Here is a 56,952-nt window from a genome sequence, read left to right as displayed (position 1 = left end):
TAGTTGGTGGAGTCGGCCAGGATGGCAACCTTGGTGAACTTCTGCTTGTCGACCGCTTCGTCAGCGATCATCTTGGCCTGGATCTTGTCAGCGGCCGAGGTGCGGAAGATGTAGTTGTCCTTATCCTTCTCGAACTGCTTGGTAATCACGGTGCCGGTGGCCACGTTGTTGATCACCGGAATCTTGGCTTCCTGGTAGAAGCGCTGCGAGGCCAGGGCCACGCCGGTGTTGATGAAGCCGACGGTGGCGACCACCTTTTCCTTGTTGATCAGTTCCTGTGCGATCTGCACGCCGCGTTCGTTCTTGGCTTCGTCATCGCGCTCGACCAGCTGGATCTGGCGCCCCAGCAGGCCGCCTGCAGCGTTGATCTCGGCCACGGCCAGCTTGACGCCGTCACGCATGGACACGCCCATCGGGGCAGAGCCGCCGGTATAGGGGCCGGAAACGCCGATCTTGATCGGATCGGCCGCCTGCGAAGTCAGGGCCAGGCTCATCAGGGCCGCGGCAACAAAGGTTTGGGTCTTGTAGCTCATGTCATCCTCCAGAATGTAATTGTTGGCTAGCACGCAAGCGAGCGTAGCGCTTTTGAAAATCGCTCCGTGTGAACGAATTCTCCGCTCTCCCTTCGCTCTGCGGCGAATCCTTGCGGGAGTGTCGGGGCCGATTCTGTCCCAGTTTCCTTGCGCCAAACTTACAAGCTTGTCAGGAGCTGTCGCAGCTGGTCAGGCAGTGCAGTGGATTTCTCTTTCTTGAAATCGACCCAGACGATTTTTGCAGCACCGTCAGCATAAATGATCTGCTCATCGGCGGCGTCGCGGATGATATACGTAGTTTCCACACTCGTGCGTCCCAGATGACCTGCGCCCATCTCCACGACGATGCTGGCGGGATACTTCATCTGGCGCCGGAAATTGCAGTGGGCGTTGACGATCACCGGTCCTTGCTCGCCCGCAATGGTGGGCCCGAAGACCTCTTCCAGCCACTCGATGCGACACTGCTCCATGAAGCGGAAATAGAGGGTGTTGTTGACGTGGCCGAAGGCATCCATGTCGCCCCAGCGGATGCGTTGCTGCGAGACATACAAGGGCTTCGTTGCGGCGGCTTCGTGACTGCTCATCGTGGGTCCTTTCCCGGTTTGATTCATCAATGAATGTAATTTTTTTCATGCGCGACATGCCGGAGCTGTCGCATTTACGACGCAGTGGCATCCCTCATCACCGCGCGTTTTCTGCGTCATTACGGAGTCATGCACTCGCTAACGGTCGGGCATTCACCTGATGCAAGCTGGCAATGACGGATCAACTCGATCCAATCAGGCATGAGCCCGGTCGGAAAAATCCCATAAAATACGGCACCTGCGGAAAACCCTCCGGATCGGTCTCTGCTGAAGGCTGCTGCCGAGACGGGACGCCGTTTGCGTGCATTGTTTCAGACATAAACGCCAGAAGCTGAATAAAAATGGCGGCGAAATCGCCATTCCCTCTAGCGTTCCTTCGAAAAATACTTAACAATAGCACGATCGTTCGAAAAACAGGCAGTTCACATAACACGGGACACCCATGACTTCTTCTCAAGACTTGCTCGCACAATACGGCCCTCGCGAATCGATGGAATATGACGTGGTCATCGTCGGCGGCGGCCCTGCTGGCCTGTCGGCGGCGATTCGCCTCAAGCAGCTGGCTGCGCAACAGAACCGGGAAGTGTCGGTCTGCGTGCTGGAAAAAGGCAGCGAAGTCGGCGCCCACATCCTCTCCGGCGCGGTAATGGACCCGCGCGCGCTGACCGAGCTGATTCCGGACTGGAAGGAGCAAGGTGCGCCCCTGAATACGCCGGTCAGCGAGGACCGCTTCCTGTTCCTCTCCGAGACCAAGGCCTACAAGACCCCGAACTGGTTGCTGCCGACCTGTTTCCAGAACCATGGCAACTACGTCATCTCGCTGTCCAATGTCACCCGCTGGCTGGGCCAGCAGGCCGAGGCACTGGGTGTGGAGATCTTCCCCGGCTTCCCGGCCGCCGAGGTGCTGTATCACGAGGATGGTTCGGTCAAGGGCGTGGCCACCGGCAACATGGGCATCAACAAGGAAGGCGAACCGACCGGTGATTTCCAGCTGGGCATGGAACTGCATGCGAAATACACCTTCTTCGCCGAAGGTGCGCGCGGCCACCTGGGCAAGCAGCTCATCGCCAGGTACAAGCTCGATGCCGGCCGTGATCCGCAGACCTATGCCATCGGCATCAAGGAACTGTGGGAGGTGAAGCCCGAAGTGTACCAGCCCGGACTGGTGGTTCACACCGCCGGCTGGCCGCTGGCCAATGACACCTACGGCGGTTCCTTCCTGTATCACCTGGAGAACAACCAGGTCGCCGTCGGTTACGTCGTGGGACTTGCCTACCAGAATCCGTATCTCTCGCCGTTCGAGGAATTTCAGCGCTACAAGACGCATCCGGAGATCCGCAAGTTCTTCGAAGGCGGCAAGCGCATCTCCTATGGCGCGCGTGCCATTACTGCGGGTGGCGTGCAATCGCTGCCCAAGCTGGTCTTCCCTGGCGGTGCCTTGCTGGGTTGCGATGCGGGCTTCCTCAATGCCTCGCGCATCAAGGGCAGCCATGCCGCGATCAAGAGCGGCATGCTGGCCGCAGACGCCGCCTTCACGGCGCTGGGCGAGAATCGCCAGTCCGACGAGCTGGCGGCTTACCCGGCAGCCTTCGAGACTTCCTGGCTGAAGGAAGAACTGCACAAGGCGCGCAACTTCAAGCCCTCGATGAGCAAGGGCCTGATCACCGGCACCCTGCTGGTCGGCATCGACCAGGTGCTCTTCGGTGGCAAGGCGCCATGGACCCTGCGCCATACCCACGCCGACCACGAATGCCTGCGCCCGGCTTCGGACTTCGCACCGATCGCCTATCCGAAGCCGGACGGCAAGCTGACCTTCGACCGCCTGTCTTCAGTCTTCATCTCCAATACCAACCACGGTGAAGACCAGCCCGCGCACCTGACGCTGAAGGACAAGAACGTTCCGGTGCAAGTGAACCTGGCCAAGTACGCGGGCCCGGAATCGCGCTATTGCCCGGCAGGTGTCTATGAATTCGTGAAGAACGAGGACAATTCCGACCGCCTGCAGATCAATGCGCAGAACTGTGTGCACTGCAAGACCTGCGACATCAAGGATCCGACACAGAATATCGTCTGGGTGACGCCGGAAGGCGGCGGCGGGCCGAACTACTCGGGCATGTAAGCGCCCTGCCCGGTCTCACCAAAACAAAAGCCGCCTCCGTCACGGGATGCGGCTTTTTCATTGGACCAGCCCTGCTCTCAGACGCCTGCCGGACGCTCCGGCGGTGTCCAGCTGCCGTTGACGATCTTCTCCAGCCAGAAGACTCCGATCACGGTCTTCACATCGGTAATCTGGCCATTGCGCACCTGTTCCAGCAGCTCGGCCAGCGGCGCCTTGTAGATGTCGAGGAATTCACCCTCGTCCAGTTCACGCTCCCCTTCGCTCAGGCCGCGCGCCAGGTACAGCACCAGATGTTCATCCGAATAGGCGATGGCGTTGTGGATGGTGCAGACATATTGCCATTCGGTCGCGGTATACCCTGTTTCTTCCTTCAGTTCACGCTTGGCGCAGTCCAGAGTATCTTCGCCCGGGTCGATCTTCCCGGCCGGAAATTCGATGAAGACGCGGTCCAGCGGGTAGCGGAACTGCCGTTCCATCAGCACACGACCATCATCGAACAGCGGCAGCACCGTTACTGCACCAGGGTGCTTGATATATTCACGCGTGGATTGCTTGCCATCGGGGAGCACGATGGTGTCCTTCTGGACCTTCAGGAAATGGCCGTCGTAGACCTGGCGAGTGTCTTTCTGCGTCTCTTTGAGATGAGCGTCCATGATGTGAGCGAGGGAGTGGAGTTGAAGAGGAAGAACGACTGGCCGCCGCGAGGGGACAGACACCAGAAAAAAGGCGCCAGTCACTGACCGGCGCCTCTTGCAGAGCGTTTCAGGCGTGCTGCTTGCGCAGATAGCGCATCACGTAGCCGGGATAAGCCAGTACCAGGAACAGACAGCCGGTAACGGCATAGAATTCCCAGCCCTGCGAAAAGACGTTGCCGATGCCGCCTTCGAGCAGATGCGCGACCACGCCGACGACGAAATACAGCACTAGCAGTTCCACCAGGCGCAGCCAGATCGGCTTGACCCAGGCCGCCTCCTTCTTCAAGGGAATCAGGCCAAAGAGTTGCTGGTTGAAGAAAGGCAAATTGGCCGCCAGGGCGGCCAACAGGATCACGATCCAGCTGAACAGGGAAACGTTCATTTCCCTGCCTCCTTACGCCACGACCTTGCTGAGGAAGGTCGCCAGGGTGCTGACGATGGCATTGGTGCAAGCATCCATCAGATGTCCCGGCCACAGGCCGATGGCCAGGGCAGCAATGCCGTTCAGGCTCAACACGACGCGCATTTCCGGCGTGGCGACGATCTTGCTGGTATCGGTGGGCTCATCAAAGTACATCACCTTGACCACGCGGATGTAATAGAAAGCACCGATGAGCGAGAAGATCACGGCCAGCACCGGCAGCCAGATCTGCCCCGTAGCCATGGCGGCCTGCAACACCGAGAGCTTGGCATAGAAGCCCACCAGCGGCGGAATACCGGCCAGCGAGAACATCATGATCATCATCACGGCCGCAAACCAGGGGCTACGCTGGTTCAGACCCTTGAAGTCCTCCAGGGTATCGGCTTCGAAGCCAGAACGCGACAGCAGGATGATGACGCCGAAGGAACCCAGGGTGGTGATCACGTAGGTCACCGCATAGAACAGCGAAGAACTGTAGGCGTTGACGGCCGAGAACAGGTTGCCATCGACCACGCCCGACATCATGCCCAGCAGCATGAAGCCCATGTGCGAGATGGTCGAGTAGGCCAGCATGCGCTTGATGTTGGTCTGTGCGATGGCGGTCACGTTGCCCAGGATGATGGACAGCACGGCCAGCACCATCAGCATCTGCTGCCAGTCCACGGCCAGCGGCAGCATGCCTTCGACCAGCAGACGGAAGGTGATGGCAAAGGTCGCCAGCTTCGGAGCGGCACCCAGCAGCAGGGTCACCGGAGTGGGCGAGCCTTGGTAGACGTCAGGTACCCACATGTGGAAGGGCACGGCACCCAGCTTGAAGGCCAGGCCAGCCACCACGAACACGATGCCGAACACCAGCGGGGTACGGTCCACGGTACCGGAGACGATGGCGCGGAAGACCTCGTTCAATTCCAGCGCACCGCCGGTCGCGCCGTACAGCATGGACATGCCGTAGAGCAGGAAGCCGGAAGCCAGCGCACCCAGGATGAAGTACTTCATGCCGGCTTCGGTGGAAGCGGCGTGATCACGACGCAGCGCCACCAGGGCATACAGCGACAGCGACATCAGTTCCAGACCAAGATAGATCGACAGGAAGCTGTTGCCGGAAATCATGACCATCTGGCCCAGCAGCGCGAACAGCGCCAGGGCATAGTATTCACCGCCCAACATGCCGCCGGTGATGCCGCGCGCGGTGTTGTACTGGCGCGAGTAGATGAGCGTGACGCCCACCCCCAGGTAGGTGAACAGCTTCAACAGGTTCGACAGCGGATCGGACACGAACATGTTGTTGAACGTGTAGACCGTGGCGCCCGTATTGAGGTCTGCAAAGCTCAGTACCGCACATACCACCAGCGCCGCCAGGGACAGCAGATAGGTGATGACGCGCTTGCTTTCCGGCAGGAACATATCGATCAGCAGGATCGCGGATGTCGCGATCAGCAGAAATATTTCCGGATAGACAGGGATCAGATTCATGTTATTCATTTAGTTACTACCGCTTGTGTACGCCCGCTTGTGTCGCGACCTTGATCGCGCCGCCCGACCGGCAATGCCACACCGGCTCGTCTCGTTACTCGTTGTTGCCCAGCTTGGTTATCGGCGGGACGCGAGCGCCCCGCCCTTCACTTCTCTAGACTGCGCAGATCAGTTGATCTTGGAGACCGCCACATGCTTCAGCAGGTCGGTCACCGAGGTCTGGATGCTGTCGGTGATGATGCCGGGATAGATACCCATGACCAGGGTAGCGATCGCCAGCAGGCCCAGGATGAGGAATTCGCGGGAATTCACATCCACCAGCTCGGCCACGTGATGGTTGCTCACGGCACCGAAGATGACGCGCTTGGCCAGCCACAGCGAGTACGCCGCGCCCAGGATCAGAGCGGTAGCGGCCAACAGACCAATCCAGAAATTGAACTTCACCGCACCCAGAATCACCATGAATTCGCCAACGAAACCGGAAGTGGCCGGCAGGCCGCAGTTGGCCAGCGAGAACAGGATGAAGAAGAAGGCAAAGCGCGGCATCTTGTTGACCACACCGCCGTACTGGGAAATCTCGCGGGTGTGCATCTGGTCATACAGCACGCCGATACACATGAACATCGCACCGGACACGAAGCCGTGCGAAATCATCTGCACGATACCGCCCTGCAGGGCCATGTCGTTGAACATGAAGAAGCCCAGGGTCACGAAGCCCATGTGGGCGATCGACGAATAGGCGACCAGTTTCTTCATATCCTGTTGGACCAGGGCCACCAGACCGATGTAGATCACGGCCACCAGTGACAGGAAGATCATGAAGCCCGACAGCGCATGGCTGGCGTCCGGCAGGATCGGCAGCGAGAAGCGCAGGAAACCGTAGGCGCCCAGCTTGAGCATGATCGCCGCCAGCACGATGGAGCCACCGGTGGGCGCCTGCACGTGGGCGTCAGGCAACCAGGTGTGCACCGGCCACATCGGCACCTTCACGGCGAAGGCAGCCAGGAAGGCGAAGAACAGGATCTTCTGTTCCAGCATCGACAACGGCACCTGATGCCAGGTCGGAATCTCGAAGCTGCCGCCCGACACGTAGTACAGGTAGATCAGGGCGATGAGCATCAGCAGCGAACCCAACAGCGTGTACAGGAACAGCTTGAAGGCTGCGTACACGCGGTTGTCGCCACCCCAGACGCCCACGATGATGAACATCGGGATCAGGGTCGCTTCGAAGAAGGCGTAGAACAGCATCGCATCCAGCGAGGAGAACACGCCGATCATGATGCCGGAGAGGATCAGGAAGGCACCCATGTACTGGGCCACGCGCTTCTGGATCACCACCCAGCCGGCCAGCACCACGATGACCGTGATGAAGGCGGTCAGCGGCACGAACCACAGCGAGATGCCGTCCAGGCCCAGGAAGTAGCTGATGCTGAAACGGTCGATCCAGGGCGTCTTTTCGACGAACTGGTAACCGTGCGCCAGCGGATCGAAATGCTGGATCAGCGGGAAAGTAACGACCAGGCCGACCAGCGAACCGAACAACGCCAGCCAGCGGGTCAGGCCCGGATTGCTGTCGCGGCCCAGTGCCAGGACGAGGATGCCGAAGACGATCGGTACCCAGATCGCGAGGCTCAAGATGGGAAATGTTGACTGCATCATGGTTGTTATTTACTCGGACAGCTTATTTGGCGAACGGGAACGGCATGAACCACACCAGGAAACCCAGCACCCCGATGATCATCACGAACGCATAGTGATAGATGTAACCGGACTGCCAGAGACGCGTGAATTTCGAGAACCAGCCGACGACCTTGGCGCTGCCGTTGACGAACAGGCCGTCGATGATGCCACGGTCGCCCACGGTGGACAGTCCGCTGCCCAGCAGGCGGGCACCGCCGGCGAAGACAACTTCGTTGAACTTGTCCATGTAGTACTTGTTGTCCAGGATGGTGTAGATGATGCTGAACTTTTCCTTGAACCAGGCTGGTACACGCGGGTTGATCATGTAGCAGTAGTACGCCACGACCACACCGGAGATGGCCAGCCACAGCGGCGCGCTGGTGAAGGCATGCAGCACCATGGCGACCGGGCCGTGGTATTCGTGCGCCAGCTCTTCCATGACCTTGTGGTTTTCGCCGAAGAAGATCACACCCTTGAAGAAGTCGCCATACAGCATCGGCGAGATCGCGAAGAAACCGACGATGACCGAGGGAATGGCCAGCAGGATCAGCGGCAGTGTCACCACCAGCGGCGACTCGTGCGGCTTCTGACCCGGAGCCAGGCCGTGATGATGGTCGTCGTGACCGTGATCGTCATGGGCATCGTGCGCATGGTCGTCATGTACGCCGTGCGCCGCAGCGGGGGCGTGGTGATCATCATGGCCGTGGGCCTGGCCGAAACGCTCCTTGCCATGGAAGACCATGAAATACATGCGGAAGGAGTAGAAGGCGGTCACGAACACACTGGCCAGCACGGCGAAGTAGGCAAAGCCCGAACCCGGCAGGTGCGACTCGGCCGCGGCTTCGATGATCGAATCCTTGGAATAGAAGCCCGAGAAGAACGGTGTGCCGATCAAGGCCAGCGAACCCAGCAGCGAGGTGATCCAGGTGATGGGCATGTACTTGCGCAGGCCGCCCATGTTGCGCATGTCCTGATCGTGGTGCATGCCGATGATGACCGAGCCGGCACCCAGGAACAGCAGCGCCTTGAAGAAGGCGTGGGTCATCAGGTGGAACACGGCCACCGAGTAGGCCGAGGCACCCAGTGCGACGGTCATGTAACCCAGCTGCGACAGCGTGGAGTATGCGACCACGCGCTTGATGTCGTTCTGCATGGTGCCCAGGAAGCCCATGAACAGCGCCGTGATGGCACCGATCACCAGGATGAAGGACAGCGCGGTGTCGGACAGTTCGAACAGCGGCGACATGCGGGTGACCATGAAGATACCGGCCGTCACCATGGTGGCGGCGTGGATCAGCGCGGAAATCGGGGTCGGGCCTTCCATCGAGTCCGGCAGCCAGACGTGCAGCGGGAACTGCGCAGACTTGCCCATGGCGCCCACGAAGAGGCAGATACACGCCACGGTCAGCAGCATCCAGTCGGTACCCGGCAGGGTCAGCTGGGCCAGCTCGGCGCGCTTGGCGAAGACTTCGGTGTAGTTCATCGAACCGGCGTAAGCCAGCAGCAGGCCAATCCCCAGAATGAAGCCGAAGTCACCGACGCGGTTGACCAGGAAGGCCTTCATGTTGGCCTTGATCGCGGTCGGACGGGTATACCAGAAGCCGATCAGCAGATAGGACACCAGGCCCACCGCTTCCCAGCCGAAGAACAGCTGCAGGAAGTTGTTGCTCATGACCAGCATGAGCATGGAGAAGGTGAACAGCGAGATGTAGGAGAAGAAGCGGTTGTAGCCCTCATCTTCAGCCATGTAGCCGATGGTGTAGATGTGCACCATCAAGGAAACGAAGGTCACCACGCACATCATCATCGCGGTCAGGCTGTCGACCATGAAGCCGATCTCCAGCTTCAGACCTGCCACCGTCATCCAGTTGTACAGCGTACCGTTGTAGGTGGCGCCGTCCAGCACTGCAAGCAGGGTCTGGATGGAGATGATGGCGGCGATCAGCACGCCCAGGATGGTCGCGGTATGCGACACCTTGCGGCCAACCACGTTGCCGAAGAATTTGGTACCCAGCAGACCGGCAATGGCCGAGCCTGCCAGCGGCGCCAGGGGTACAGCAAGAAGAAGATGTGGGTTAAGTTGCCCAGCCATGATGAACCTTATCGCTTATTGGCTGCCCCGCCTGCAGCGCTGCTGCAAGGGGGCCTCCCATCTTTAAATGAAATTCAAACCAGAACGCAAAAACAGGACGCTGCGGATGCCGACTCAGCCCTTGAGGCTGTCGAGGTCTTCCACGTTGATGGTATCCAGGTTACGGAACAGCACCACCAGAATCGCCAGACCGATGGCGGACTCAGCCGCAGCCACGGTCAGGATGAAGAACACGAAGATCTGTCCGCCCGCGTCACCGAGGTAATGCGAGAAAGCAATGAAGTTCATGTTGACCGCAAGCAGCATCAGTTCGATGGCCATCAACAGAACGATGATGTTCTTGCGGTTCAGGAAAATGCCGACGATCGAGATCGCGAACAGGATCGCGCCGATGATCAGGTAGTGGGAGAGCGTGATTGCCATGATTCTTGTGCGCCCTTCTTAAGATTGTTGACCAGCGGCCGGCTTGTCGGCCGCAGCAGCGGCGCCATCGGCGGGCTGCTCGTTGCGGGTGGATTCGGCCTTCATGCTGACCAGGCGCACACGATCCGATGCCTTGACCTTGACGGCCTGGGCCGGGTCGAAGTACTTGCTGTCCTTGCGCTTGCGCAATGTCAGCGCGACCGCAGCGACGATGGCCACCAGCAGGATCACGGCCGCGATTTCGAAACCGTACACGTATTGGGTGAAGATCAGCTTGCCCAGCGGCTTGGTCTGACCCAGCGTGTCGGAGGCGGCAGGAACCTGCGACTCGGCGACCCAGAAGCTGTTGAGCAGCACCGCCGCCATTTCCAGCACGATGACCACGCCGATGGTAGCGGCCAGCGGGAAGTAGCCCCAGAAGCCTTCACGCAGCTTGTCCATGTTGATATCGAGCATCATCACCACGAACAGGAACAGCACCATCACCGCGCCGACGTAGACCAACACCAGCACGATGGCCAGGAACTCGGCCTTGAGCAGCATCCAGAGGCCGGCCGCCGAGAAGAACGACAGCACCAGGAAGAGCGCCGCATGCACCGGGTTGCGGGCCGTGATGACGCGAACGGCGGAGATTACCACCAGCACCGCGAACACGTAGAACAAGACAGTTTTAAATTCCATAATCAACCAGAAGTTGGTTCATTCAATCAGCACGGGCAGCGCAAGCACGCCATCCATCGCAATACATCCAACACATTGCCGCAAGCCCCGCACCACCCTGCCCGGCTGCCCCGCAATACAGGGCCACCCGGCAGCACCGATCAACGGTAGGCGGCGTCGGCTGCGCGCGCAGCGGCGATTTCGTTTTCGTAACGGTCACCCACTGCCAGCAGCATTTCCTTGGTGTAGTACAGGTCGCCCCGCTTTTCACCGTGGTATTCCAGGATGTGCGTTTCAACGATCGAGTCGACCGGGCAGGACTCTTCGCAGAAACCGCAGAAGATGCACTTGGTCAGGTCGATGTCGTAGCGGCTGGTGCGACGGGTACCGTCTTCACGCTGCTCGGATTCGATGGTGATGGCCATCGCCGGGCAGACCGCTTCGCACAGCTTGCAGGCGATGCAGCGTTCTTCACCGTTGGGATAACGGCGCAGCGCGTGCAGGCCGCGGAAACGCGGCGACATCGGCGTCTTTTCCTCGGGGAACTGCACGGTGATCTTGCGCTTGAACAGGTAGCGACCGGTCAGGGCCAGGCCCTTGAACAGTTCGCGGAGCATCAGGCTGCCGAAAAAATCCTTAATAGCTTCCATTTTTAGCCTCAGCCTTCCAACTTATTTCCAGATATTCCAGGGCGACTGGATCCAGATCGCCACGACCACCAGCCACACCAGGGTCAGCGGGATGAACACTTTCCAGCCCAGACGCATGATCTGGTCATAGCGATAGCGCGGGAACGATGCGCGGATCCACACGTACAGCGACAGGAAGAAGAAGGTCTTCAAGCCCAGCCAGATCCAGCCCGGGATGAAGTCCAGCGCTGCCAGCGGTGCCGACCAGCCGCCGAAGAACAGCAGTGCGGTCAGGATCGAAATCAGGATCATCGCGGCGTATTCGGCCAGGAAGAACATGGCGAAGGACATGCCCGAGTATTCGATCATGTGACCGGCCACGATTTCGGATTCGCCTTCCACGACGTCGAACGGGTGACGGTTGGTCTCGGCCACGCCGGAGACGAAGTAGATCACGAAGATCGGCAGCAGCGGCAGCCAGTTCCAGGACAGGAAGTTCAGACCCATGCCGGCGAATTGACCCTTGGTCTGGGCCAGCACGATATCGGTCATGTTCAGACTGCCGGTGACCATCAGTACCACCACCAGGCAGAAGCCCATGGAGATTTCGTAGGACACCATCTGCGCCGAGGCGCGCATGGCACCCAGGAAGGCGTACTTCGAGTTGGAGGCCCAGCCGGCGATGATGATGCCGTAGACTTCCATCGAGGTAATGGCCATCAGGTACAAGAGGCCCGCGTTGACGTTGGCCAGCACGTGTTCCGGCGAGAACGGCACCACCGCCCAGGCGGCCAGCGCCGGCATGATGGTCATCACCGGGGCCAGGTAGAACAGCGCCTTGTTGGCCTTGGACGGGGTCGAAATTTCCTTGAAGATCAGCTTGACGGCGTCAGCGATGGGCTGCAACAGGCCGGCCGGACCCACACGGTTGGGGCCCAGACGCACGTGCATCCAGCCGATCAGCTTGCGCTCCCAGTAGGTCATGTAGGCCACGCACAGCAGCAGCGGCACCATCACCACCAGGATCTTGACCAGAGTCCACACCAGCGTGAACAGGGTCGGACCCAGCAGGGCCGGTCCCACGTTGTTGATTTGGGCGATCAGGTGATCCATTTTTACGCTTTCTCCACGACGATTGCGCCAAACATGCCGCCCAGTGCAGCGGTGGAGGCGTGCGCAGCAGCGACGCGAACCACGTTTTCCGGCAGTTTCTTATCGATGGCGGCGGTCAGCGCAGCGCTGCCCGAGCCTTGCTTGACCTTGACCTGGTCGCCTTCGGCCACGCCCAGCTTGGCGGCCAGCGCAGCCGACAGCCATGCCTTGGGCGCCTGGCCATCGCGGGTTTCCAGCAGCGGCGGCGAACGGCGCACGATGGCGTCGGCGAAGTAGATGGGTACATCGGCCACACGCTCGACGCCACCAGCCGCAGCTTGCACAGCTTGCGCTTGCACGCTGGCGATGTTGTTCAGGCGCGCCGACAGGTCGGTTTCCTTGCCCAGCAGCTCGTCGCGGATGGATTCGGCGGTTTCGTAATCGAAGTTTTCCAGTTCCAGCAGGTTGCCCAGCACGCGCAGGACCTTCCAGCCCGGACGCGCATCACCGGCCGGCTTGACGGTACCGTTGAAGCTCTGTGCACGGCCTTCGGCATTGACGAAGGTACCGGCAGTTTCGGTGAAGGGCGCGATCGGCAGCAGCACGTCGGCGTAGTCGGCTCCATGCTTGAAAGCGGACATCACCACGACCATCTCGGCCTGGTTCAGAGCACCACGAGCGGCTTGCGGATCGTAGCTGTCCAGTTCCGGCTCGGCGTTCAACAGCAGGTAAGCCTTGCGCGGCTGTGCGAACACGGCAGCGGCGTTGGCACCCTTGCCCGGGGTCGGCACGGCATTGGCCAGGTAGCCACCGACGGCGTTGCCGCCTTCGGTCAGCACGCCCAGCTTGGCACCGGTCTGTTCGGCGATCCACTGCGCGGCTGCATGCAGCTGCGCAGCTTGCGGATGCTGGACGGCGGCATTGCCCAGGAACACGCCACGGCCTTCGCCCGACAGCAGGCTGGCAGCAGTCGCCTTGGCAGCGTCCGATGCCACCACGCCAGCGTAGGCGGCGGGAGCAGCCACGCCCTTGGCTTCCGCCACGGCCACGGCCACTTCGGCCAATGCGGACAGCCATGCCGAGGGAGCGGCGATGATCTTGTTGGCGACCGGCATGAGCAGATCGTCGTCGGTGGCATGCAGGACGCTGAGCTTGGCACCGCTCTTGACCGACTGACGCAGGCGCGCCGACAGCAGCGGATGATCCTTGCGCAGGAAGGAACCGATCACGAAGACGCGGTTCAACTGCGAGAATTCGACGATGGACATGCCCAGCCACGGCTTGATCTGGCCATCCAGACCGAAGTCGGACTGACGCAGACGGAAGTCGACGTTATCCGAACCGACGCCGCGTACCAACTTCTGCAGCAGGCTCAGTTCTTCCAGGGTGGAGTACGGGGTAGCCAGCGCGGCGATGGCGTCGGCACCATGTTCGTGACGGATGTTGCGCAGGCCATGGGCGACGTATTCCAGCGCGGTCTGCCAGTCCACTTCCTGCCACTTGCCGTCTTGCTTCAACATCGGCTTGGTCAGACGCTCGGCGCTGTCCAGCGCTTCGTAGGCGAAACGGTCCTTGTCGGAGATCCAGCACTCGTTGACTTCTTCGTTCTCGAAGGGCAGCACGCGCATGACCTTGCCATTCTTGACCTGGACGATCAGGTTGGCACCGACGCTGTCGTGCGGGCTCACCGACTTGCGGCGCGACAGTTCCCAGGTACGGGCGCTGTAGCGGAACGGCTTGGAGGTCAGCGCACCCACCGGGCACAGGTCGATCATGTTGCCCGACAGTTCGGAGTCCACGGTCTTGCCGACGAAGGTAGTGATCTCGGAATGTTCACCGCGACCCAGCATGCCCAGTTCCATCACGCCGGCCACTTCCTGGCCGAAGCGCACGCAGCGGGTGCAGTGGATGCAGCGGTTCATTTCCTTCATGGAGATCAGCGGACCGACGTCCTTGGGCTCCACGACACGCTTTTCTTCCTGGTAGCGCGAGGAAGAACCACCGTAACCGACGGCCAGATCCTGCAGCTGGCACTCACCGCCCTGGTCGCAGATGGGGCAATCCAGTGGGTGGTTGATCAGGAGGAATTCCATCACGCCCTTCTGGGCCTTGACAGCCTTGTCGCTGGCGGTGCGCACGATCATGCCGTTGTTGACCGGCGTGGCGCAGGCAGGCAGCGGCTTCGGGGCCTTTTCGACCTCGACTAAGCACATGCGGCAGTTGGCCGCGATGGACAGTTTCTTGTGATAGCAGAAGTGAGGGATGTACGTGCCGATCTTGTTGGCAGCGTCCATGACCATGCTGCCTTCTTGCACTTCAACCTTCTTGCCGTCTATTTCAATTTCAACCATGGCTGTTTGCCCAAGCTAAATATTCTTTGCCAACGATACCGGCGGAAGGCTCATCGCATCCCGCGCGGCATCCCCTGCCCTGTTCAGATGTATGCCGGAACCAGGCAGTGTTTGTGCTCGATGTGGTATTCGAACTCTTCGCGGAAATTCTTCACGAACGCGCGCACCGGCATCGCCGCTGCATCACCAAGCGCACAGATGGTGCGCCCCTGGATGTTGTCGGCCACCGAATTGAGCACGTCCAGATCTTCCATCTTGCCGTGACCGTTTTCGATACGCTCCACCATGCGGTACATCCAGCCGGTGCCTTCGCGGCACGGCGTGCACTGGCCGCAGGATTCTTCATAGTAGAAGTAGGACAGGCGCAGCAGCGACTTGACCATGCAGCGCGTCTCGTCCATCACGATCACCGCGCCCGAACCCAGCATCGAACCGGCCTTGGCGATGGCGTCGTAGTCCATGGTGGTGTCCATCATGACGTCGCCGCGAATCACCGGTGCAGACGAACCACCCGGGATGACGGCCTTGATCTTCTTGCCGCCACGCATGCCACCGGCCAGTTCCAGCAAGGTGGAGAATGGCGTGCCCAGCGGGATCTCGTAGTTGCCCGGACGCTCGACGTCGCCCGAGATCGAGAAGATCTTGGTGCCGCCGTTGTTGGGCTTGCCCATCTCGGCGTAGGCTTGCGGGCCCACCTTGAAGATGAAGGGCACGGCCGCGAAGGTCTCGGTATTGTTGATGGTGGTCGGCTTGCCGTACAGACCGAAGCTGGCCGGGAACGGCGGCTTGAAGCGCGGCTGGCCCTTCTTGCCTTCCAGCGACTCCAGCAGCGCGGTTTCCTCGCCGCAGATGTAGGCGCCGTAACCATGGTGCGCATGCAGCTGGAAGCTGAAACCGGTGCCGAGGATGTTGTCACCCAGGAAGCCGGCCGCACGGGCTTCTTCCAGGGCTTCTTCGAAACGCTCGTACTCGGCGAAGATTTCACCGTGGATGTAGTTGTAGCCGACCGTGATGCCCATGGCATAGCCGCCGATGATCATGCCTTCGATCAGCGCGTGCGGATTGTAACGAATGATGTCACGGTCCTTGAAAGTACCCGGCTCACCTTCATCTGTATTGCAGACGAGGTATTTCTGGCCCGGGAACTGGCGCGGCATGAAGCTCCACTTCAGGCCGGTCGGAAAACCCGCACCACCGCGGCCACGCAGGCCCGAGGCCTTGAGGTCGGCGATGACTTGTTCCGGAGTGATCTTCTCGTTGAGGATGCGCTTGAGCGAATCGTAGCCGCCGCGCTTGACGTAATCCTCGAGATGCCAGTTCTCGCCATTCAGGTCGGCGAGGATCAGCGGTTTGATGTGGCGGTCGTGCAGGCAGGTCATTTCTTCAGTTCCTCCAGCAGCGCGTCGATCTTTTCGTTGGACATCCAGCTGCACATTTGATGGTTGTTGACCAGCATGACCGGTGCGTCGCCGCAAGCGCCCATACATTCACCTTCCATCAGCGTGAACTGGCCGTCGGCCGTGGTTTCGCGATAATCGATGCCCAGCTTGTGCTTCAGGTGATGGGCGGCGCGCTCGCCACCCGACAGCAGACACGGCAGGTTGGTGCACACGGTGATCTTGTGCTTGCCCACCGGGCTGGTGTTGAACATGTTGTAGAAGGTCGCGACTTCCTGCACGGCCACGGCGGGCATGCCGATGTAGTCGGCAATTTCCTGCTGCAGCTCGGCCGGCAGCCAGCCATGTTCCACCTGGGCGATGCGCAGCGCGGACATGACCGCAGACTGGCGCTGGTCCGCCGGGTATTTCGCGAGTTCGCGATCGATTTTCTTAAGGGCTTCTTGACTTAACAGCATATCGTTGGCCATCCATGCGCATCAGATCTGCGCGGTTATTGGATATTCCCCAAACTTGACGGGCTTCCTGAGAAGCCCGCCTTGACTATTGCTCTTCGACTTATCGGTCGATTTCCCCGAACACGATGTCTTGCGTACCAATGATGGTGACCGCATCGGCAATCATGTGGCCCTTGGCCATTTCGTTCAGGGCTTGCAGGTGGGCAAAGCCCGGGGCACGGATCTTCAGGCGGTACGGCTTGTTGGCACCGTCGGAGACCAGGTAGATACCGAATTCACCCTTGGGGTGCTCGACGGCAGCATACGCCTCGCCGGCAGGCACGCGGAAGCCTTCGGTGAACAGCTTGAAGTGGTGGATCAGGTCTTCCATGTTGGACTTCATGTCCGCACGTTTGGGAGGCGCGATCTTGTGGTTGTCCGTAATGACCGGACCCGGATTGTTGCGCAGCCACTCCACGCACTGCTTGATGATGCGGTTGGACTGGCGCATCTCGGCCACACGGACCAGGTAACGGTCGTAGCAGTCACCGTTCTTGCCCACGGGGATATCGAAGTCCAGCAGGTCATACACTTCATACGGCTGCTTCTTGCGCAAGTCCCAGGCGATGCCCGAGCCACGCAACATCGGACCGGTGAAGCCCATCTGCAATGCACGTTCCGGTGAGACCACGCCCACGCCCACCAGGCGCTGCTTCCAGATACGGTTGTCGGTCAGCAGGGTTTCGTATTCGTCGACATAGGTCGGGAAACGATTGGTGAAGTCTTCGATGAAGTCCAGCAGCGAGCCCTGACGGTTTTCGTTCAGTTCGCGGATGGCCTTCTCGTTGCGCACGATGGAAGCCTTGTACTGCGGCATGCTGTCCGGCAGGTCGCGATAGACGCCACCCGGACGATAGTAGGCCGCGTGCATGCGGGCACCCGAGACAGCTTCGTAGCAGTCGAACAGGTCTTCGCGTTCACGGAAGGCATACAGCAGCACGCCCATCGCACCCACGTCCAGCGCGTGCGCGCCGATCCACATCAGGTGGTTCAGCAGGCGGGTGATTTCATCGAACATCACGCGGATGTACTGTGCGCGCAGCGGCACTTCCAGACCCAGCAGACGCTCGATGGCCAGCACGTAACCGTGCTCGTTGCTCATCATCGAGACGTAGTCCAGACGATCCATGTAAGGCACGGATTGCAGGAAGGTCTTTTGTTCGGCCAGCTTTTCGGTACCACGGTGCAGCAGACCGATGTGGGGATCGGCGCGCTGGATGACTTCACCGTCCAGCTCCAGCACAAGGCGCAGCACACCGTGCGCGGCCGGGTGCTGGGGACCGAAGTTCAGCGTATAGTTTTTGATCTCTGCCATTATTTGATCCCGTAGTTTTCTTCACGAATGATGCGCGGGGTGATTTCGCGCGGCTCGATCGTTACGGGTTGATAGATGACGCGTTTCTGTTCGGCGTCGTAACGCATTTCGACATAGCCGGACACCGGGAAGTCCTTGCGGAACGGGTGGCCAATGAAGCCATAGTCGGTGAGGATGCGGCGCAGGTCGGGGTGACCGTCGAAGAGGATGCCGTAGAAGTCAAACGCTTCACGCTCATACCAGCCAGCCGAGTTCCAGATCGGATCGACCGACGCCACGATGGGCAGGTCATCATCCGGCGCGAACACGCGCACGCGCACACGCCAGTTGTGCGAGATCGACATCAGGTGCGACACCACGGCAAAGCGCGGACCTTCCCAGGCACCGTCGCCATAGGTGGAGTAGTCCACGCCGCACAGGTCGATCAGTTGTTCGAAACGGGTGTCGGCATGGTCGCGCAGCACGCGCATGGCCGACAGGTAGTCAGCGGCCTTGACCACCACGGTGACTTCACCGAGGGCCACGGTCAGGTTCTGAAGATACCCTCCAAGCGCATTACGCAGGGCGGCTTCGAGAGTTTCCAATTTTGTCGTCATACTGCCCTCTTAGCGCGCGATGGTGTTGGTGCGCTTGATCTTGTTCTGCAGCTGGATCACGCCATACAGCAGCGCTTCAGCCGTCGGCGGGCAACCCGGCACATACACGTCGACCGGCACGATGCGATCGCAGCCACGCACCACCGAGTACGAATAGTGGTAATAGCCACCGCCATTGGCACAGGAGCCCATGGAGATCACCCAGCGCGGCTCCGGCATCTGGTCGTAGACCTTGCGCAGCGCCGGCGCCATCTTGTTGCACAGGGTACCAGCCACGATCATCAGGTCGGACTGGCGCGGCGACGGACGGAACACCGCACCGAAGCGGTCGAGGTCGTAACGCGAGGCACCGACGTGCATCATTTCAACTGCGCAGCACGCCAGACCGAAGGTCATGGGCCACAGGGATCCGGTACGGGTCCAGTTGATTACCTTATCCAGCGAGGTGGTAACAAACCCCTCATTCAATACGCCTTCAATAGACATGGCTTACTCCCAATCCAGGGCACCCTTTTTCCAGATGTACCAAAATCCGACAACAAATTCAGCGATGAAGACCATCATCGTGACGAAACCTTGCCAGCCCAGCTCACGCATGGACACGCCCCAAGGGAAGAAGAAGGCGGTTTCCAGATCAAACAGGATGAACAGGATGGCGATCAGGTAGTAGCGCACATCGAATTTCATGCGCGCATCTTCGAATGCTTCAAAGCCGCATTCGTAAGGAGAAGTTTTTTGAGCGTCCGGCTTGTGCGGACCAAGAAGACGACCGAGGAGCTGGGGAGCGACACCGACGCCGATGCCAACAAGAATAAACAGGAGGACTGGGAAGTAATTTTCGAGGTTCACGATTGGCCGCTATGCGTTGGTTTATCGATGGGAATGATTCTCAATATCAATCAGAAACTTCCTCGACAAAAAGCCAGCTCAGGCACTAGGACCTTCGCTGGCTTTTCATTTCATTTCTATGGTGCCGACGACGAGACTCGAACTCGTACAGCTTTCGCCACTACCCCCTCAAGATAGCGTGTCTACCAATTTCACCACGTCGGCTTGAAGCTGCTATTGTACCTTCATTTGTTACTCTTGTTCAATGCACAATCAGCGAAAAAGAAAGATTCTTCCTACTTAATTCTTCGATTATTTCAGAATCAGCAAAAGCTTATTTCGGGATCTGATTCGACTGGTCACCCGGCTTGCCTGCATCAGCCGGTGCGGCGGGCGCTGCAGGCGCTGCCTGCTGGGCCGGGGCCGCCGGAACTTGCAGATTATCCATCACACTGCCGCTTTGTGCCACGTGATGATTGCCGATGAAGGTCAGACCCAGGGTCGCCACGAAGAAAATACCTGCGGCCACCGCCGTCGACTTCGACAGGAAGTTCGACGAGCCGGTCGCACCGAAAAGACTGCCCGAGGCACCAGAACCGAAAGCCGCACCCATGTCAGCGCCCTTGCCGTGCTGCAGCAAGACCAGACCGATGATCGCCAGCGCTGCCAGCACCTGAACTACAACCACAACCAAAAACAAAGTATTCATTTAAACAAGTCCACTCTTGATGTTTCAATCGCCTGCTGCATCTGCGTCAAAGTATCGCCTCCGCAACTGACAAACCCCTTACTCCACTTCAGGCCGCCTTGATGATGGCCAGGAAATCCGCCGCCTTCAATGCCGCACCACCGATCAGACCACCATCGATGTCGGCCATCGCCAGCAACTGCTCCGCATTGTCCGGCTTCATGCTGCCGCCGTACAGGATACGCACCTTGGCCGCCGCTTCCGCGCTCTTGGCGCCGAGACGCGCACGCAGCATCGCATGCACTTCCTGCGCCATTTCCGGCGTGGCCGTCTTGCCGGTACCAATCGCCCAGACCGGCTCGTAGGCCACGACGATGCGCGCAGCATCCTCGACAGCCAGGGCCGTCAGCACCGCATCGAGCTGACCACCCACGATTTCATTGGTCTGTCCGGCTTCGCGCTGTTCCAGCGTTTCCCCCACGCAGACCACCGGCACCAGGCCGACCTTCAATGCTGCCACGGTCTTGGCCGCCACCGCCGCATCGCTCTCGCCGTGATAGGCGCGACGCTCGGAGTGACCCAGAATGACATATTGCACACCGAATTCCTGCAGCATCGCTGCCGACACCTCACCGGTAAAGGCACCAGAGGCGTGCGCGGACATGTCCTGCGCCCCCAGCGCCACGGCCGAACCAGCCACCGCGCCCTGCACCTGCGCCAGATAAGGCGCCGGCACACACACGGCGACGTCGCAGACCTCGGCCGGCAGACCTTCCTTGATACCAGCCACCAGGGCCGCATTGGCAGCCAGGCTGCCGTTCATTTTCCAGTTACCGGCTACGAGTTTGCGACGCATAGGCTGAGTTCTACGAGATGGGTGTCAATTTGGATAACCTCGCATTGTATCCGGTACGGCCGCTTGGCGCAAAGCCGGACTGTCCCGCCCGGCTCCGCGCGCCTGCCGGATCACAGTTCCAGCATGATCTTGCCGATGTGGGTGCTCGATTCCATCATGGCATGCGCCTGTGCCGCCTGTTCCAGCGGGAAACGGTGGTGAATGACCGGCTTGATCTTGCCAGCCTCGATCAGGGGCCACACGTGTTGCCGCAGATTGGCCGCGATCGCCGCCTTGAACGCCACCGGGCGCGGGCGCAGGGTCGACCCGGTGATGGTCAGGCGACGACGCATGACCTGCCCCATGTCGAGCTCGCCCTTGCTGCCGCCCAGTTGGGCGATGAAGACCAGGCGGCCATCGTCGGCCAGGGCCTTGATCTCGCGCGGCAGGTAATTGCCGCCGACCATGTCCAGGATCACGTCCACACCCCGCCCGCCGGTCAATTCCTTGACCACATCCTCGAACTGCTCGGTTTTGTAATTGATGGCCCGTTCCGCGCCCAATTCTTCACATGCGCGACACTTGTCGGCACTGCCCGCCGTGGCGAACACGCGATGGCCCAGCGCACGGGCGATCTGGATGGCCGTCACGCCGATGCCCGAAGAGCCGCCCTGCACCAACAAGGATTGTTCACCTGACAGTTGTCCCCGGTCGAAGACGTTGCTCCACACCGTGAAGTAATTTTCCGGCAAGGCTGCGGCCTCCAGCGCGCTCAAACCCTTGGGCACCGGCAGGCACTGGGCCAGCGGCGCGGCACAGAACTCCGCATAACCGCCACCCTGCACCAGCGCACAGACCAGGTCACCCAGCCTGAAGCCGCTCTCACCCAGCTCACCCGCCACGATTTCGCCTGCCACTTCCAGGCCCGGCAGGTCCGAGGCGCCCGGCGGCACCGGATAGTTGCCGGTACGCTGGAATACGTCCGGACGATTCACGCCCGCCGCATGCACCTTGATGAGTATTTCCCCCGCCTTGAGCTCAGGCACGGGCCGTTCACAGGCCTGCAGTACCTCGGGGCCGCCAAATTCCTTGATCTCGATTGCGCGCATCTGTCCTATCCTTCAGTTATCTATGTCTCAAAGCGAAGCCGCCGCCCGTGCCGCCGTGTCATACAGCCCGGACGCATTGCGCAACAATTGCGCCGCCTCGCCGATGGCCTGGTTGGGGATGCCGCTTTCGACCTGCACCTCGATCAGGCAGCGCTCGCGCACCTCACGATACTTCATGCACAGCGCCTGCCCCGCCGGGGTGGTCGAGAACAGCAGTTCCTTGCCGGCCTTCTCGCTCTTCACGTAGCCGGCCTTCACCAGCTTCTTCAAGGCATAGGTGACCACGTGGGTGTCCTCGACGTTCAATACGAAACAGATATCAGCCAGTTTTTTCTTGCGATCGCGGTGGTTGACGTGATGCAGCAAGGACACCTCGATGGCCGTCATGTCCTTGGCTCCCGCAGCCGCCATGCAGCGCACCATCCAGCGATTGAAGGCATTGCTGGCCATGATGAGGGCGTATTCCAGTTCGGACAGTTCGGCGCTGCGCTCGGAGACCAGGTGCTGCGAAGACACGATCTTGGTCGGGCGCGGCGCCTCGGCGGCGGCCTGCACATCGGGCGGAAGGGAGACAGAGGTCTCGTTGTTCTCTTGGCTCATGGGAAGCGTAGGGGTCAGGACGACAGAATGGCAACACTATAGCGCAAAGATTAAATAAATAATTTATCGACATATTGTTTATATTTTCTTTGAAATGTAATATCCGCAAAAAAGCAGGGCATCACCAGACGCACCTTGACCCCGGCAGCGGCATGGCCGGGTTCTCAACAAAAATCTCAGCCGAGGCGAGAGACACATGCAGCCACCCCAGCTCCACCCTTTGGGCGACCGCGCACTGCTCTGCAGTTTGCCGGCCCCCGCCACCCTGCCCCAGCAGCAACGCATCTGGGCGCTGGCCACGTTGGCCAGTGAATGGGAAGAAGTCAGCGAAGTCGTGCCCGGCATGAACAACCTGACGCTAATCACCCGGCGACCCGTCGCCGACCTGGACACGCTGAGCGAGCGCATCCTGAAGACCTGGCCCCGGCTCGCCAGCGCAGGCAGCGAAGGCCGCACGGTCGAGATCCCCGTGGTCTACGGCGGCAACGTCGGCCCTGACCTGGACAACGTGGCCCGTCACACCGGCCTGTCGACCGGGGAGGTCATCGAGCGCCACAGCAATGCCGAGTACGTGGTGTATTTCCTGGGCTTCCTGCCCGGCTTCGCCTACATGGGCGGGCTCGACACCAGCCTGGCCACGCCGCGCCACACGACGCCGCGCGTGAGCATTCCGGCCGGATCGGTGGGCATCGGCGGCGAGCAGACCGGCATCTACCCGATGGCCTCGCCGGGCGGCTGGCAACTCATCGGCCGCACCGCCCTGCAGCTTTTCGATCCTTCCCAGCAACCGCCGACGCTGCTGCGTCCCGGCGACCGAGTACGCTTTACCGTGGAGCGCGTGGCCTCATGATCGACATCATCCAACCCGGCATGCTGGCTTCGGTGCAGGACATGGGCCGTTATGGCCATCGCAGCCTGGGCATCCATCCCGGTGGCGCGCTCAATACGCTGGCATTGGCCAGCGCCAACCTGCTGGTCGGCAATCCGGTCGATGCGGCCGGACTGGAAATCACCATGGGCGTGGCCGAGCTGCGCTTCACCCGCGATACCCGCATCGCCCTCGGTGGCGACGACATCGGTGCCACCCTCGATGGCAAACCCATCGCCGCCTGCTGGAGCATTCCGGTGCGTGCCGGCAGCGTGCTCAAGCTCAGCCTGGCGGCAGCCGATTCACCCGAGCAGGCGCCACGTCACAGCATGCGCACCTACCTGGCCGTAGCCGGTGGCATCGATGTGCCGCTGGTCCTGGGTTCGCGCAGCACCGACCTCAAGGCCGGCTTCGGCGGCCATCAGGGACGCGCCTTGAAGCGCGGCGACAAGCTCCCCATCGGCGACGCCAGCGCTGCCTCTGTCGCGGTCCATGGTCCCGCCTTCGGCGTACGTTCCCCGCGCTGGAGTGGCCTGGCCCTGCGTGCCGATGAACACAGCCAGCACGTCACGCTGCGCGTGCTGCCCGGCCCCGAATTCGAACAGTTCAGCAAGAGTTCGCGGGAAGCGCTGTGGTCCGACACCTGGCGCGTCACCCCCAACAGCAACCGCATGGGTTATCGCCTCGAAGGTCCCGAACTCAAACGCAAGCAAGGTCGCGACATGCTCTCCCACGGCGTGGTGCCGGGCGTGATCCAGGTGCCACCCTCGGGCCAACCCATCATCCTGATGGGGGATGCCCAGACCACCGGCGGCTACCCCAAGATCGGCGTGATCATCGGTGCCGACCTCTGGAAGCTGGCGCAAGCCCCGTTGAACGCAACGCTGCGGCTGGAGCCCTGCGAGATGGCCGACGCCCTGGCCGCCGCCGAAGAACAGCAACGCTATCTCGATTCCATCCGCGCCACGGTCGCCGCACTGGACTGGTCGCGCGCCACGCTCTACAAGAAATAAGGGAACGCCATGTATATCGATCTCAATGCCGACCTCGGCGAAGGCTGCGACACCGACGAACAACTGCTGACCCTGGTCAGCTCCGCCAACATCGCCTGCGGCTGGCATGCGGGCGATGCCGGCACCATGCGCCGCAGCGTGCGCTGGGCGATCCAGAATCACGTGGCCATCGGCGCCCACCCCAGCTTCCCCGACCGCGAGAACTTCGGGCGCAGCGCCATGCAGTTGCCGCCCGAGGAAATCTTCAGCGGCATGCTCTATCAACTCGGCGCACTGGACGCCATCGTGCGCGCCGAGGGCGCACGCATGACCCACGTCAAGCCGCACGGCGCGCTCTACAACCAGGCCGCCAAGGATGCCGTGCTGGCCAATGCCATCTGCGCCGCCATCCGCACCTTCAATCCCGAGCTGAGTCTGTATGGCCTGGCCGGCAGCGAACTGATCGCCGCCGCCCGCCATGCCGATCTCAATGCGGTCGAAGAAGTGTTTGCCGATCGCGCCTATGAAGCCGATGGCAGCCTGGTCGCACGCAGCAAGCCCGGCGCCATGATTACCAACGATGCCGACGCCATCGCCCAGACCCTGATGCTGGTCAAGCAGAAGAAGGTCAAGGCCATCGACGGCAGCCTGGTCGAAGTCAATGCACAGACCGTGTGCCTGCACGGAGATGGCGCGCACGCCCTGGATTTTGCGCGCCAGATTCGGGCACGCCTGCACGCCGAGCAGATTGCCGTGCGCGCGGCGGTGTGAAAGTTTTTTCCGGGCGTGGTCGCAAGACGCCGGAAAGAAGGCACCTGCTGCTGATGCAGGGGTGTCGCAAGCTGTAGTTTCGTTCCAAAAACAACAAGAAAGGTCGCCAATCCGAGGCCCGCGAGGTCGCAGGAAAAGTCACGCCCCTACGCTTTGCAGATTGACGCAAAGTCAGTCTGGGCGCGGCTTTCCACGACAAAGGTGGCACGGACCTTGCACATTGGCGGCAGGATTTTTCCTCATTCACATAGGGAGTTTTTCATGGAGAGTACGACACTGCTGCCACTGATCGGGATACCGATCGTCGTGGCCGGTTTTGCCTTGCGTTTCAACCCGCTGCTGGTGGTCACGGTAGCCGGTCTCACCACCGGCCTGTCGGTCGGAATGGACTTCGGCATGCTGCTGGAAACCTTTGGCGAGAAGTTCGTCAACAGCCGTTCGCTGGCGACCTTCCTCTTGATCCTGCCGATCATCGGCCTCTTGGAACATTACGGTCTGAAGGAACGCGCCCAGGCGTGGATCTCCAGCATCGCCAGCGCCACTTCGGCACGCATTCTGATGCTCTATTTCATCCTGCGTGAAGGCACCGCCGCACTGGGTCTGATCTACCTGGGCGGCCAGGCGCAGACCGTGCGTCCGCTGCTGGCACCGATGGCCGAAGGTGCCGCCGTGAGCGCCTACGGCGAAGACCTGCCGCAACACATCCGCGACAAGATCAAGGCCCACGCGGCGGCCTGTGACAACGTCGCCGTGTTCTTCGGCGAGGACATCTTCATCGCCTTCGGCGCCGTGCTGCTGATGGATGCCTTCCTGAAGGAAAACGGCATCACCAACATCGAGCCGCTGCACATCGGCTTGTGGGCCATCCCCACTGCCCTGTCGGCGCTGGTGATCCACATGTTCCGCCTGACCCGCCTCGACGCTTCCATCCGCCGCGATGTCGAGGCGTGGAAGGCCACTCAATCCGCTGCCAAGGTGTCCGCATGAACACGCTCATCTCGATCAACCGCATCTACTATCTCATCGGCATCATCGTCATGATGCTGACCGTCATGACCCTGCGCGACAAGGGCAATCCCAAGCGCTTCACCACGGCGCTGTTCTGGTTCCTCTTCGGCGCGGTGTTCCTGTTCGGTGACCTGCTGGTGGAACACCTTGGCAAGTCCATGGCCCACCGCATCATCGGCGGCACCGTCATCATCATCTCGCTCATTGCCGGTACCGGCATGCTCTCCATGGGCAGCTATGCCACTTCCTCGCATGAAGAGCGCGTGGCCTCGTCCAGGAAGCTGGGCAACTGGCTGTTCTTCCCGGCGGTGCTGATCCCCGTGATCACGGTGGCCTGTACCGTGCTGCTCAAGGGTGTCTCGGTCGGTGGCCTGATGCTGCTGGACCAGAAGCAACTGACCTTGGCCGCACTCTGCGTGGCCTGCATCTGCGCGCTCATCGCCGGTTGCGTGCTCACGCGTGGCACCCCGCTGCAGGCAGTACGCCAGTCGCGCCGCCTGGTGGATTCGATTGGCTGGGCCGCGATCCTGCCGCTGATGCTGGCCATGCTGGGTGGTGTCTTCGTCGCCGCCAAGACCGGGACGTCGGTACAGCACGTGGTCAGCCTGTTCGTCAATCCCGACAACCGCTTCCTGGTGGTGGTGATCTACTGCGTCGGCATGGCACTGTTCACCATGGTGATGGGCAATGCCTTCGCCGCCTTCCCGGTGATGAGCGCGGGCATCGCCCTGCCCTTCCTGATCGTGGGGCATCATGCCGACCCGGCGCCGCTGGTGGCCATCGGCATGTACTCGGGCTATTGCGGTACGCTCATGACGCCGATGGCGGCCAACTACAACATCGTGCCGGCGGCGCTACTGGAACTGAAGAACAAGTACCAGGTCATCAAGGTGCAGATTCCGACCGCACTGACGCTGCTGACGGTCAACGTGTTCCTGATGTACTTCCTCGCCTTCCGCTGATCTGACCGGAACGCCAGACCCGGCCGGATGCGCAGTACCGGCCGGGTCATCCACTTTGCCTCAAGGAGTCCCCATGCAGCTCACACAGGAACGGGCGGAAGAATTTGCCCGCATGCCGCTGGCCTATCTGCGCCAGGAATATCCGAATCACATCATGCACGTGCTCCACGGCGCCCAGGACGTACTCTCACCGCGTGCCCTGCACCCGGTGTTCTACGGCTGCTATGACTGGCACTCTGCGGTGCACGGCTTCTGGCTGCTGCTGCGCTGTGCGCGACGCTATCCCGCACTGCCCGCCCGCAGCGACATCGAAACCATCTTCGATGAGCACTTCACGACCGAACTGATGCAGCGCGAGACCGATTATTTCCGCGTCGATGGCCGCGCCTCCTTCGAGCGTCCTTATGGCTTTGGCTGGATCCTCGCACTGGACCAGGAGCTGGCGCAATCGGCCCTGCCGCGCGCTGCCACCTGGCGCGCCGCGATGCAGCCGCTGACGCTGGAGATCCGCCGTCGCCTGCTGGAATACCTGTCCAAGCTGAGCTATCCGATCCGCGTAGGCACCCACTACAACACCGCCTTCGCCCTGGCGCTGGCGCTGGACCAGGCGCGCCACGTCAAGGATGAGGCACTGGAGCAGGCGATCCTGGCCAGCGCACAACGCTACTACGGCAAGGACACCGACTACCCGGCCCACTACGAACCCGGTGGTGACGAGTACATTTCCGGCGCACTGACCGAAGCACTGCTGATGAGCAAGGTGCTGCCGGCGCAGGACTTTGCGACCTGGTTCGACCTTTACCTGCCGCGCGTGGCCGCTACCGAACAGATCATGCAGCCGGCGCATGTGTCGGACCCGACCGATCCCAAGATCGCCCACCTGGACGGCCTGAACCTTTCCCGCGCCTGGTGCATGAAGAACGTCCTGCGCCACCTGCCCGCCAATCACGCTGCGCGCAGCGCCATCGAGGCCGCCGTCGCGCGCCACATCGCCGCCTCCATCGATCAGGTGGTCGGCAGCCACTACAGTGGTGGTCACTGGCTGGCCAGCTTCGCCATGCTGGCATTGGAAGACTGAGCCACCCGCAGCACTGAAGTAAAAAACCTCGCTCCCGGAAACGGAAGCGAGGTTCTTTGCTGCAAGAGCGACGAAATCTACTCAGCGACTTCCTTGCGCAAGACAGGCTGCTCGGCCTGCTCGGGCATGGTGGCCGAGATCACCCGCGCACTGCGCTTGAAGGTGAAATACGCCCAGGCCCAGTCCGCCATCACCATGAGACGGTTGCGGAAACCGATCAGGAAATACACGTGCACGAACAGCCAGAACAGCCAGGCCGGATAGCCCGAGAACTTGAGCTTGCCGACCATGGCAATGGCCGCACGTCGACCGATGGTGGCCAGCGATCCGTAATCCTTGTAGACAAAAATCTCCGCCGTCTGTCCCGCAATGTGATGCTTGATGTTGCGCGCCGCAACGCGTCCCATCTGCTTGGCCGCCGGTGACACGCCCGGCACCGGCTTGCCTTCCGACTGTGCCGCCGCCAGATCGCCGATCACGAACACTTCCTCGTGACCAGCAATACAGAGCTGCGGCGTGACCGGTACACGACCAGTACGGTCCACCTGTACACCCAGCTTCTTGCCCAGCGGAGAAGCCGCTACGCCCGCCGACCAGATGACGGTACGCGTGGCCAGGCTTTGCTCACCATCGAAATTGGCATAGCGCACGCAGGTCTCGTCGATGTGCACCACGCGGCAACCGGTGCGCACATCCACGCCTAGCCTGTGCAACTGCTCGCGGGCTTTCTCGGAGAGGTCGGCAGGATAGGCGCCCAGCACACGTTCGGAACCTTCCACCAGCACCACCCGTGCCGAATGCGGATCGATATTGCGGAATTCGCCCGACAAGGTGTGGCGTGCAATCTCCACCAGCGTACCGGCCATCTCCACGCCGGTGGCGCCACCCCCGATGACGGTGAAGGTCAGCCATTCCTGGCGGCGCCGTGCATCGGTCTCGCGCTCGGCATGCTCGAAGGCCATCAGGATGCGCTTGCGGATCTCGAAGGCATCTTCCAGCGTCTTCAGTCCTGGTGCCAGCGCGCTCCACTCATCGTGGCCGAAGTAACTGTGGGTGGAACCGGTGGCCACGATCAGGTAGTCATAGCCGAGCACGCTGCCGTCTTCCAGGGTGACGGACCTGGCGACGGTATCGATTCCGGTGACGGCCGCCATCAGGGTGGTGAGATTGGTCTGCTGCGCCAGGATGGCGCGGATCGGTGCGCTAATCGCCGGGGCCGACAGCCCGGCCGTGGCGACCTGATACAGCAAGGGCTGGAACAGGTGATGGTTGCTGCGGTCGATCATGGTGATGCGTACATCGGCCTGGGCCAACTCACGCGCGGCGGCCAGACCACCGAAGCCGCAACCGATGATGATGACATGGGGCATTGCCTTCCTTTCAAAAGTAATGTGTTGTTCTATCCGCGCAAGCCAGTCACCTTGATGTGATACGGCTGCACAGCTGTCCCCTACTCTCTATTCGGATCTGCCTGCATGGCAGTGCCACGCCTCCCCCTGATGAGCGCGGCACACCGGAACCTTGATGTCCCTCAAAGCAGACGGACAGAATCGCATACTTTTGGTTCGAAATCACTTGGGCAGATTGTCCGCATCCTCTTGTGCGCACAAAAAAAATCCCCCGGCCTTGCGGCACGGGGGATTTTCTTGTTGCCTGGTCAGGCAGAAGGGATTACTGCGCTTCTTGCGGAGCGGCGGCGTCGCCTTCTTCAGCCTGGGCAGCCTTCATCGACAGCTTCAGGCGGCCGCGGTCATCGGTTTCCAGAACCTTGACGCGCACTTGCTGGCCTTCCTTGAGGTAGTCGGCCACGGCGTTGACACGTTCGTTGGCGATCTGGCTGATGTGCAGCAGACCATCCTTGCCCGGCAGGACCTGGACGATGGCGCCGAAGTCCAGCAGCTTCAGGACGGTGCCTTCGTAGATCTTGCCCACTTCCACGGAAGCGGTCAGCTCTTCGATGCGGCGCTTGGCTTCCTGACCAGCCGATGCGTCCACGGAGGCGATGGTGACCACGCCTTCGTCGCTGATGTCGATCTGGGTGCCGGTTTCTTCGGTCAGCGCGCGGATGACGGCGCCGCCCTTGCCGATCACGTCACGGATCTTTTCCGGATTGATCTTGATGGTGATCAGGCGCGGTGCGAAGTCGGACAGTTCGGCACGACCGGCCGGCACGGCTTCCTGCATCTTGCCCAGGATGTGGTGACGACCTTCCTTGGCCTGCTCCAGCGCGACCTGCATGATTTCCTTGGTGATGCCCTGGATCTTGATGTCCATCTGCAGGGCGGTAATGCCGTTGGCAGTACCGGCCACCTTGAAGTCCATGTCGCCCAGGTGATCTTCATCGCCCAGGATGTCGGTCAGCACGGCAAACTTGTTGCCTTCCTTGATCAGGCCCATGGCGATGCCGGCCACGTGGGCCTTCATCGGCACGCCGGCGTCCATCAGTGCCAGGCAGCCACCGCACACCGATGCCATCGAGGAGGAACCGTTGGACTCGGTGATTTCCGAGACCAGGCGCACCGAGTAGCTGAACTCGTCAGCAGCCGGCAGCGCGGCGATCAGCGCGCGCTTGGCCAGGCGGCCGTGGCCGATTTCACGACGCTTCGGGGTGCCCACGCGACCGGTTTCGCCGGTGGCGAACGGAGGCATGTTGTAGTGGAGCATGAAGCGGTCGGAGTATTCACCCAGCAGACCATCGATCTTCTGTTCGTCACGCGCGGTACCCAGGGTCGCGATGACCAGGGCTTGCGTTTCGCCACGGGTGAACAGGGCCGAACCGTGGGTACGCGGCAGCACGCCGGTACGGATCGAGATCGGGCGCACGGTGCGGGTGTCGCGACCATCGATGCGGGGTTCGCCTTCCAGGATCTGCGAACGCACGATCTTGGCTTCCAGGTCGAAGAGGATGGAACCGACTTCGGCAGCATCCGCAGCCACGCCGTTGTTGGCAGCGGCTTCAGCGACCAGGGCTTCGTTGACCTGGGCCGAGACAGCCTTGAGCTTTTCGGTACGGGCCTGCTTGTCCTTGGTCTGGTAGGCTTCGCGCAGCGGGCCTTCGGCCAGTTGCGCCACGCGGGCGATCAGGGCTTCGTTCTTGGCCGGGGCGGACCATTGCACTTCCGGCTTGCCACCGTCACGCACCAGGGCGTGGATGGCTTCGATGACGGCCTTGGACTGGTCGTGACCAAACACGACGGCGCCCAGCATGACTTCTTCGGACAGTTGATCGGCTTCGGATTCCACCATCAGCACGGCGGTTTCGGTACCGGCTACCACCAGGTCCAGTTGCGAGGACTTCAGTTGCGAAGTGGTCGGGTTCAGGACGTACTGGCCGTCGATGTAACCGACGCGAGCGGCGCCCACGGGGCCATTGAAGGGGATGCCGGCCAGCGACAGGGCCGCCGAGGCACCGATCATGGCGGGGATGTCCGGATCGATTTCAGGGTTCACCGACAGCACGTGGATGATCACCTGCACTTCGTTGAGGTAGCCTTCCGGGAACAGCGGGCGGATCGGACGATCGATCAGGCGCGAGGTCAGGGTTTCCTTTTCGGAAGGCTTGCCTTCACGCTTGAAGAAACCGCCGGGGATGCGGCCGGCTGCATAGGTCTTCTCGATGTAGTCGACCGTCAGGGGGAAGAAATCCTGGCCGGGCTTGGCTTCCTTGCGGGCCACCACGGTGGCCAGGATGACGGTGTCTTCCACCGACACCACCACGGCGCCAGAAGCCTGGCGAGCGATTTCGCCGGTTTCCAGGGTCACTTGATGCTGACCGTACTGGAAGGTCTTGCTTACTTTATTGAACACGGTATTTCCTTTCTTTTATGGAGCCGGCCCCGACTGTGTCCGCGGTGCACGGCTTCCTTTTGCCGACAGATTTTCAGGCGCTGTCGTTCACCTCACCACAGTGGCCGGCGAAACCGGTCACTCACGACGAACGCGGCATTGATCCAACAAACAGCCTGCCGCGATGAAACGATGATGTATTCCTGCCCCGAGGGAGGGCGCTTTACGATGGCGCTGGCCCCGGCTTACGCCTGAGCTTGCCGAATCGCAAAAAACAAAATGCCCGCGTCAACGAGTGACGCAGGCATTTCGTGGTGGTCCGGGGCGCAAACCCCGAGACCCAGACGCGGAGTCAAATTACTTGCGCAGACCGAGTTTCTCGATCAGGGCGCGGTAACGGTCAGCGTCCTTGTTCTTCAGGTAGGACAGCAGGCTCTTGCGACGGTTGACCATCTTGATCAGGCCACGACGGGAGTGGTGATCCTTGACGTGGGCCTTGAAGTGGCCGTTCAGGTCGTTGATGCGTGCGGTCAGCAGCGCGACTTGCACTTCCGGAGAACCGGTGTCGTTCGTGCCGCGGGCGTTTTCGGAGATAATGGCAGCCTTGGCTGCTTTTTCGATGGACATTGCTTTTACCTTTCACAAGCGGTGTGCGGAGCGTTGGAAAATATCCTGCCCTGCATACCGTGAACAAAAAATGAGAATCCGGCCAAACCGACCGGACGCGAAATTATATAGCAAAAAGCCATTCCTACCAACATTGGCAGACACCGGCGTCGCACTGGCGCAGCAGTCGGCCTTGCCGTGCAGGAATGACAACCTGACCAGGAGTTTCCATGCAGCACCCCGCTTCCCTCTTCCTGCGCATCCGCCCGCGCCTGGCCGCCGTCCTGCTGGCCACAGCCAGCCTGGCCGGCTGCGCCTCGCTGCTGCAACCGCCAGTACAACCGGGTGAACCGGAAGACCAGGTAGTCGCCCGCCTGGGGCCGCCCAGCAATGTGTATCCGGATGGCAACGTGCGCGTCTTCGAATACGCGGCCGGCGCCTTCGGCCAGTACCAGTACATGGCGCGCATCGGTCCCGACCATCGGCTCATTTCCTATGCGCAAGTGTGGACCATCGAGAATTTCCGCGCGATCCGTCCAAAGCAGGACACCAAGCTTGACGTACTGCGCCGGGTTGGTCGCCCCACCGAGGTGACGCGCTATGCCCGCATCCCCTTCGAGGCCTGGAACTATGGCTACAAGGAAAGCGGTGTCTGGAATTCGCAGATGACGGTCTACTTCAACGACCAGGGCACCGTGGAAAAGGTGGAGAACGGGCCCGACCCGCGCTTTGACGACTCACGCTTGCGCTTCTGATCGCAGAACATCCGTCCCACACAAACGAAAGAAGGCTGCCCGGTTCACGCCGGGCAGCCTTTTTTCTGCGGCCTTGCGCGATGGGCTTACACCACCGTCGCCAGTGCCAGCGTGAACAGCAGCGCCAGCACCGAGACCAGGGTTTCCATCACGGTCCAGGTCTTGAAGGTCTGCGGCACGGTCATGTTGAAGTATTCCTTGACCAGCCAGAAGCCGCCGTCATTGACGTGCGACAGGATCAGCGAACCGGCGCCGGTGGCCAGCACCATCAGTTCCGGACGCACACCGCCAACGGTGGAGACGATGGGCGCGACGATGCCGCAGGCTGTGGTCATGGCCACCGTCGCCGAGCCGGTGGCCACACGAATGAGCGCAGCCACGAACCAGCCCAGCAGCAGCGGTGACAGATGGGCATCGGTGGCCACGCCGACAATGGCCTTGGAAACGCCGCCATCCATCAGGATGCGCCCAAAGCCTGCCCCCGCACCGACCACCAGCGTGATGCTGGCAATGGGCGCCAGGCACTCGTTGGTGAATTTCAGGATCTGGTCGGCACCAAAGCCACGGGCACGACCAAAGGTCCAGAAGCTCACCAGGGTGGCGATCAACAGCGCGATGACGGAGTTGCCGATCAGGCGCAGGAAATCATTGGCGAAGCTCTTGGGGGCAAAGAACAGGTCGGCCCAGCTGCCGATCAACATCAACGCCACCGGCAACAGGATGGTGAAGAGCGTGATGCCGAAGCCCGGCAGTTCACGGTCCTTCTTGCTCTGGTCGACGAATTGCGCGCTCAGCGGATTGTCCGGATTGGGAATGACCACCTTGGAAATGAGCTTGCCGAAGATGGGACCGGCAATGATGGCCGTGGGAATACCGACGATCAGCGCATACAGGATGGTGCGACCGATATCGGCGCTGTAGGCGGTCACCGCCAGCAATGCGGCCGGGTGCGGCGGGATCAGTCCGTGCACCACCGACAGACCGGCCACCATGGGAATGCCCACCAGCACCATGTTGGTCCCGGTACGCTTGGCGACGTTGAAGGCGATCGGCACCAACAGCACGAAACCAACCTCGAAGAACACCGGCAGACCGACGATGAAAGCCACCGTCATCATGGCCCAGTGCACGTTCTTTTCACCGAAGGCCTTGATCATGGTATTGGCAATGCGCTCGGCACCACCCGATTCGGCCATCATCTTGCCCAGCATCGTGCCCAGACCCACCACCAGCGCAATATGCCCCAGGGCACCGCCCACGCCGGTCTCGAAGGCCTTGACGATGCCGCCCATGGGCATCCCCACGGCCAGACCCAGCACCAGCGACACCACGATCAGAACGATGAACGGATTCATCTTGAATCTGGCGATCAGCACGATCAGTGCGATCACCGCCACCAGCGCATAGACCAGTAGCGCACTTCCTTGTACAGCCTCCATCTGTTGCTCCTCTTCAGAAGGTAAAAGACACCGCCGACGTCGTCACACCCCTGCCGGCATACTTGAACAAAAAATCTGCAAATCTTTTAAATTTTTTATAGCGTTTATTCTTTTTGTTCTTTTTTCTTTTTATTCTTTTCGTGTTGGTTCAAGCGCGAAGCGAAGTCGTGCCCTGCCCCGCGCTGACCACATCAGCGCTTGAAGGCCACGCAATCGACCTCGACCTTGCAATCGACCACCATGCTGGAGACCACGCAGGCGCGCGCAGGCGGGTTGGCGCCGAAGTATTCCTTGAAGACCTTGTTGAAGGACTGGAAATCGCGCGCATCATCCAGCCACACGCCACAGCGCACCACATGCTCCGGGCCATAACCGGCTTCCTTGAGGATCGCCAGCACGTTCTGGATGGCCTTGTGTGACTGCGCCACGATGCCGCCGTCGATCACTTCACCGTTTTCCATGGCCACCTGGCCGGACACGTACAACCAGCCGTCGGCGGCCACTGCGCGCGCGAACGGCAGATGCTGACCACCGGTGCCGCTGCCACCTTCCACACCGAATCGTTGAATGCTCATTGCTGCTCCTTTGTTGAACTCGAATTTGAAAAGTCGATTTGAAACCTGAAGTTGACAATCCAGCCCTGAGGTTTTCTGCCACTCAGGCTGGCGTTTTCTGCACCGTGCGCGCCAGGAAGCGTCCCGCACGGGCGCGGGTGGCCTGCTTGTCCTGCCCGCGATAGGCCAGCTGTCCATTGACCCACACCGCATCGATGCCATGGGCCGGCTGCATGGGATCGGTGAAGCTGGCGGCATCGCGGATGGTCTCGGGATCGAACAGCACCAGGTCGGCGTGATAGCCCTCACGCACCAGGCCGCGCTGCTCCAGACCAAAACGTTGCGCCGACAGGCCGGTCATCTTGTGTACGGCGGTGGCCAGCGAAAACAGTTTCTGTTCGCGGCTGTAGTAGCCCAGCACACGCGGGAAGGCGCCCCACAGGCGCGGATGCGGCAAGGGATCGTTGGGTAGCCCGTCCGAGCCGACCACGGTGGCCGGATGGGAGAGGATGCGATTGACGTCGTCGTCCGACATGCAGTGATAGACGGCGCCGGCCGGCATCAGGCGCGCGGCGGCGGCATGCAGGTCCACGCCCCAGTCGGCGGCGATCTGCTGCAACATCTTGCCGCCCTGCTCCGGATGCGGTTCCGACCAGGTCACCTGGATGTCGTAGTCGGCGGTGACCTGCTTGAGGTCCAGGGTGGACGAGCTGGCGGTATAGGGATAGCAGTCGCAGCCCACGTGCTGATGACGCGAGGCGGCTTCCAGCGCCTGCAACACTTCACTGCTGCGTCCCCAGTTCTCCACGCCGGCGCACTTGAGGTGCGAGATCACCACCGGCACACGCGCATGCTTGCCGATGCGAAAGGCTTCCTCCATCGCATTGAGGATGTCGGCGAATTCGCTGCGCAAATGGGTGGCGTAGAGGCCGCCGAATTCGGCCAGCGGCTCGGCCAGGGCCAGCACTTCTTCGGTGGGCGCGTTGATGGCGTTGCCATAGGCCAGGCCGGTGGAAAGACCCAGCGCGCCGTGTTCCAGCGCCTCGCGCAATTGCGCGCGCATGCCGGCGATTTCCGCGTCGGTGGCGGCGCGGTCCAGACGATCCATGTGATTGTTGCGCAGGGCCGTGTGCCCCACCAGCGCCGCCACGTTGATGGCGGGCTGCGCGGCGTTGACGGCCTCTGCGTAGCTGGCAAAGCTGGGATAGTGAAAAGCCTCCGACTTGCCCAGCAGGTTCATCGGATCCGGCGGGTCCCCCTTGAGCGTGACCGGGGCGGCACTGATGCCGCAGTTGCCGACCACCACCGTGGTCACGCCCTGCGACAGCTTGGGATACATCTCCGGAGTGCGGATGACGTTGGTATCGTCGTGCGTATGTACGTCGATGAAGCCCGGCGCCAGTACACGGGCGGTGCCGTCGATCTCCTGCCGGGCCTGCCAGCCATCAAGCCGGCCTACGGCGACGATGCGTCCGTGGCGCACGGCCACGTCGGCCGCGACCGGCTCGGCGCCACTGCCGTCGATGACCAGGGCATGGCGGATCAGGGTGTCGCAGTGCCTGTCGCTAGCGGCAGCATGCGGGATGGATGTCATGTCAGTCTCCCAGTGGCTGGTGCAGGTCGCCGCCGCCGCGATGGGCATCGAGCACGTACTTGAGGCGGCGCAGGCGTTCCTGGCTGCTTTCCTTGTGCAGCAAGGCCAGCTCCAGCACCAGCATGTCCAGCGTCGCCATCATGGCGTAGCGCGACGAGGATGGTTTGAAAATCAGGTCGGTTTCCAGCGTCTTGATGGGCAGCAGCACATCGGCCATCTTGGCCAGCGGCGAACCCAGCGCGGTAATGGCGATGAGCTTGACGCCGTATTCGCGCGCCACCTCGCAACTGGCCAGCAGCTCCGGTACGCTGCCGGTGGTCGAGAAGACCAGCAGCACGTCCTCCTTGTCGAGGGTCGCCGCCACCATCTTCTGCAACACCGCATCGTGATAGGTCGCCACCGGACGGCCCAGGCGCACCAGGCGATAGCGCGCCTCGTCGGACATCATGGTGGAGCCGCCGCCCATGCCGAAGCAGTAGATCATGCGCGCACCCAGCAGCAGGTACGCGGCTTGCATCAGCATTTCCGGATTGAGCATGGCGCGGTTGAGCTCCAGCACGGCATGGATGTCGCGATACACCACGTCGGCCAGTTCGGGCGGCTGGTCCGAGGGCACCGTCCTGGCGCCATCGAAGAAACGCTGTCCCACGGCCACCGCCTGCGCCAGCAGGAACTTGAACTCGCGCACGTCGCGGCACCCCATGGCCTTGGCAAAGCGCGTTACGCTGGCCACCGACACACCGGCCTTCTCGGCCAGTTCGCCGATGCTGGCACTGGCAGCGGCGGCGAGATCGCCGAGGATCGCTTCAGCCACCTTCTGTTCGGCCAGGCGCAAGGTGCTGCTGCGCTCGGTGATGCGGGAAATGATGTCCAATGTCTGTGCCATGGGAAGAAAAATTCAGTCTGCGGGAATGGGCGGGCGATCAAACCAGCGACCCCGGAAGGCGCCGCGGAAACAATTTATGTTATTTACTAACACGGCGTAAACATAGTAAATTCAAGGATATTATTACGTCAATCCTAATTTCACAGGAATTAAAGCGATGAGTGATACAAACTACCAGAACCAGTTTCAGGCCGGCATGATCGATCCGCTCAACAAGGGGCTGGGCGCACTGACCCAACCGCTGACGCCGCAACAGGGTGGCAACGTGCGCTGGAACCTGCTCAATGAAGACATCAGCCTGCCGGCCGCGGTGTTGTATGAGGAAAAGATCGCCCACAACCTGAAGTGGATGCAGGATTTCGTCGGCCAGTACAAGGTCAGACTGGCCCCGCACGGCAAGACCACCATGGCACCCAAGCTGTTTGCGCGCCAGCTCGACACCGGTGCCTGGGGCATCACCCTGGCCACCGCGCACCAGACCCTGGCCGCTTATCACCACGGCGTGCGCCGCGTGATCATGGCCAACCAGCTAGTGGGCAAGCGCAACATGGCCATCATCTCCGAATTGCTGGCCGATCCCTCCTTCGAATTCTTCTGCCTGGTCGATTCGGCTGCACTGGCCGATCAACTGGGCCGCTTCTTCGCCGAGCGCAAGCAAACCCTCAACGTACTGCTGGAACTGGGGCCCGCGGGCGGTCGCACCGGCGTGCGCGATGAAGCGCAACAGCAGGCGGTACTTGCAGCCATTGCGCGCTGGGACAGCATTGCCCTGGCTGGCGTGGAAGTGTATGAGGGCGTGCTCAAGGAAGAGGTCGACATCCGCCGCTTCCTGCAACGCGCGGTAGCCTGCCTGCAGGACCTGTCCACGCAAGGCCACCTGGCGCGCCGCCTGACGCAGGGTCCGGCGATACTGACCGGGGCCGGCTCGGCCTGGTACGACGTGGTGGCCGAAGAATTCGGCCAGGCCGACATCGGTGCGGCGCTGGAAGTGGTGCTGCGCCCGGGCTGCTATCTCACCCATGACGTGGGCATCTACCGTGCCGCGCAATCGCAGATCCAGGTGCGCAATCCGGTGGCGCACAGCATGCGCAGCCAGTTGCAACCTGCGCTGCAACTGTGGGCCTACGTGCAATCGATTCCCGAGCGCGACAAGGCCATCATCGCCCTGGGCAAGCGCGACGCCGCTTTCGACGCCGGCCTGCCGGCCCCGGTCACGCGCTTCCGCCCGGGCCAGGATACGCAACCGCAAGCCACCCCGTCCCACTGGGAAGTGACCGGCATGATGGACCAGCACGCCTATCTGAAGATTGCCGAGGGAGACGACATCCAGGTCGGCGACATGATCGCCTTCGACATCTCGCACCCCTGCCTGACCTTCGACAAGTGGCGTCACCTGGTGGTGGTGGACCAACGCTTCGATGTCATCGACATCGTGCAGACCTTCTTCTGATCGCCACGGAGAAGACCTGCAATGAGCAAACCCATCCTCGCCTACGGCGAAGCCATGGTGGAATTCAACCAGCGCATCGAGACCCCGCGCCAGTACCTGCAGGGCTTTGGCGGCGACACCTCCAACTTCGCCATCGCCGCCGCCCGCCAGGGCGCGGTATCTGGCTATGTCAGCGCGGTGGGCGACGACCATTTCGGCCAGGACCTGCTGGACCTGTGGCGGCGCGAGAACGTCGATGTGCAGCACGTGAGCATGGAGGCCGGCGCCAGTACCGGCCTGTATTTCGTCACGCACGATGCGCAGGGCCATCACTTCCACTATCGTCGCGCCGGTTCGGCTGCCAGTCGCTATCGCGCAGCCGATCTGCCCTTGCAGGCCATCGCCGGCGCCGGTGCGCTGCACCTGTCAGGCATCAGCCTGGCCATCAGCGAGAGTGCCTGCGAGGCCGGGCTGGCAGCGATGGTCCAGGCGCGCGCAGCCGGCGTGACCACTTCGCTGGATACCAACCTGCGGCTGCGCCTGTGGCCGCTACCACGCGCCCGCGAGAAGATGGCCGCCGCCTTGCGTCTCTGTGATGTCTGCCTGCCGAGCTGGGAAGATGTCTCGATGCTGACGGGTCTGAATGATCGCGACGCCATCGTCGATCAGTTGCTGGCCTACGGGGTGAAGCTGGTGGCCTTCAAGTTGGGGCAGGAAGGCTGCTACGTCGCCACGTCGGAGCAGCGCCGCATGGTGGCCCCCTATCCGGTCCAGGCACTGGACGCCACCGGTGCAGGTGACTGCTTTGGCGGGGCCTTCATGGCCGAGCTGATGGCCGGGCGCGATCCCTTCCAGGCGGCACGCTATGCCAATGTCGCAGCCGCCCTCTCCACCACCGGTTACGGTGCGGTGCAGCCCATCCCCTATCGTGACCAGGTAGAAGCGGCACTCACGGCAGCGGCCTGATCGAAGCCCTGCGCAGTGGCCGCCGGCTCACCGCCGGCGCGCCACGAACAGCATGCCCGCCACCGGCTGACGCACTTCCTCGCGCAAGACCTCGTCGCTCTGGTGCAGTACCTCCATGCCCGCGACCTGCAACAGGGACTGCACATAAGCGCGACCGTGGCGATAGCGTCCGCTGGCATGCAGGCAATAGCCTTCCTTGACCGCATCCTGCGGGGTCAGCACCTCCACCGTGAAGACGAAATGGCCGCCCGGCTTCAAGGCCGTGGCGACAGCCGTGAAGACGTTCTGCAGATCGCCGAAATAGATCATCGTATCGGCTGCCGTGACCAGGTCGCAGGATTGCGGATGCCGTTGCAGGTAATCGCTGATCTCGGCTTTTTCCAGTTGATCGTAGTAGCCGGTGGCAGCAGCCTTCTGCAGCATCTTGCCGGCCAGGTCGACACCGGTCAGATGACGCGAACAGGGCCGCAGATGAACACCGCACAACCCGGTGCCGCAGCCGATGTCGACGGTGGCGCACTGGCCGGCCGCTGGTGCTGCCAGCGCTACGCCCTGAGCAATCAGGCCGGGGCCGCGATAGCCCAGACTGTCCAGCAGATTGGCCTCGAAGGTCTCGGCATAACGGTCGAAGTGCGATTCGATGTAGCGGTCCGAGGCGCGCATCGGCACATCATGCTGCGAGCAGGCCGCCAGCATGTGGGCGGCAATCGGATTGTCGGGTTCGCTGTCACGCCAGGCACGATAGGCTTGTGCAGCCTCTTCCAGGCGACCCAGGAAGTAGAAGGAAATCCCGACCATCTCCCAGGACTTGCCCTCCATCGGCGGCAGCACATAAGCGCGGCACTGGTAGTGCGAGGCCTGCATCTTGTCCCCTGCCGCCTCGAAGAGATTGCCCAGGTGCAGCAGCGCCGGCAGAAATTCCGGCGCAATCTCGACGGCGCGCCGGAAGGCGGCGATGGCCTCGTCGCGGCGCCCCTGCTGCAGGTGCGCGGCCCCCAGGTTGTTCCAGATCATGTGATCCGCAGGCGTGATCTCCAGCGCGGCGCCATAGGCCTGGGCCGCACCGTCCAGTTCGCCCAGCGCAAAGAGCACATTGCCCAGGTCGTTGTGCCAGGCGGCATTGTCGGGTTCGAGGGCGCTGGAGAGCTCCAGCTTGTCCAGCGCCTCGGCATGACGCCCGGCCTGGTGCAGCCAGATGCCGTAGAAGTGCAGCGCTACCGGTTCGATGGGATCGTCTTCCAGCACCGCTTCGTAGACGACGCGCGCCTCCTCCAGGCGCCCGGCCATGTGGGCGTCGATGGCCGCATTCAGGCGGGCCGCGTGCGATTGCTGGATGTGCGTGGTCTGCTGCTCAGGCATGGCCTGCTCCCCCCTCGTAAAGCGCGTGAGGCGCGGGACGGACTGTCCGCGCTCTTTACATGTCTTTACAAGTCTGCAGCAGACTGCCCTTTCGGGCAATGCCTGATTCTCCTGAATTCCTGCTTGCCGCTAGGGAAAGGCCAGGCTGTGGCCGATGCTGCCCAGGCGGCGCAAGGCCTGGTCCAGTTCACGGGTGAAGGGATGGCCACAGCAGATGCGCAAAAAATGACCGTAACGGTTGGAATTGGAAAAGATGGCCCCCGGCGAGACCCCCACGCCTTCCACCAGCGCCCGCTCGAACAGCTGCTGCGAGCAGACCTGCACCGGCAGTTCCACCCACAGCCCCACGCCGCCATTGGGCACATTCAGGCGCGTGCCTTCCGGGAAATAGGCCGCAATCGACTCGGCCATGCGCTCGCGCTGCTCCTTCAACAACTGCCGCAGGCGGCGCAGATGGCGGTCATAGGCCGGGCTGGCGATGAAATCGGCGGCGGTGACCTGGGTCCACTCCTCGTTGGCGCGGGTATGGGTGAACTTGAGCATCTTGACCCGCTCATGCCAGCGTCCGCCATTCATCCATCCCAGCCGCATGCCCGGGGCCAGCACCTTGTTCAACGATGCGCAATAGATCACATTGCCGCTGCGGTCACGACTCTTGAGGCTGGAAGGCGGCACGTTGCCATCGGCCAGCTCGGTGTAGGCGTCGTCCTCGATGAGGGGCAGGCGCAATTCTTCACATAGCCTGACCAGCCGGTCCTTGTGCTCCTCGGGCATGATGCAGCCCAGCGGATTTTGCAGGTTGGGTACCACCACCACCCCCTTGATGTTGCCGTAGCTGCGCACTGCCAGCTCCAGCGCATCCACCGAGATGCCGGTGTGCGGACTGGTCGGGATTTCCAGCGCCTTCATGCCCAGGTTTTCCAGTGCCTGCAGCAGACCGAAATAAGTGGGCGACTCCACCGCAATGGTGTCTCCCGGTCCGGCCACGGCACGCAGGGCCAGGTTGAGCGCCTCGATACAACCGTGGGTGACGACCACTTCTTCATGATCGATGCGCATGCCGTGATGCAATGCGCGCCGCGCCACCGCCTGGCGGAAGGTGGCGTTGCCGTTGTGCGGCATGGCGCTGGTGAGCAGTTCGGGCCGCTCGCGCAGGGCGCGCATGGCGGCCTGCTTCAAGGTCTCCACCGCATACAGCTCGGGGGCACAGGTCATGCCGGAGAGGTCGATGCGGGGCGCGCCGCTCTGGCGCAGGGCGATGTACTTGGAGACCTTTTCATGGATGCCGACATACTGCTCGGGATCGATGGCCATCAGGCTCTTGGGCTCCTGCACCGGTCGGATCGCCGAGCGGCGCGGCTGGCGCACGAAATAGCCGGAACGCGGACGTGCTTCCAGCCAGCCGCCCTCTTCCATATGCCGCAGCGTCTGCAGGGCCGTCGACAGGCTCACCTGGTGCTGGCGCATGAGATCGCGCACCGACGGCATACGGTCACCCGCCACCAGCGTGCCGGTCTGGATGGCGCCCTGGTAATGCCCGGCCAGACGCCGGTACAGCGGCTGACGGCCGGGGCCGGAGTCGGAATCGGGAGCGGCGGCAAGCGCCGAGGCGGGAGTGCCCGGCGGCGGTGCCGCAGGCTGCAGGTCGGGGAGGAGCAGGCTGGTATCCATAACAGTCATCATCGTCCTGAGGTCGGAACCGAAACAGATACAGAGTAGGCGAAAAGCAGGGATAACAGAGCAAAAACAATCAGCCTGTTACGCAGCAGAGTGAATTTTCCTGTGCCTGTTGCGCCTGCATCGTCCTCCCTAGACTGCAGGCTGACCCATTCGACAAGGAGAACACCATGACTGCCCCGCTTCCTGCCCGCACCACCGTCCAGGTCCTGCCACTGGCGATGGGCCAGCATCTGCAACTGTGGCTTCCTGCGGGCAGCCAGCTGCTCTGCCAGGCCCCACAGGTATGCGTGACCGAATCGGCGCAGTGGCAAGGCGAACGCCTGGTCAGCCGCCACACCCGGCTGGCCGATGGCGAGCAGATGGTGCTGGCGCATGAGGGCTGGATCGGCATCCTGGCCCCGCAAGGCGGCGAGCTGTTGTGCCTGCGGCCGCTGCGACAGCCCTGGTCTGACCGCCTGCCGGGCTGGCTGCGTGGCATGCGGCGCTGGGCGGCCAGCCGCCGCGTACGGGATGCCGGATGTGCAAAGCCGATGTGATCGAAATTAACTTTTAGTTAATAAATACGCATCTGGATCAGGATTTCAGCGATAAAGTTGCGCAAAACGGAAAAACCGGGGTGGGAAGTAATGCAGAAGTTTCCGTAAAACCATTACACTTCATCATCAGCAAAAGATGAAGTGTCATGCAGAACGAATCCTCCCCCGCTCGCCCCGTTCCGACTCTTTCCGAACAGGAGACTTTCGACCTGACCCCCGTTTCCTTGTGGAAAGAGGATTACAGCGGCTTGAAGCGGCTGTTCGACCAATGGCGCGCCGACGGCGTGACCGACCTGCGCAGCTACCTGAGCCAGGATCCCCGCCGGGCGCAGGCCTGCGCCATGCAGATCCGCGTGGTCGCGGTCAACCGTCGCACCCTGGAATGGTATGAAGCGCGCGACCTGGCGCATCTGGTGGCGAACCTGGACAAGGTGTTCCGGGATGACATGATCGACACCTTCATCGACGAGATGGTGCAGTTATGGGAAGGCCGCAGCACCTTTTCCAGTTATACCGTGAATTACACCCTGGGCGGCAAGCGTCTGGACATCCAGCTCTCCGGCCGCATCATGCCCGGCAGTGAAGAGAGTTGGGATTACGTCCTGCTGGCCATCGAGAACGTGACCGAACGCGAAACCGCGCGCAAGAAACTCTCGCGCAGCGAAAACTATGCGCGCGGCTTGTTTGAATATTCACCCATCTCGCTGTGGGTGGAAGATTTCAGCGCAGTCAAGCGCCTCTTCGACGACCTGCATCGCATCGGCATCACCGATTTCCGCACCTTCACGGATGTGCATCCGGAATTCGTGGAACGCTGCATGCAGGAGATCCGCGTCATCGACGTGAACCTGCAGACGCTGTCCATGTTCGGCGCGCCGGACAAGGCGACCTTGCTCTCGCGCCTGTCCGACGTGTTCCGCGACGACATGCGACCGCATTTCAACGAACAGTTGATCGAGCTGTGGAACGGCAACCTGCTGCACCACCGCGAAGTGGTCAACTACTCTCTCACCGGCGAGACCCTGCACGTGCACCTGCAATTCTCGGTCTTCCCCGGTCACGAGAACAACTGGGACCTGGTGCTGGTGGCCCTGACCGACATCACCGCCCGCAAGAAGGCCGAAGCCTATCTCGAATTTCTCGGCAAGCACGATGAACTGACCAAGCTGCACAATCGCGCCTACATGGTCGATGAACTGAACCGCCTGGAGCGCAAGGGACCGTTCCCGGTCAGCGTGATCGTGGCCGATCTCAATGGCTTGAAGCAAGTCAACGATGAGCTGGGCCATGCCACCGGCGACGCCCTGCTGCGGCGCGTGGGCGAAGTGCTGGGCAAGGCGGTGGAACGTCCCGGCAGCGTGGCGCGCACCGGCGGTGACGAATTCGCCATCCTGCTGCCGGCCACCGACGAGCGTGGCTGCCAGTTGCTGATGGAACAGATCGAGAAACTGGTCGAAGTGAACAATCAGTACTACTCGGGCATGCCGCTGAGCCTGTCCATGGGCGCCGCCACCGGCGCTCCCGGCGAGCGCCTGGAGCAGGTGGTGCAGCGGGCGGACAGCCTGATGTATGAAGCAAAACACCATTATTACGCCAGCACGCCCGGCGTCGAACGGCGCCACCCGGACGACTGACATCGTGCCGGCGCCTGAACCCTGTGCACGTGAAGAACTGACCCTGGCGGTCGGTGCGGAAACGCTGGCAGCCGATATCCTGGGCAGCACGGTGGGCCAGTCGGTTCACACCTTGGTACTGCATGGTGCCGGACAAGGCGATCGCCAGCGTCAGTGGCCCTTGCGCCAGTCCCTGGCCGCACGCGGTTGCGCCAGTGCGGCCATCGACTTTTCCGGCCATGGGCAGAGCAGCGCCCTGCTACCCAATTCCCTGACCAAACGCCTGGACGAAGCGCAGGCCGCCCTGGATCGCTTGACGGTCGCTCCCCGTACCGTCGTGGGCGTGAGCATGAGCGGCGAGATCGCTTTGCGCCTGGCCTGCCGGCCGGACAACCAGATCACCCATGTGGTTACCCTGGTGGGGGCGCTCTACGATGGTGCAGCCTTCGCCCTGCCCTTCGGACCAGCCTTCAGCGCCGCCTTGCGACGGCCACACAGCTGGCGCGACGCCGATCTGCTGCCGATGATGCACGCCTATCGCGGACGACTGACCCTGATTCGCGCCGCCGAGGATGCCGTCATTCCGGCGGAGATCGCCGAACTGATCCGCCAGCACGCCACCTCGGCCAGCCACTGCCGCATCATCGACCTGCCGGGTGTGGATCACCGCATCAGCGAACGCAGCGCCCAGGACCCCGCACTGTGTAGCCATCTGGCCACACTCATCGCCGCTTGAACGCACTGAAAGAAAAAGGGAACGGACTCAGGCCGTCGTCGAGATCAGGCCGCCGACCACGCTCTGATTGACGATGTCTTCGACGATGGAACCGGTCAGGTCGGGATTGGACTTGAGCAGCAAGGACAGCGGCGAAGCCAGGGCCTGTCCGCTGAACATGCCGGAGCCGTCGTAGATGCCCGTGTTGGAAGAAGAAGGGACGGAAATGCTGCCCAGCACACCCTGGTAATAGGATTGGGTGGCCTCGGTCTGCGTGCTGTCCGGGGTGCTCACCGGCGTACCGGCACTGACAAAGCTGTCGAACAGACCGGCAGCATTGTAGGTCAGCCCGGCATTGTCGGCCGAGCCGCCTCCCAGAGTGACGATCACCGAAGCATCCGTCGACAGCGCGACCGCCTGAGCCAGGGCCGCAGGGTTGTTGGCTGGCTTGACCGGATTGCCGGGGACGACACCGGCAGGCAGGCCGTAGGGGTCGGAACCGCCGAGGGTTGTCAATGAAGTATCGATGGCCATGTTCATGCCGCCAATGTGGAATATGCAGGAAAAGACTGCTACCCGTCGATTCTAGGCAACTCCGGGGGCATGGGCAAGGCCGGGCATGGTCAGATGTCGCTGCTGTTTCCTTCAGTTACATTTTCCGATGTCTGAATGGAAACGATAAAAACCGATAGCCCCGATAGCCAGCGAAAAAACACCCGGCCTGAGCCGGGTGTATCGCCTTGTCTTTTTACTGCCCTACAAGAAAACCGGATCAATGCGGGGCATCGCCGTGCTCATCCGTGGTCTGCACGATGCTGACCGGCTTGCCCTTCATGCGGCGCCAGACATAGACGCCATAGCCGGACAGGCCATACAGCACGAACAGTCCGAACAATACCTTGGACGGGTCGCTGGAAATGAGCACCAGTGCCACCACCACCAGCAGCGCCGCAATGAAGGGCACCGGCTTGCGGAAGTTGACATCCTTGAAGCTGTAGAACGGCACATTGGTGACCATGGTGATGCCGGCGTAGAGGGTAATGACCCAGGCGTACCAGCTCAGGTCGGTACCGGCAAAGCGCAGGTCATCCATCAGCCAGACGAAACCGGCCACCAGGGCGGCCGCGGCCGGGCTGGGCAAGCCCTGGAAGTAGCGCTTGTCGACCACGGCGATGTTGGTATTGAAGCGGGCCAGGCGCAGCGCACCGCCGGCGCAGTAGACGAAGGCCGCCAGCCAGCCCAGCTTGCCCATGCCGCGCAGCGACCATTCATAGACCACCAGCGCCGGCGCGGCGCCGAAGGAGACCATGTCGGACAAGCTGTCGTACTGGGCGCCGAATTCGCTTTGGGTATTGGTCATGCGGGCCACGCGACCATCCAGGCTGTCCAGCACCATGGCCACGAAGATGGCGATGGAGGCATAGTCGAACTTGAGGTTCATGGCCATCACGATGGCGTAGAACCCGCAGAAGAGCGCCGCCGTGGTGAAGGCGTTGGGCAACAGGTAGATGCCGCGCGAGCGCCGCCGCGCCACTACCTGCCCGGCCTCGTCCAGTTGCGCGACCTTGGGGCGGCGCAGGGATTTCGGGAAGGGAATGCCGGGCTTGGCCTTGCGTCGTCGTAATGTGGGCATCGATATCTATCAGTGAGGAGGACGGAAATCGCAGTACGCAGTCTGCGCTTGGGCCTCATCCGTGGTACCGCTGCAAGCGCATGCAGGGGTGGCCGCGGTGAGGCCTTCGTGGTGTGATCAGAGTTCGGCCAGAATGGTTTCGGTGGCCGAGACCTTTTCACCGACGGTGACCTTGGGGGTGGCCGTCAGCGGCAGGTACACGTCCACGCGCGAACCGAAACGGATGAAGCCATAGCGCTGACCACGGGCCAGGGTGTCGCCGGCCTTCACGTAGCAGAGGATACGGCGGGCGATCAGGCCAGCCACCTGCACGCAGGTCACGCTGTGGCCGCTGGTGGTGGTGATGGCCAAGGCGTTGCGTTCGTTTTCCAGCGAGGCCTTGTCGAGGTCGGCATTGACGAACCTGCCGGGGAAGTACTGCACCTTCTCGATCTTGCCATCCACCGGGGCACGGTTGGAATGGACGTTGAAGACGTTCATGAAGACGCTGATCTTCAGGGCTTCGCGGTCAGTGTAGGGATCATGGGCACGGGCCACCACAACGATGCGGCCATCGGCCGGGGACAGCACGGCATTGGCGGCTTGCGGGATGACGCGCGGCGGGTCGCGGAAAAACTGCAGCACGAACAGCGCGATGATCCACAGCGGGAAGGACCAGGCGCCACAGAAATAGCTTGCCAGCGCTGCCACGACCACGGCGATGGTCAGGAAGGGCCAGCCTTCGCGGGCGATGATGGGATGGGGATAGTGGTTATTGTTCAATGTTGCTCCAGGGATCGCGCGGTACTCGCGGAAAGTTCAAAAGTAAAAGCGTGCCTATTCTAGTCCAGCGCCCGTTAAATGCAATGAAATGCACCGCCACCAGGCCGGTGGCGGTGCATCTCGGGCCATTGAGCACAATGTTTCGAGGCGCCGCACGACATGAGCCGGGCCATCCGGGCCCGGCGGACCGCCTCAGCGCGGTTGCGGGCGCGAGAAGCTCAGCTTGAGCTCATTGCGCGCCAGGCCGCGCGGACCGGTCAGCTGCATCTGTCCGATCAGAATCGTCACTTCGGCGTCGGCGTAGTCCAGGCCGGTGACTTCCGTGATCTGGCGCAAGTCGCCCTGACGGCGCTCCTGCGGCTCGTCGGCGATGATGCCCGGGGGCTCTTTCGCCAGCGGCGCACAAGCCTTCACATCGTTGACCAGGCGCTGATAGGCGCGGCCCATGTCGGCCGGCGTGGGATAGCGCCAGATGCAGGTATAGACCGAGGAATTGTCGGCAATGGCGCAACTCTCGGCACCATCGAGCATGAAGTTGGACAGATAGATCGGGCCGCGCTTCTCGCTCTTCATGACGGAATCGGGGCCGTCTTTCTTCCAGCCGTCAAAATGCGACTGCGACTGCTGGTGGATGGCGCGCAGGTCGGCACAGATGTCGGCATGGGCCGTGCTGGCCACCAGGGCGGTGAAGAGCGGCAGGAGCAGCTTGGTGAAGGTCCGCATGATGAGATGATCTTCTTGAAACGGAAAGGGAGGCCGATTATAGCCTCCCTCCCCTGCCAACCCGAGCGGGTTGACGATTCTTGATATGAAGCGTTCGGACCGAACGCTTCGGTTCATTGGCTTACTTGAAGCGCACCTTGCCCACCAGGCGCATGTTGACGGTGGATTCACCCGGCTCAAAGCTGGGCTCGGCGACCGACGTACTTTCCTGCGCCATGTCCGAACGCATCATGGCCTTGGCCATCATGGGCGCGGGCGCCGCTGCGGCATAGTTGCCGGAGCCTTCGAAGTCCACGGTTTCAACCACCGCATCCGATGGCGCACGGTACATGGCATGGGCGATGAAGCCGATGCGCTCTTCCAGGTTGCGATAGGTGGCATTGACCAGGGTCGCATCCAGCTTCCTGGCCGCTGCCGGGCTCAAGCCGAATTGCAGGCCATTGAGGCTCATCAGGGCCTGGGCTGAGGAGACGGTCTTGGGCAGCGCCGCCAGGTTCTCGGTGGTCATCTCCAGATACTGGCCGACCCGCCATCCCACGACCTGACGCGCCTTGGCCGGTTGACGGGGCTGCTGCGGCGTGACCTGCGGTGGTTCCGCATAGACCGCGTAGGTGTAATAACCGTAGCTCTTCAGCGCGGCCTGCGGATCCTGCCGCTTGAGGAGCTCGATGCCCTGCTTCATCTTCTGGTTCACGCGGGAGGCGGCGGCAGACTTGTCCTTGTCCTGCTCTTCGACCTGCAGGGTCACGCGCGCCTGATCGTTCGGTACGCTGATTTCGCCGCTGGCCGGGACCACGACCAGGGTGCCGGTGGTCGGGACAGTCGCCGGGGCGCTGTTCGATGTCTGCGCCTGGGCAGCGATGCAGGCCGTGGCCAGGACGGCGCCCAGCATCAGTTTGCGGGAAGGTGTCATAAGGGATCCTCTTTATTCTTGGTCGGTGACGGGGGTGATGATAGCTTCATCTGCCAAGCATCTACCCGGCACTTCGACGACATGTGTCAAGAATTGGTTCTTGGCCAAGTGCAACAAGCCGTAACGCAATGACCATGGGCGACACCGCACATGGACGAAAAAAAAACGCCACGGCGAACCGTGGCGTTTTCAGGGTCTTGCGCTGCCAGCGGCAGATCAGTTCTTGCTTTGATCGACCAGCTTGTTGGCCTTGATCCAGGGCATCATGGCGCGCAGCTTCTCGCCCACGATTTCGATCTGGTGTTCGGCGTTGATGCGACGACGCGACATCAGGGTCGGTGCACCGGCCTTGTTTTCCAGGATGAAGCTCTTGGCGTATTCGCCGGTCTGGATGTCTTCCAGCACCTTCTTCATGGCAGCCTTGCTTTCGGCGTTGATCACGCGCGGGCCGGTCACGTACTCGCCGTATTCGGCGTTGTTGGAGATCGAGTAGTTCATGTTGGCGATACCGCCTTCATAGATCAGGTCGACGATCAGCTTGAGCTCGTGCAGGCACTCGAAGTAAGCCATTTCCGGGGCGTAGCCAGCTTCGACCAGGGTTTCGAAACCGGCCTTGATCAGTTCCACGGTACCACCGCACAGCACGGCTTGTTCGCCGAACAGGTCGGTTTCGGTTTCTTCGCGGAAGTTGGTTTCGATGATGCCGGCACGGCCGCCGCCGTTGGCGGTGGCGTACGACAGGGCCAGGTCACGGGCGCTGCCGGACTTGTCCTGGTGCACGGCGATCAGGTGCGGCACACCGCCACCCTGGCTGTAGGTCGAACGCACGGTGTGGCCGGGGGCCTTGGGGGCGATCATGATGATGTCCAGGTCAGCGCGCGGCACGACCTGGCCATAGTGGATGTTGAAGCCGTGGGCGAAGGCGACGGTAGCGCCTTGCTTGGCGAAGGGCGCGACGTTTTCGGCATAGACCTGGCCGATGTTTTCGTCGGGCAGCAGGATCATGATGACGTCGGCATCCTTGACGGCGTCGTTGACTTCAGCGACCTTCAGGCCGGCCTTTTCAGCCTTGGACCAGGACGCACCGCCCTTGCGCAGACCAACGGTCACCTTCACGCCGGAATCCTTCAGGTTCAGGGCGTGGGCGTGGCCTTGCGAACCGTAACCGATGATGGTCACGTTCTTGTTCTTGATCAGGGACAGGTCTGCGTCTTTGTCGTAGAAAACTTTCATGATTTTTTCCTATGTTCCGAGTAACTCGAATTTGAATGTATGTGTATGTGTGTGATGCGTACTGCCTGGCGCGGTCGATCAGATCTTCAGGATCCGCTCGCCACGGCCGATGCCGGAGCCGCCGGTACGGACCGTTTCCAGGATCGCGGTGCGATCCAGGGCGTCGATGAAGGCGTCCAGCTTGCTCTTGGCGCCGGTCAGCTCGATCGTGTAGGTCTTTTCGGTGACGTCGATGATGCGGCCACGGAAGATATCCGCAGTGCGTTTCATCTCTTCCCGTTCCTTGCCCACTGCGCGCACCTTGATCAGCATCAGTTCGCGCTCGATGTGCGCGCCTTCGGTCAGATCGACGACCTTCACCACCTCGATCAGGCGATTCAGGTGTTTGGTGATCTGTTCGATCACATCATCCGAACCCGAGGTCACGATGGTCATGCGCGACAGGGTCGAATCTTCGGTGGGTGCAACGGTGAGCGTTTCGATGTTGTAGCCGCGTGCGGAGAACAGACCCACGACACGGGACAATGCGCCGGCTTCGTTTTCCAGCAGCACAGAAATGATATGGCGCATGTTAGAGATCCTCCGAACCCAGCAACATTTCAGTCAAACCCTTGCCCGCCTTGACCATCGGCCAGACGTTCTCGGTTTGATCCGTGATGAAGTTCATGAAGACCAGCCTGTCCTTCATGGCGAAGGCTTCGCGCAGCGCGCCGTCGACATCGCCCGGTTTCTCGATTTTCATGCCGACGTGGCCGTAGGACTCCGCCAGCTTGTTGAAGTCCGGCAGCGAATCCATGTAGGACTCGGAATAGCGCGAACCGTAGTCGATCTGCTGCCACTGGCGCACCATGCCCAGGAAGCGGTTGTTGAGCAGAATGATCTTGGGCGTCAGGTGATACTGCTTGCAGGTCGCCAGCTCCTGGATGCACATCTGGATCGAGGCTTCGCCGGTGATGCAGGCGACCGTCGCATCGGGGTTGGCCATCTGCACGCCCATGGCGTACGGCAGGCCCACGCCCATGGTGCCCAGGCCACCGGAATTGATCCAGCGGCGCGGCTTGTCGAAACCGTAGTATTGCGCAGCCCACATCTGGTGCTGGCCGACGTCGGAGGTGATGAAGGCATCGCCCTTGGTCACTTCCCACACCTTCTGCACCACCGATTGCGGCTTGATGAATTCGTCGGAGGTCGCGAACTTGAGGCAGTCACGCTTGCGCCATTCGTTGATCTGCTTCCACCAGGCATCCAGCGCCGCGCCGTTCTGGCGGGTCTCGGCCGAATCCAGTTGCGACAGCAGTTCCTGCAGCACGTCCTTGACGTTGCCCACGATGGGGATGTCGACCTTGACGCGCTTGGAAATCGACGACGGATCGATATCGATATGAATGATCTTGCGGGCATGCGAAGCGAAGTGCTTCGGGTTGCCGATCACGCGGTCATCGAAGCGCGCGCCGATGGCGATCAACACGTCGCAGTGCTGCATGGCCATGTTGGCTTCGTAGGTACCGTGCATGCCGGGCATGCCCACGAACTTGTCGCTGGACGAACGATAGGCGCCCAGACCCATGAGGGTATTGGTACAGGGATAGCCCAGGCGATCGACCAGCTTGTTGAGCTCCGGCGCGGCATTGGCCAGGATGATGCCACCGCCGGTATAGATCATCGGGCGCTCGGCCGACAGCAGCAGTTGCAGCGCCTTGCGGATCTGACCCGAGTGGCCCTTGTCGACCGGCTTGTAGGAACGCATTTCCACCGCCTTCGGATACTCGTAGGCGCAGGTGTGCATGGTGATGTCCTTCGGGATATCGACCAGGACCGGGCCGGGACGGCCGGTGGTGGCGATATAGAAGGCTTTCTTGACGGTTTCCGCCAGGTCCTTCACATCCTTCACGAGGAAGTTGTGCTTCACGCAGGGGCGGGTGATACCGACGGTGTCGCACTCCTGGAACGCGTCCTGGCCGATGGCGGTCGACGGCACCTGGCCGGAGATCACCACCATGGGAATCGAATCCATGTAGGCCGTCGCCAGGCCGGTGACCGCATTGGTCACGCCGGGGCCGGAAGTGACGATGGCCACGCCGACTTTCTGCGAGCTGCGCGAATACGCGTCAGCGGCATGCACGGCGGCCTGTTCGTGACGAACCAGGATGTGCTGGAATTTGTCTTGCTTGAAGATTGCGTCGTAGATGTAGAGGACGGCGCCACCAGGATAGCCGAAGACGTGTTCAACACCCTCTTCAGCCAGGCATCGGACGAGTATGTCCGCGCCGGTGAGTTGCTCAGCACTCATGCTGCTTCCTTTCAAGGTCCATTGGAAATTGATCGGATGTTCTCTCCTGACGGAATCGCATTCGTCGTCTTGCCGGCAGCATCCCTTTATTGTGCGGTCACGCCGTTTCTGCGCTCCAACCGTAGTGGAGTTTGAAACGCCGCTCAACGCGACTCGTTCAGCCTTGGATCAAGTTCGACTTTTACTGATTCCTCGCGCTTGTGGCACGGGTTAGAACAAACAAGCTTTAAACCTATAAAGCGTTTCCTCGCACCGGCACGACCTTATGTGAAGCACCGGCAAGGAACAAAAACGCCCCAGATGTGGGAGGCGGAGAACAGGACAGTAATGCGTTGCATCATTTTGGTCAAGCGAATTCCGGTGAAATCGTTGTCAATACTCGCGTTCGCCGACGCGGCCGCGGATAAACTTCAGGACAAGGAGGACCATTTTTGCTAGCATTCGGTCTGCTTTTTGACGATTTCTTGCATTTTTCGCATCTAGGCTGGCCAGGATGAAGGTTTTTAACTGATCTGGCCGGTGACCCATCCGGCACACCGTATTGCATGGCAACTGACAAAGAACTCTCCGATTTTCTTGAAAGTGTCGAACGCCGCGCCTTCAAACAGGCGGTGTATGCCGTGCGCAAGGATGAAGTGGCGCTGGACGTCGTTCAGGATGCAATGATCAAGCTGGCCGAGAAATACGGCGACAAGCCGGTCGAGGAACTGCCGATGCTGTTCCAGCGCATCCTGCAGAACACCATTCACGATTTCTTCCGCCGCGAAAAGGTGCGCAACACCTGGGTCAGCCTGTTCTCCAGCTTTGGCGGCAATGGCGGCGACGGCGAGGGCGGCGAGGATTTCGACCTGCTCGAGAGCCTGGAGTCGGCAGACGGCACGGAAGCGGCCGAATCCAGCGCCGACAAGGTCGAGCGCGAGCAGACCCTGAACCTCATCGATGCCGAGATACAAAAGCTGCCGACACGTCAACGGGAAGCGTTCCTGATGCGTTACTGGCAGGACATGGACGTGGCGGAAACAGCCGCCGCCATGGGTTGCTCCGAAGGTAGCGTCAAAACCCATTGCTCCCGCGCAACACACGCGCTGGCTCAAGCTCTCAGAGCCAAAGGAATCTCATTATGACCAACAAGGAAATGCAGTTCGCCTACAAGGTGAAGCTGGCGCTTGACGCCAATCTGGACAATCTGTCCGACGACACGTTGCAAAGCCTGGCGGCGGCCCGCCGCGTCGCGCTGGCGCGCAAGAAGCAGGCGCCGATCCACGTGCGCGTGCAGCAGCCCGTGCTGGCCGGTGCCCTGGGTGGCGCCATGATGTCATCCGAAAAACCGTCGTGGTGGAATCGCCTGGGCGTGGCTGCCCCGCTGCTGCTGGGCATCGTTCTGTTCGCCGGCATCTATCAGCACGAACACGCCAAGCGCGTGAGCTACCTGGCTGACATCGATGCGGCCGTACTCTCCGACGAGCTGCCGCTGTCGGCTTATCTGGATCATGGTTTCAACGCCTACCTGGCCGAAAAGGGACAATAAGACGATGCACAAGACCACCGGCACTGCTGCAAAGGCTTGCGTTCGCCCCTGGCGCATTGCGCTGGCGCTGGCGGTGCTGGCCGGTGGATTGAGCTGCGCCTGGACCGTGGCACAGAATGCGCCGGCGCAAAGCACCCCGACCGCTGCAGCACCGGCAGCAGCCAGCGTCACCCCGGCACCGGCTGCCGCCCCCGGCACAACAGCGACGACACCGTCCCCCGCGCCGGCAGCCGCTGCCACGCATGCCAACAAGTCGACCGGCAAGTCTGCTGCCCGCAAACCGGAGAACAAGCTGGCCTGGGCCAACCTGTCGCCCGCCCAGCGCCAGGCCCTGGAACCGCTGACCGGCGAATGGCCGCGCATGAGTGAGCTGCAGCGGGAAAAATGGCTGGAAATCGGCAAGCGCTACACCAGGATGAAGCCGGAAGCACAACAGCGCCTGCACGAGCGCATGCGCGACTGGGTCAAGCTCACGCCGGCCGAGCGCAGCGCCGCCCGTACCAATTACGCCCGCGCCAAGAAGCTGGATGCGGAAGAAAAGCACGAGCAATGGGCCAAGTACCAGCAGCTTTCCGAAGAACAGAAAAAGAAGCTGGCCGAATCCCGGCTGCCCAGACGCGTGGCCAAGTTGCCGACCTCGCCCTCTGCGGCAGCCCCGGCCATCCAGTTGCCCGCCGAGGCACTGGACCGGCCGTTGCCTGTCGTCCCCGCCCCCACCCCTGCCACAGCACCGGCGCCTGCGCTGGTGCCGGGCTCGCAAGCCACCCCGGTGCCCGCGATGGCGCCGACGGCATCGGCACCCACGACCGTGGCCGTCAGTGCAGCCGTCGTCCCTGGGACCACGGTATCGAACGATAGCAAGTAAGCCCGGGCAGATACTGCCCGCTTTCACCTGCTGCCCCTACCTTCTCGCCATTCCTGCCGCCGCCCCCCCCTGCATGCGGCGGCATTGGCACATCCATCGCCAGGACCACTCAGCGCATGATGCACATTCTTGCCCTGCCTCAAGCATGCGCATAGGCAAGCGCGCCTGATTGCATTACCATCTGGCGGCCATGTCGCTCACCACGCGCCGATGGCTTCAGATCACCTCATCCAGAACGGAATCCACAGGAACCATGCCGGAACTGACCACGCCCTCCCTGCGCCGCCGCATGAGCAGCATGCTCTATGAATCCATGCTGCTGTTTGGCGTGCTGTTCATGTCGGGCTGGCTGTTTTCGACACTGCTGCAGCAGCGCCACGCGCTTTACCTGCGTCATGCCCTGGAGGGCTGGCTGTTCCTGGTACTGGCGGCCTACTTCATCTGGTTCTGGACCCACGGCGGACAGACGCTGGCCATGAAGACCTGGCGTTTTCGCGTGGTCGACCGCGACGGCCTGCCGCTGCGCCCCTGGCGTGCCCTGCTGCGCTTCCTGCTGGCCTGGCTGTGGATACTGCCGGGCCTGGCGCTGGCTTCGCTCACGCGCAGCCAGGCCTGGTTGCTGTTTCTGATCCCCGCAGCCAACCTGCTGCTGTGGGCCATGACCGCGCGCATGGATCCGCATGGCCAGTTCCTGCACGACCGCCTGGCCGGCACCCGCCTGGTCGACCTCACGCCGCGCCCCCGGGCCGCCGACAGTCCGCCTGACGCCAAGTCATGAAGACGACATGAGC

56 protein-coding genes and 1 tRNA gene (1 of these 57 running past the window's edge) are annotated in these 56,952 nt (G+C 61.7%); 17 read left to right on the top strand and 40 right to left on the bottom strand.

What is annotated here, in order from left to right:
• Positions 1–533, bottom strand: partial view of an ABC transporter substrate-binding protein gene (locus GWL_RS05845; protein ID WP_008327686.1) — the start only. 619 nt of this gene lie to the left of the window's left edge; the window shows 533 of its 1,152 coding nt (coding positions 1–533); it begins with the start codon at positions 531–533; its stop codon lies off the left edge, out of view.
• Between the two features lie 158 nt (positions 534–691).
• Positions 692–1,117, bottom strand: a complete 426-nt coding sequence (locus GWL_RS05840) for a thioesterase family protein (protein ID WP_008327685.1) — start codon at positions 1,115–1,117, stop codon at positions 692–694.
• A gap of 442 nt (positions 1,118–1,559) precedes the next feature.
• On the opposite strand from GWL_RS05840, the gene GWL_RS05835 reads away from it, so the two are divergent.
• The gene (locus tag GWL_RS05835) at positions 1,560–3,236 is read left to right on the top strand and encodes an electron transfer flavoprotein-ubiquinone oxidoreductase (protein WP_034350157.1); all 1,677 of its coding nucleotides are present in this window, start codon (positions 1,560–1,562) and stop codon (positions 3,234–3,236) included.
• Between the two features lie 77 nt (positions 3,237–3,313).
• On the opposite strand, the gene GWL_RS05830 is transcribed toward GWL_RS05835, so the two are convergent.
• The 21 genes from GWL_RS05830 to GWL_RS05730 form a co-directional block, all read right to left on the bottom strand.
• Positions 3,314–3,889, bottom strand: a complete 576-nt coding sequence (locus GWL_RS05830) for an NUDIX hydrolase (RefSeq protein WP_008327682.1) — start codon at positions 3,887–3,889, stop codon at positions 3,314–3,316.
• 109 nt (positions 3,890–3,998) lie between these two features.
• Positions 3,999–4,313, bottom strand: a complete 315-nt coding sequence (locus GWL_RS05825) for a DUF2818 family protein (protein ID WP_008327681.1) — start codon at positions 4,311–4,313, stop codon at positions 3,999–4,001.
• Between the two features lie 12 nt (positions 4,314–4,325).
• A complete protein-coding gene (gene nuoN, locus GWL_RS05820; RefSeq protein ID WP_034350156.1) occupies positions 4,326–5,834 on the bottom strand; it encodes an NADH-quinone oxidoreductase subunit NuoN in 1,509 nt (502 codons plus the stop codon).
• A 159-nt stretch (positions 5,835–5,993) separates the two neighbouring features.
• A complete protein-coding gene (locus GWL_RS05815) occupies positions 5,994–7,484 on the bottom strand; it encodes an NADH-quinone oxidoreductase subunit M (protein WP_008327677.1) in 1,491 nt (496 codons plus the stop codon).
• Between the two features lie 22 nt (positions 7,485–7,506).
• Positions 7,507–9,597 (bottom strand): NADH-quinone oxidoreductase subunit L, encoded by a 2,091-nt coding sequence (gene nuoL, locus GWL_RS05810; protein ID WP_008327675.1) that lies wholly within the window; start codon positions 9,595–9,597, stop codon positions 7,507–7,509.
• 114 nt (positions 9,598–9,711) lie between these two features.
• Complete coding sequence (gene nuoK, locus GWL_RS05805; protein ID WP_006712949.1) at positions 9,712–10,020, bottom strand: NADH-quinone oxidoreductase subunit NuoK; 309 nt, start codon at positions 10,018–10,020, stop codon at positions 9,712–9,714.
• Between the two features lie 18 nt (positions 10,021–10,038).
• Complete coding sequence (locus GWL_RS05800) at positions 10,039–10,701, bottom strand: NADH-quinone oxidoreductase subunit J (protein WP_034350155.1); 663 nt, start codon at positions 10,699–10,701, stop codon at positions 10,039–10,041.
• A 140-nt stretch (positions 10,702–10,841) separates the two neighbouring features.
• Positions 10,842–11,330, bottom strand: coding sequence for an NADH-quinone oxidoreductase subunit NuoI (gene nuoI, locus GWL_RS05795; protein WP_008327661.1), 489 nt, complete (start codon positions 11,328–11,330; stop codon positions 10,842–10,844).
• 21 nt (positions 11,331–11,351) lie between these two features.
• Positions 11,352–12,422: an NADH-quinone oxidoreductase subunit NuoH gene (gene nuoH / locus GWL_RS05790; RefSeq protein ID WP_008327660.1), complete on the bottom strand. Its 1,071-nt coding sequence runs from the start codon at positions 12,420–12,422 to the stop codon at positions 11,352–11,354.
• 2 nt (positions 12,423–12,424) lie between these two features.
• Complete coding sequence (nuoG, locus tag GWL_RS05785; protein WP_008327659.1) at positions 12,425–14,752, bottom strand: NADH-quinone oxidoreductase subunit NuoG; 2,328 nt, start codon at positions 14,750–14,752, stop codon at positions 12,425–12,427.
• Positions 14,753–14,835: 83 nt separating this feature from the next.
• Complete coding sequence (nuoF, locus tag GWL_RS05780) at positions 14,836–16,131, bottom strand: NADH-quinone oxidoreductase subunit NuoF (RefSeq protein ID WP_008327658.1); 1,296 nt, start codon at positions 16,129–16,131, stop codon at positions 14,836–14,838.
• A complete protein-coding gene (nuoE, locus tag GWL_RS05775; RefSeq protein WP_006712943.1) occupies positions 16,128–16,619 on the bottom strand; it encodes an NADH-quinone oxidoreductase subunit NuoE in 492 nt (163 codons plus the stop codon). Before nuoE ends, nuoF begins: the two co-directional genes overlap by 4 nt.
• 88 nt (positions 16,620–16,707) lie before the next feature.
• The gene (locus tag GWL_RS05770) at positions 16,708–17,961 is read right to left on the bottom strand and encodes an NADH-quinone oxidoreductase subunit D (protein ID WP_008327657.1); all 1,254 of its coding nucleotides are present in this window, start codon (positions 17,959–17,961) and stop codon (positions 16,708–16,710) included.
• Positions 17,961–18,557 (bottom strand): NADH-quinone oxidoreductase subunit C, encoded by a 597-nt coding sequence (locus GWL_RS05765; protein ID WP_008327656.1) that lies wholly within the window; start codon positions 18,555–18,557, stop codon positions 17,961–17,963. Before GWL_RS05765 ends, GWL_RS05770 begins: the two co-directional genes overlap by 1 nt.
• 9 nt (positions 18,558–18,566) lie before the next feature.
• Positions 18,567–19,043 (bottom strand): NADH-quinone oxidoreductase subunit B family protein, encoded by a 477-nt coding sequence (locus tag GWL_RS05760; protein WP_006712940.1) that lies wholly within the window; start codon positions 19,041–19,043, stop codon positions 18,567–18,569.
• Positions 19,044–19,046: 3 nt separating this feature from the next.
• Positions 19,047–19,406, bottom strand: coding sequence for an NADH-quinone oxidoreductase subunit A (locus GWL_RS05755; protein WP_006712939.1), 360 nt, complete (start codon positions 19,404–19,406; stop codon positions 19,047–19,049).
• A gap of 119 nt (positions 19,407–19,525) precedes the next feature.
• A tRNA-Leu gene (locus GWL_RS05750) sits at positions 19,526–19,610 on the bottom strand.
• A 109-nt stretch (positions 19,611–19,719) separates the two neighbouring features.
• Complete coding sequence (gene secG, locus GWL_RS05745) at positions 19,720–20,094, bottom strand: preprotein translocase subunit SecG (protein WP_081486037.1); 375 nt, start codon at positions 20,092–20,094, stop codon at positions 19,720–19,722.
• An 88-nt stretch (positions 20,095–20,182) separates the two neighbouring features.
• On the bottom strand, positions 20,183–20,929 hold the full coding sequence (gene tpiA / locus GWL_RS05740) for a triose-phosphate isomerase (protein ID WP_081486036.1): 747 nt from the start codon (positions 20,927–20,929) through the stop codon (positions 20,183–20,185).
• 110 nt (positions 20,930–21,039) lie between these two features.
• Entirely contained in the window at positions 21,040–22,017 is a 978-nt protein-coding gene (locus tag GWL_RS05735; RefSeq protein ID WP_008327650.1) for an NAD(P)H-quinone oxidoreductase, read from the bottom strand.
• Between the two features lie 27 nt (positions 22,018–22,044).
• On the bottom strand, positions 22,045–22,617 hold the full coding sequence (locus GWL_RS05730) for a winged helix DNA-binding protein (protein WP_081486035.1): 573 nt from the start codon (positions 22,615–22,617) through the stop codon (positions 22,045–22,047).
• 196 nt (positions 22,618–22,813) lie between these two features.
• On the opposite strand from GWL_RS05730, the gene pxpB reads away from it, so the two are divergent.
• The 6 genes from pxpB to GWL_RS05700 all read left to right on the top strand — a co-directional run bounded on the left by pxpB (position 22,814) and on the right by GWL_RS05700 (position 28,296).
• A complete protein-coding gene (gene pxpB / locus GWL_RS05725) occupies positions 22,814–23,467 on the top strand; it encodes a 5-oxoprolinase subunit PxpB (RefSeq protein WP_034350150.1) in 654 nt (217 codons plus the stop codon).
• Positions 23,464–24,498: a biotin-dependent carboxyltransferase family protein gene (locus tag GWL_RS05720; RefSeq protein WP_008327644.1), complete on the top strand. Its 1,035-nt coding sequence runs from the start codon at positions 23,464–23,466 to the stop codon at positions 24,496–24,498. The genes pxpB and GWL_RS05720 overlap by 4 nt, the downstream gene beginning before the upstream one ends.
• 9 nt (positions 24,499–24,507) lie before the next feature.
• Positions 24,508–25,248: a 5-oxoprolinase subunit PxpA gene (gene pxpA, locus GWL_RS05715; protein ID WP_008327642.1), complete on the top strand. Its 741-nt coding sequence runs from the start codon at positions 24,508–24,510 to the stop codon at positions 25,246–25,248.
• Positions 25,249–25,509: 261 nt separating this feature from the next.
• On the top strand, positions 25,510–26,235 hold the full coding sequence (locus GWL_RS05710) for a DUF969 domain-containing protein (RefSeq protein ID WP_008327640.1): 726 nt from the start codon (positions 25,510–25,512) through the stop codon (positions 26,233–26,235).
• Entirely contained in the window at positions 26,232–27,218 is a 987-nt protein-coding gene (locus GWL_RS05705) for a DUF979 domain-containing protein (RefSeq protein ID WP_008327638.1), read from the top strand. The genes GWL_RS05710 and GWL_RS05705 overlap by 4 nt, the downstream gene beginning before the upstream one ends.
• A gap of 73 nt (positions 27,219–27,291) precedes the next feature.
• Positions 27,292–28,296, top strand: coding sequence for a DUF2891 domain-containing protein (locus GWL_RS05700; protein WP_008327635.1), 1,005 nt, complete (start codon positions 27,292–27,294; stop codon positions 28,294–28,296).
• A 77-nt stretch (positions 28,297–28,373) separates the two neighbouring features.
• On the opposite strand, the gene GWL_RS05695 is transcribed toward GWL_RS05700, so the two are convergent.
• From GWL_RS05695 to rpsO, 3 genes are all read right to left on the bottom strand, one after another.
• Complete coding sequence (locus tag GWL_RS05695; protein WP_008327633.1) at positions 28,374–29,666, bottom strand: NAD(P)/FAD-dependent oxidoreductase; 1,293 nt, start codon at positions 29,664–29,666, stop codon at positions 28,374–28,376.
• A 301-nt stretch (positions 29,667–29,967) separates the two neighbouring features.
• Positions 29,968–32,103: a polyribonucleotide nucleotidyltransferase gene (pnp, locus tag GWL_RS05690; RefSeq protein ID WP_008327631.1), complete on the bottom strand. Its 2,136-nt coding sequence runs from the start codon at positions 32,101–32,103 to the stop codon at positions 29,968–29,970.
• Positions 32,104–32,439: 336 nt separating this feature from the next.
• A complete protein-coding gene (rpsO, locus tag GWL_RS05685) occupies positions 32,440–32,709 on the bottom strand; it encodes a 30S ribosomal protein S15 (protein ID WP_006712917.1) in 270 nt (89 codons plus the stop codon).
• A 209-nt stretch (positions 32,710–32,918) separates the two neighbouring features.
• Here rpsO and GWL_RS05680 point away from each other — a divergent pair, with 209 nt between their 5' ends.
• A complete protein-coding gene (locus tag GWL_RS05680; protein ID WP_008327629.1) occupies positions 32,919–33,443 on the top strand; it encodes a hypothetical protein in 525 nt (174 codons plus the stop codon).
• Positions 33,444–33,529: 86 nt separating this feature from the next.
• Here GWL_RS05680 and GWL_RS05675 read toward each other — a convergent pair whose 3' ends face one another.
• The 4 genes from GWL_RS05675 to GWL_RS05660 all read right to left on the bottom strand — a co-directional run bounded on the left by GWL_RS05675 (position 33,530) and on the right by GWL_RS05660 (position 37,916).
• Entirely contained in the window at positions 33,530–34,882 is a 1,353-nt protein-coding gene (locus GWL_RS05675) for a GntP family permease (protein WP_008327628.1), read from the bottom strand.
• A 191-nt stretch (positions 34,883–35,073) separates the two neighbouring features.
• Complete coding sequence (locus GWL_RS05670) at positions 35,074–35,457, bottom strand: RidA family protein (RefSeq protein ID WP_006712914.1); 384 nt, start codon at positions 35,455–35,457, stop codon at positions 35,074–35,076.
• An 82-nt stretch (positions 35,458–35,539) separates the two neighbouring features.
• On the bottom strand, positions 35,540–37,030 hold the full coding sequence (locus GWL_RS05665) for an amidohydrolase family protein (RefSeq protein ID WP_008327627.1): 1,491 nt from the start codon (positions 37,028–37,030) through the stop codon (positions 35,540–35,542).
• A gap of 1 nt (position 37,031) precedes the next feature.
• A complete protein-coding gene (locus tag GWL_RS05660) occupies positions 37,032–37,916 on the bottom strand; it encodes a MurR/RpiR family transcriptional regulator (protein WP_008327623.1) in 885 nt (294 codons plus the stop codon).
• A gap of 157 nt (positions 37,917–38,073) precedes the next feature.
• On the opposite strand from GWL_RS05660, the gene GWL_RS05655 reads away from it, so the two are divergent.
• On the top strand, positions 38,074–39,366 hold the full coding sequence (locus GWL_RS05655) for an amino acid deaminase (RefSeq protein ID WP_008327621.1): 1,293 nt from the start codon (positions 38,074–38,076) through the stop codon (positions 39,364–39,366).
• Between the two features lie 21 nt (positions 39,367–39,387).
• On the top strand, positions 39,388–40,311 hold the full coding sequence (locus tag GWL_RS05650) for a sugar kinase (protein WP_008327619.1): 924 nt from the start codon (positions 39,388–39,390) through the stop codon (positions 40,309–40,311).
• Positions 40,312–40,338: 27 nt separating this feature from the next.
• Here GWL_RS05650 and GWL_RS05645 read toward each other — a convergent pair whose 3' ends face one another.
• Complete coding sequence (locus tag GWL_RS05645) at positions 40,339–41,670, bottom strand: tetratricopeptide repeat protein (RefSeq protein WP_008327617.1); 1,332 nt, start codon at positions 41,668–41,670, stop codon at positions 40,339–40,341.
• 129 nt (positions 41,671–41,799) lie between these two features.
• Positions 41,800–43,341, bottom strand: coding sequence for a PLP-dependent aminotransferase family protein (locus GWL_RS05640; protein ID WP_034350149.1), 1,542 nt, complete (start codon positions 43,339–43,341; stop codon positions 41,800–41,802).
• A 176-nt stretch (positions 43,342–43,517) separates the two neighbouring features.
• Between GWL_RS05640 and GWL_RS05635 the strand changes: the two genes are divergently transcribed.
• The 3 genes from GWL_RS05635 to GWL_RS05625 all read left to right on the top strand — a co-directional run bounded on the left by GWL_RS05635 (position 43,518) and on the right by GWL_RS05625 (position 46,235).
• Positions 43,518–43,886 carry a hypothetical protein gene (locus GWL_RS05635; RefSeq protein WP_008327614.1) on the top strand — a complete coding sequence of 123 codons (369 nt, stop codon included), beginning with the start codon at positions 43,518–43,520 and terminating at the stop codon, positions 43,884–43,886.
• Positions 43,887–44,032: 146 nt separating this feature from the next.
• Complete coding sequence (locus GWL_RS05630) at positions 44,033–45,520, top strand: sensor domain-containing diguanylate cyclase (protein ID WP_008327612.1); 1,488 nt, start codon at positions 44,033–44,035, stop codon at positions 45,518–45,520.
• 4 nt (positions 45,521–45,524) lie between these two features.
• A complete protein-coding gene (locus tag GWL_RS05625; RefSeq protein WP_008327610.1) occupies positions 45,525–46,235 on the top strand; it encodes an alpha/beta fold hydrolase in 711 nt (236 codons plus the stop codon).
• Between the two features lie 27 nt (positions 46,236–46,262).
• On the opposite strand, the gene GWL_RS05620 is transcribed toward GWL_RS05625, so the two are convergent.
• The 8 genes from GWL_RS05620 to GWL_RS05585 form a co-directional block, all read right to left on the bottom strand.
• Positions 46,263–46,748: a hypothetical protein gene (locus GWL_RS05620; RefSeq protein ID WP_237713524.1), complete on the bottom strand. Its 486-nt coding sequence runs from the start codon at positions 46,746–46,748 to the stop codon at positions 46,263–46,265.
• Between the two features lie 238 nt (positions 46,749–46,986).
• The gene (gene pssA, locus GWL_RS05615; protein ID WP_008327606.1) at positions 46,987–47,847 is read right to left on the bottom strand and encodes a CDP-diacylglycerol--serine O-phosphatidyltransferase; all 861 of its coding nucleotides are present in this window, start codon (positions 47,845–47,847) and stop codon (positions 46,987–46,989) included.
• A gap of 117 nt (positions 47,848–47,964) precedes the next feature.
• A complete protein-coding gene (locus GWL_RS05610; RefSeq protein ID WP_008327605.1) occupies positions 47,965–48,609 on the bottom strand; it encodes a phosphatidylserine decarboxylase in 645 nt (214 codons plus the stop codon).
• A 192-nt stretch (positions 48,610–48,801) separates the two neighbouring features.
• Entirely contained in the window at positions 48,802–49,332 is a 531-nt protein-coding gene (locus GWL_RS05605; protein WP_008327598.1) for a hypothetical protein, read from the bottom strand.
• Between the two features lie 121 nt (positions 49,333–49,453).
• The gene (locus GWL_RS05600; RefSeq protein ID WP_008327596.1) at positions 49,454–50,245 is read right to left on the bottom strand and encodes an SIMPL domain-containing protein; all 792 of its coding nucleotides are present in this window, start codon (positions 50,243–50,245) and stop codon (positions 49,454–49,456) included.
• A gap of 216 nt (positions 50,246–50,461) precedes the next feature.
• Positions 50,462–51,478: a ketol-acid reductoisomerase gene (gene ilvC, locus GWL_RS05595; protein WP_006712890.1), complete on the bottom strand. Its 1,017-nt coding sequence runs from the start codon at positions 51,476–51,478 to the stop codon at positions 50,462–50,464.
• Between the two features lie 78 nt (positions 51,479–51,556).
• Positions 51,557–52,048 carry an acetolactate synthase small subunit gene (ilvN, locus tag GWL_RS05590; RefSeq protein ID WP_008327594.1) on the bottom strand — a complete coding sequence of 164 codons (492 nt, stop codon included), beginning with the start codon at positions 52,046–52,048 and terminating at the stop codon, positions 51,557–51,559.
• Position 52,049: 1 nt separating this feature from the next.
• A complete protein-coding gene (locus GWL_RS05585) occupies positions 52,050–53,768 on the bottom strand; it encodes an acetolactate synthase 3 catalytic subunit (protein ID WP_008327593.1) in 1,719 nt (572 codons plus the stop codon).
• 545 nt (positions 53,769–54,313) lie between these two features.
• On the opposite strand from GWL_RS05585, the gene GWL_RS05580 reads away from it, so the two are divergent.
• The 4 genes from GWL_RS05580 (at position 54,314) to GWL_RS05565 (ending at position 56,939) form a co-directional block, all read left to right on the top strand.
• Positions 54,314–54,892, top strand: a complete 579-nt coding sequence (locus tag GWL_RS05580) for an RNA polymerase sigma factor (RefSeq protein WP_008327591.1) — start codon at positions 54,314–54,316, stop codon at positions 54,890–54,892.
• Positions 54,889–55,296, top strand: a complete 408-nt coding sequence (locus tag GWL_RS05575) for a DUF3619 family protein (RefSeq protein ID WP_008327590.1) — start codon at positions 54,889–54,891, stop codon at positions 55,294–55,296. Before GWL_RS05580 ends, GWL_RS05575 begins: the two co-directional genes overlap by 4 nt.
• A 4-nt stretch (positions 55,297–55,300) precedes the next feature.
• Positions 55,301–56,161, top strand: coding sequence for a DUF3106 domain-containing protein (locus GWL_RS05570; RefSeq protein WP_008327589.1), 861 nt, complete (start codon positions 55,301–55,303; stop codon positions 56,159–56,161).
• A gap of 253 nt (positions 56,162–56,414) precedes the next feature.
• Positions 56,415–56,939, top strand: coding sequence for an RDD family protein (locus GWL_RS05565; protein ID WP_008327588.1), 525 nt, complete (start codon positions 56,415–56,417; stop codon positions 56,937–56,939).
• The last annotated feature ends 13 nt before the right edge of the window (positions 56,940–56,952 follow it).

The organism is Herbaspirillum sp. GW103 (genome assembly GCF_000261365.1).
Taxonomy (GTDB): Bacteria; Pseudomonadota; Gammaproteobacteria; order Burkholderiales; family Burkholderiaceae_D; genus Herbaspirillum.
This window is presented reverse-complemented; position numbering and strand designations above follow the sequence as displayed.

Bases quoted from the DNA above. Each gene is read 5' to 3' on its own strand.
- GWL_RS05840 (WP_008327685.1), bottom strand. From the start codon at position 1,117: ATGAGCAGTCACGAAGCCGCCGCAACGAAGCCCTTGTATGTCTCGCAG.
- GWL_RS05835 (WP_034350157.1), top strand. From the start codon at position 1,560: ATGACTTCTTCTCAAGACTTGCTCGCACAATACGGCCCTCGCGAATCG.
- GWL_RS05830 (WP_008327682.1), bottom strand. From the start codon at position 3,889: ATGGACGCTCATCTCAAAGAGACGCAGAAAGACACTCGCCAGGTCTAC.
- GWL_RS05825 (WP_008327681.1), bottom strand. From the start codon at position 4,313: ATGAACGTTTCCCTGTTCAGCTGGATCGTGATCCTGTTGGCCGCCCTG.
- nuoN (WP_034350156.1), bottom strand. From the start codon at position 5,834: ATGAATAACATGAATCTGATCCCTGTCTATCCGGAAATATTTCTGCTG.
- GWL_RS05815 (WP_008327677.1), bottom strand. From the start codon at position 7,484: ATGATGCAGTCAACATTTCCCATCTTGAGCCTCGCGATCTGGGTACCG.
- nuoL (WP_008327675.1), bottom strand. From the start codon at position 9,597: ATGGCTGGGCAACTTAACCCACATCTTCTTCTTGCTGTACCCCTGGCG.
- nuoK (WP_006712949.1), bottom strand. From the start codon at position 10,020: ATGGCAATCACGCTCTCCCACTACCTGATCATCGGCGCGATCCTGTTC.
- GWL_RS05800 (WP_034350155.1), bottom strand. From the start codon at position 10,701: ATGGAATTTAAAACTGTCTTGTTCTACGTGTTCGCGGTGCTGGTGGTA.
- nuoI (WP_008327661.1), bottom strand. From the start codon at position 11,330: ATGGAAGCTATTAAGGATTTTTTCGGCAGCCTGATGCTCCGCGAACTG.
- nuoH (WP_008327660.1), bottom strand. From the start codon at position 12,422: ATGGATCACCTGATCGCCCAAATCAACAACGTGGGACCGGCCCTGCTG.
- nuoG (WP_008327659.1), bottom strand. From the start codon at position 14,752: ATGGTTGAAATTGAAATAGACGGCAAGAAGGTTGAAGTGCAAGAAGGC.
- nuoF (WP_008327658.1), bottom strand. From the start codon at position 16,131: ATGACCTGCCTGCACGACCGCCACATCAAACCGCTGATCCTCGCCGAC.
- nuoE (WP_006712943.1), bottom strand. From the start codon at position 16,619: ATGGCCAACGATATGCTGTTAAGTCAAGAAGCCCTTAAGAAAATCGAT.
- GWL_RS05770 (WP_008327657.1), bottom strand. From the start codon at position 17,961: ATGGCAGAGATCAAAAACTATACGCTGAACTTCGGTCCCCAGCACCCG.
- GWL_RS05765 (WP_008327656.1), bottom strand. From the start codon at position 18,557: ATGACGACAAAATTGGAAACTCTCGAAGCCGCCCTGCGTAATGCGCTT.
- GWL_RS05760 (WP_006712940.1), bottom strand. From the start codon at position 19,043: ATGTCTATTGAAGGCGTATTGAATGAGGGGTTTGTTACCACCTCGCTG.
- secG (WP_081486037.1), bottom strand. From the start codon at position 20,094: ATGAATACTTTGTTTTTGGTTGTGGTTGTAGTTCAGGTGCTGGCAGCG.
- tpiA (WP_081486036.1), bottom strand. From the start codon at position 20,929: ATGCGTCGCAAACTCGTAGCCGGTAACTGGAAAATGAACGGCAGCCTG.
- GWL_RS05735 (WP_008327650.1), bottom strand. From the start codon at position 22,017: ATGCGCGCAATCGAGATCAAGGAATTTGGCGGCCCCGAGGTACTGCAG.
- GWL_RS05730 (WP_081486035.1), bottom strand. From the start codon at position 22,617: ATGAGCCAAGAGAACAACGAGACCTCTGTCTCCCTTCCGCCCGATGTG.
- pxpB (WP_034350150.1), top strand. From the start codon at position 22,814: ATGCAGCCACCCCAGCTCCACCCTTTGGGCGACCGCGCACTGCTCTGC.
- GWL_RS05720 (WP_008327644.1), top strand. From the start codon at position 23,464: ATGATCGACATCATCCAACCCGGCATGCTGGCTTCGGTGCAGGACATG.
- pxpA (WP_008327642.1), top strand. From the start codon at position 24,508: ATGTATATCGATCTCAATGCCGACCTCGGCGAAGGCTGCGACACCGAC.
- GWL_RS05710 (WP_008327640.1), top strand. From the start codon at position 25,510: ATGGAGAGTACGACACTGCTGCCACTGATCGGGATACCGATCGTCGTG.
- GWL_RS05705 (WP_008327638.1), top strand. From the start codon at position 26,232: ATGAACACGCTCATCTCGATCAACCGCATCTACTATCTCATCGGCATC.
- GWL_RS05700 (WP_008327635.1), top strand. From the start codon at position 27,292: ATGCAGCTCACACAGGAACGGGCGGAAGAATTTGCCCGCATGCCGCTG.
- GWL_RS05695 (WP_008327633.1), bottom strand. From the start codon at position 29,666: ATGCCCCATGTCATCATCATCGGTTGCGGCTTCGGTGGTCTGGCCGCC.
- rpsO (WP_006712917.1), bottom strand. From the start codon at position 32,709: ATGTCCATCGAAAAAGCAGCCAAGGCTGCCATTATCTCCGAAAACGCC.
- GWL_RS05680 (WP_008327629.1), top strand. From the start codon at position 32,919: ATGCAGCACCCCGCTTCCCTCTTCCTGCGCATCCGCCCGCGCCTGGCC.
- GWL_RS05675 (WP_008327628.1), bottom strand. From the start codon at position 34,882: ATGGAGGCTGTACAAGGAAGTGCGCTACTGGTCTATGCGCTGGTGGCG.
- GWL_RS05670 (WP_006712914.1), bottom strand. From the start codon at position 35,457: ATGAGCATTCAACGATTCGGTGTGGAAGGTGGCAGCGGCACCGGTGGT.
- GWL_RS05665 (WP_008327627.1), bottom strand. From the start codon at position 37,030: ATGACATCCATCCCGCATGCTGCCGCTAGCGACAGGCACTGCGACACC.
- GWL_RS05660 (WP_008327623.1), bottom strand. From the start codon at position 37,916: ATGGCACAGACATTGGACATCATTTCCCGCATCACCGAGCGCAGCAGC.
- GWL_RS05655 (WP_008327621.1), top strand. From the start codon at position 38,074: ATGAGTGATACAAACTACCAGAACCAGTTTCAGGCCGGCATGATCGAT.
- GWL_RS05650 (WP_008327619.1), top strand. From the start codon at position 39,388: ATGAGCAAACCCATCCTCGCCTACGGCGAAGCCATGGTGGAATTCAAC.
- GWL_RS05645 (WP_008327617.1), bottom strand. From the start codon at position 41,670: ATGCCTGAGCAGCAGACCACGCACATCCAGCAATCGCACGCGGCCCGC.
- GWL_RS05640 (WP_034350149.1), bottom strand. From the start codon at position 43,341: ATGGATACCAGCCTGCTCCTCCCCGACCTGCAGCCTGCGGCACCGCCG.
- GWL_RS05635 (WP_008327614.1), top strand. From the start codon at position 43,518: ATGACTGCCCCGCTTCCTGCCCGCACCACCGTCCAGGTCCTGCCACTG.
- GWL_RS05630 (WP_008327612.1), top strand. From the start codon at position 44,033: ATGCAGAACGAATCCTCCCCCGCTCGCCCCGTTCCGACTCTTTCCGAA.
- GWL_RS05620 (WP_237713524.1), bottom strand. From the start codon at position 46,748: ATGGCCATCGATACTTCATTGACAACCCTCGGCGGTTCCGACCCCTAC.
- pssA (WP_008327606.1), bottom strand. From the start codon at position 47,847: ATGCCCACATTACGACGACGCAAGGCCAAGCCCGGCATTCCCTTCCCG.
- GWL_RS05605 (WP_008327598.1), bottom strand. From the start codon at position 49,332: ATGCGGACCTTCACCAAGCTGCTCCTGCCGCTCTTCACCGCCCTGGTG.
- GWL_RS05600 (WP_008327596.1), bottom strand. From the start codon at position 50,245: ATGACACCTTCCCGCAAACTGATGCTGGGCGCCGTCCTGGCCACGGCC.
- ilvC (WP_006712890.1), bottom strand. From the start codon at position 51,478: ATGAAAGTTTTCTACGACAAAGACGCAGACCTGTCCCTGATCAAGAAC.
- ilvN (WP_008327594.1), bottom strand. From the start codon at position 52,048: ATGCGCCATATCATTTCTGTGCTGCTGGAAAACGAAGCCGGCGCATTG.
- GWL_RS05585 (WP_008327593.1), bottom strand. From the start codon at position 53,768: ATGAGTGCTGAGCAACTCACCGGCGCGGACATACTCGTCCGATGCCTG.
- GWL_RS05580 (WP_008327591.1), top strand. From the start codon at position 54,314: ATGGCAACTGACAAAGAACTCTCCGATTTTCTTGAAAGTGTCGAACGC.
- GWL_RS05575 (WP_008327590.1), top strand. From the start codon at position 54,889: ATGACCAACAAGGAAATGCAGTTCGCCTACAAGGTGAAGCTGGCGCTT.
- GWL_RS05570 (WP_008327589.1), top strand. From the start codon at position 55,301: ATGCACAAGACCACCGGCACTGCTGCAAAGGCTTGCGTTCGCCCCTGG.
- GWL_RS05565 (WP_008327588.1), top strand. From the start codon at position 56,415: ATGCCGGAACTGACCACGCCCTCCCTGCGCCGCCGCATGAGCAGCATG.